Here is a 57,671-nt window from a genome sequence, read left to right as displayed (position 1 = left end):
GCCTCTTTAATACTTGGTGAAAACCCAAATATTCAAAGCTTATATGCTAGTTACAATCAACTTACTACGTTAGACGTATCAAACTGTCCTAACTTAGAAAGTATGGATGTTACAGGTAACAAGATTAAAACTATTATTGTTAGTGAAGAGCAATTAGCTAACATTCCTCAAGGATGGTATAAAGACGAAAAAACCACTTATGCGACAAGTAATGGTGTTGTTGCTGACAACAAGGTTACAGAAGAGATTGTTGTAGAACAGGCAGAAAAAAAGATTGTAGAAACTGAAACTACAGAAAATGAGCCTAAAGAGGTTAAAAAACCTGTACAAAAGTATGCTGAAAGCTTTAAGCAACTAGTTATTTCTGAATATGAAAAAAGTGTTTTAAACGAAAAATACTTAAAGCAGATAAGAGAAGATCTTATGTATAAGTATGATATTAAAGATGAAGAAATAACTAAATGGATACAGCAATATAGTAAGCTTCATAAAGCAGAATAACGCCTTAGTTTATAAAATAAAAAAGCCATCAAAATTTGATGGCTTTTTTATTTCTATCAGTAAATATTTTTAAGATGCTGCTCTTAATTTCTTTAATGCTGACTTTGTTAATTTCGACTCTGCATATTCTTTTGTTACCTTAAATTCTTTTTCATCAGAACTTGGCATATCAAACATTGCATCTGTTAAGATAGCTTCACATAACGAACGTAATCCACGTGCTCCTAACTTGTATTCTACTGCCTTATTAACAATAAACTGTAATGCCTCTTCGGTCATTGTAAACTCAACATCATCCATTGAAAACAACTTAGTATACTGTTTTATAATTGAGTTTTTAGGCTCTGTTAAAATAGCTCTAAGTGTTTTTTCATCTAACGGATTCATATAACTTAATACTGGTAAACGACCAATAATTTCTGGTATCAAACCAAAAGATTTTAAATCTAAAGGTGTAATGTATTGTAATAAGTTATCGTGATCTATTTTATCTTCTTCTACCGAAGCACTATAACCAACCGCTTGCATATTTAAACGCTTGCTAATAAATCTATCTATTCCAGAAAAAGCTCCTCCGGCAATAAATAAAATATCTTTGGTATTTACTTCAATAAACTTTTGTTCAGGATGTTTTCTTCCTCCTTTAGGGGCTACATTTACAACTGCTCCTTCTAATAGTTTCAGTAAAGCTTGTTGCACTCCCTCACCAGAAACATCACGTGTAATTGATGGGTTATCTCCTTTACGAGCTATCTTATCTATTTCATCAATAAATACAATACCTCTTTCAGCTTTTTCAACATCGTAATCAGCAGCTTGTAACAAACGACTTAAGATACTTTCAACATCTTCCCCTACATAACCTGCTTGTGTTAACACGGTAGCATCTACAATAGAAAATGGTACGTTTAGCATTCTTGCAATTGTACGAGCTACTAAGGTTTTTCCTGTTCCTGTTTCTCCTACTAAAACGATGTTTGATTTTTCAATCTCTACCTCATCTTCATCATCTCTAGTTTGTAACAATCTTTTATAGTGATTGTACACTGCTACAGACATGGCTCTTTTAGTTTGATCTTGCCCTATGATATATTCATCTAAAAAAGCTTTAATTTCTCTTGGCTTTTTTAAGGTAAGATCTTTTGATAAATCACTTGTTTTAGCTTCAGCTATTTCCTCTTCTACTATTCCATGAGCTTGCTCTATACATTTATCACATATATGTGCATCTAAACCTGCGATTAATAAATCGGTTTCTGGTTTTTTACGCCCACAAAAGGAACATTGTAAATTTTCTTCTTTCGACATCTTATCAGCTTATTGCCAACAGCTCACTGCTATTAGCTGTTTTATTATTTTCTAGTTAAAATTTCATCTACCATACCGTAAGCTTTTGCTTCTTCGGCTTTCATCCAATAATCTCTATCAGAATCTTGATTTACTTTTTCTACTGTTTGACCTGAGTGCTTTGATATTATTTGGTACAACTCATCTTTTAATTTTAAAATTTCACGAGCTGTAATTTCAATATCAGAGGCTTGTCCTTGTGCTCCACCTAATGGTTGGTGAATCATAATACGAGAGTGTGGTAACGCTGAACGCTTCCCTTTTTCTCCTGCACACATTAACACGGCTCCCATAGAAGCGGCCATACCTGTACAAATTGTAGCTACGTCTGGCTTAATAAATTGCATGGTATCGTAAATACCTAAACCAGCGTATACTCCACCTCCTGGTGAGTTGATGTAAATTGATATATCTTTATTAGCATCTACACTTTCTAAGAATAATAATTGTGCTTGAATTACATTAGCTACTTGATCGTTAATCCCTGTACCTAAGAAGATAATTCTATCCATCATTAAACGAGAAAAAACATCCATTTGAGTAATATTCATTTGACGTTCTTCCATAATGTATGGAGTTAAGCTACTAGTAATTTTTCCTAAATAGCTGCTATTTATTCCGTGGTGCTTTGTTGCGTATTTTTCGAACTCTTTTCCGTAATCCATTTTTAAAATGTTTTTGGGTTATAAAGATGTAAATATAAGAACTATTTCGTTAGTATTTTGTTACAGTTAATGGCTAAAAAAACCTGAATGTACATTCAGGTTTTTATTTATAACATCAGTAATTAACTGTTACTTGTATACTTCTTTAATGAAATCTTCGTAAGAAACTTCTTTTGTGTCAAAGCTCATGTTTTCTTTATAAAAAGCTAATAATTTTTGAGAAATTAATTGCTCTTGTAAACGACGTGCTTCATCTTGGTTTTGTAAGATTCTTCCTGCGATATCATCTAATTCTTTTTCTTCTGGATTCATGTTTCCAAACTGAGCCATTTGAGCTCTAATAAATCCTTTTGCATAGTCTACTAACTCTGCATAGTCTAATTTAATATCGTTATCCTTCATAATCTTTCCTTCGATTAATTGGTAACGTAATCCTTTTTCAGACTTGTTGTATTCTTCAACAGCTTGTTCAGCAGTTAACTCTTTTTCTCCAGCAGTTTGTAACCACTTTTGTAAGAACTCAACTGGTAAATCAAACTTAGTATTATCAACTAAGTTCTCAGTAATTGCATTTAACAATTGTTGATCTGCTTGTTGTTGGAATTGCTTTTCTGCGTCTTCTTTAATTTTGTCTTTTAATTCAGTTACAGTTTTTACACTTCCGTCAGCAAATAACTTATCAAATAACTCTTGGTCTAATTCTGCTGGCTCTATTTCAGTAATTTCTTCAATAGTAAATGTTACAGGAACGTCTAAATCGTGAACCTCATCGTGAGATACTCCTAAAGCTCCTTGTAACTTGTGCTCGTCTTCAAATAAGTTTTTAGTTTTTAATTCTAAAACGTCTCCAACTTTAGCACCTACAAACTTTTTTAAGTTTGTTTTTCCTTTAATATCTTTTACAGAAATTGTAGATTTTTTGTTGATTTCTTTCTCTTCGTTTACGAAAGTACCAGTAACGTTAGTCTCTTCTGTAGCTTCGTCTTTAGCAGACATTTTACCGTAACGAGATTGAATGTTTTCAACTTCTTTTTCGATTAACTCGTCAGTAGCAACAATGTTATATTGAGTTACTTTGTTTTTTGGCTTTAAGTTTACATCGAACTCAGGAGCTAATCCTAATTCGAACTCAAAAGAGAATTTATCAGCATCCCAATTGAAATCTTCTTGAACTCTTGGTAATGGGTTACCTAAGATATCTAACTTCTCTTCAACTAAGAATTTATTTAACGACTCTTGTAAAAGCTTGTTTACCTCATCAATCATTACTGATTTTCCGTATTGCTTCTTTACCATTCCCATTGGTACATGACCTTTTCTAAATCCAGGAATGTTCGCTGATTTACGGTAATCGTTTAATACTTTTGTTACTTTATCTTGATAATCTTCTGCAACAATATCAACTTTTACAACTGCATTTAATGCATCTACGTTTTCTTTTGTTATATTCATCTTAAAAATCTGTTTCTTAAAAAATCGGGTGCAAAATTACTACTTTATTTATTGATAACCAAGACTTTTAGCTATAAGAATATTATCTTTTTTAGCTCCCTTATTTTCTAGTTTTTAATGTTTTAGGTTACTTATTCGTCTCCTTCTTTTAATAGCGAAAACATTAATGATCTGAAAATTGACAGCAATACACTGAACAAGAGCGCTGTAAAAAATCCGCTAACTGCAAATCCTGACACTAGTTTATCTGCCAATAATATAATTACTGCATTAATTACAAATAAGAATAACCCTAATGTTACGATGGTTGCTGGCAATGTAAAAAACACTAGTAACGGACGCACAAATAAGTTTAACAAAGCAATTACTACCGCTACAATTACTGCGGTTGTATAACTTGCTACAGTTACTCCTGGTAAAATATTTGCCAAAACAATTACTGCCAATGCAGTTAATAATACTTTTAAAAATGTTTTCATTTTTCTTTTTTATTTAATTGGTTATGAATTATAAATTTACTCTTTTTCACTGAAACTATTAATTCGTAACACCTCATATACTTCACCACAACCATACCAAAAACAGAAACCTGCTGTTTTGGCAGGTTTAAAAACTTTTGTTTGACTCTTTTTATTAAGTAACTACTTTTGTTAACTACTAAAGTTTACACAAAAAACACCCTTAAGATGAAACAGAATAAATATGATGATAATGATTTTTTTGAGAGTTATGGCAAAATGCCTCGTTCAATTGACGGCCTAAACTCCGCTGGAGAATGGAGTGTTTTACAAAAAATGCTACCTGATTTTCTAAATAAAAATGTACTTGATCTTGGTTGTGGGTATGGGTGGCATTGTATTTATGCCAAACAGCAAGGTGCCAAAAATGTAACTGGAGTTGATTTATCGAAAAAAATGATAGATAGAGCTATAGAAAATTCAAAAAAACTGGCAATTAATTATATACAAACAGCCATAGAAGACATTAACTTTAAATCAGAAGAATTCGATATTGTAATTAGTTCACTTGCATTCCACTATTTAAAAGATTTAAAACCTGTTTTTAACAAAATAAATAAAACTCTAAAAAAAGGAGGTAGTCTTATATTTTCTATGGAACACCCTTCATTTACATGTAAGCCAGAACAAAATTGGTTTTTAGATGAAAATGAAAATCGATTGCATTGGCCTTTAGACAACTATCAAGACGAAGGAGAAAGAAAAACTAATTTTCTAGGACATGAAGTAATTAAATATCACCGAACCTTAGAAACTATAATTAATACAGTAATTAAATCGGGTTTTGATATTCAAGAAATTTCTGAACCGAAACCTTCTGAGCTAGTTTTGGAAAAATACCCAGAAATGAAAGATGAAATGAGAAGACCTATTTTCATCATAATTTCTGCTGTAAAAAATAATTAAGCTACTTATTAACCCATATAAAATGCTCAAAAAACACTTAGCCTCATATAACATTCTTACTAAAGAAGAAATAGACAACTTTGTAAATTTAGTTAGGTATAAAAAACTTAAGAAGGGAGATTTTTTTATTCAAGAAGGAAACACTTGTAAAGAAGTTGCTTTTATAGCTTCAGGTATTTTTAGATCCTTTTATCATTCGTCTGACGAAAAAGAAGCTACCTATTGTTTGTTATCAGAAAATTCGTTTGTTACTGCATATTCATCGTTCATCTCTCAAACAAAAACTAACGAGAACATTCAAGCGTTAACCGATGCTGAACTATACAGCATCTCCAAAGAGCAATTTGTTGCTCTAGAAAATTCAAGTACTAATTGGTTACGTCTTTTTAAAACATTTGCTGAGCAAGAATATATAAACCTTGAAAACAGAATTTTTGTGTTACAAAATGAAAGCGCTGAAAACCGTTATAAAAAACTACTAGAAACACACCCTAGCTATTTACAAACCATACCACTGCAATATCTTGCTTCTTATTTAGGAATTACACAACGACATTTGAGCCGAATTAGAAAATCGGTTTTTTATTAGACAATTGTCCTTTTTAGACTTCTAAAACCACCCGTACTTTGCTTCATAATCTTAACTATATTATGAAGAACATTTTATTAATAAACGGACATCCTGATAAAGAAAGTTTTAACCATGCACTAGCCGCTTCTTACAAAAAAGGTGTTTTGGAAACCAACGCTACAATTGAAGAAATTACTATTGCTGATTTAAACTTTAACCCAACTCTCAAATATGGTTACCGAAAAAGAACTGAACTTGAACCAGATTTATTAGCATCTTTGACTAAAATTAAAAAAGCTGATCATATTGTTTGGGTTTTTCCTATTTGGTGGGCAGGCTACCCTGCAATAATGAAAGGATTTATTGACAGAGCTTTTTTACCAGGAATTACTTTTCAGCCTGTTGAAGGAAAACCTTTTCCTGAAAAGCTTTTAAAAGGTAAAACCTCTCGACTCATTATAACTTCGGACACACCTAGTTGGTATGATTATCTTTTTATGAAAAGACCTGCTATTAGACAGTTTAAAAAAGGAACATTGGAGTTTTGTGGTATTAAACCTGTTAAAACCACTTTCCTATCAGTAATAAAAGATTCAACCATAGAACAAAGAAATTTGTGGTTAAATAAAGTATACACACTAGGCAAAAACCTACAGTAACAAACTTAACTCTACAAGCTAAAGAATGTTTTTAGCTTGTAGAGAATTAAAAGCTTCTTCTTTTTAAATAACTTTGCTAAAACTTCAATTAAAAACCTAAAATGGATACTAGCAAAATTGTAACCTCAATAAAAGTTACCGACTTTAATCAAAATGAAGTTGATTTACTTGAAAAGTATGCTAACAAAATTCTATTATTGTTATTTTACAACAATGCTTGTTTAGGTTGTACAGGAAGAGCTATCCCATTAGCTTATAAATTTAAACAAACCTACAAGGATATTGAAGTTATTGGTATTCATAGTAATTTTAGGAGTAACAATGTTACCAAAGATGATATTCTAAGTATTTTTACTATAAACGAACTCCCTTTTCCTATTTATATCGACAACAATCATAAAATGTATGATTTTTTTAACTCAGAAGGAACACCACAATGGATATTGTTAACTCCTGATGGTGAAGTATATCGTTCTATCTTTGGTTCGCAAGACAACGCGCAAAATAGATTGTATTATGCTTTGGAAAGTTTAACTGAAAATGAAGATTAACTTTTAAAGTAACCGTTAAGTTTTTATTTCCTTAAGACTTCTGAAACCTGAGTTGCTATCGCCTCTTTTACTTCTTTATCTTCTAATAACAAGTGTATTAGATTATCTTTTACCTTGCTTTTTATATCTAGCAAGTTATATTTAGATGCAGGTTCATTAGCTTTATCTATATTATTAAGAAACATTTCCTCTTTACCCGTAAGCAACCAAGTTGGATTTATTTCTGGAAAAGAATGTAGAATTTTGTTTAACACATTACTTTTAAATGACGATTTTCTTCTTATTGCTGTTCCAATAGAATTATTAGACACATCAATAATCTCCTCAAAAGACCTAATATTTAACCTTTTATAGTTAATTATTTCTTCTACTCTCTTATAAGTTTCATCTACAAAATCGCTCATTGAAAAATAACTTTTTTCTAAATTTTATTTAATTTTGTTTTCGTATTTAGATTTTTGTTTGTATTTTTACTTCGTAATAAGTACAGGATACGTACAAATATAAATTAAAAAGTGCTATCAACTTCTAAAAAACAATTTGAGTTTTTATGATAACTGCTATACAACGAAAAGAATTAGAAAAAATAAAACCACCTAAATACCGTGAAAAGGTAAAAAACTACTTAAGCAAGAATGGTCATAATTTTTCTTTAGAAACTATACAAAAAGTATATTCTGGTAAAAGAAAAAATTTAACTATTGAAAAAGCTATTGTAGTTGTTTTCCACAGCTATATGAAAGACCAACAAGCTATAGATAGCAATATAAATAGCTTGATTAATGAAATAAACAGTGATTTCCCTTAATACATTTTTTGTTTTTCGCCGGGGGGCGAGTATTTTAAGCGAGGGACTAGGGATTAACAAATTCCTCCTCGCTTTTTATTTTAGAAAAGTTATAGCTTCTTTATAAAAATCCTTTGGATTTTCAGCATGTAGCCAGTGCCCAGCATTGGCTACAGTTTTTATTACTGCTTTTGGAAAGTGTGCTTGAATTAACGGCTCATCTTCTTTTGAAATATATCCTGAATTTGCTCCACGTAAAAACAACGTATCTCCTTCAAAAACCGTAAAAGAAGGCAACGCTACACCTACCTCACTATTATTTTCTGTTAACGATTTTAAGTTAAAACGAAATGCTAATTCGTCTTTTGTTTTTCTGTAAACATTTTTGGCTAAAAATTGACGAATTCCTTTTTCTGGAATTAACTCTTCTAGCTTTTCGTCTACCAACTTACGCGAGGTTTGTACTGAAAAATCTACAGAGTTTAGAGCTGCTAAAATCTCGTGATGATGTGGCGGATACATTCTTGGCGAAATATCTGCCACAATTAGTTTATTTACTAACTCAGGATATTCGGTTGCAAACAGCATTACTGTTTTTCCTCCCATAGAATGTCCTAACAAATCTACTTTTTCTAGATTATGATGTTGAATATAATTGTACAAATCACCAACTAACAATTCATAGTCAAAAGCATCTGCATGGAAGCTCCTTCCATGATTTCGTTGATCTATTAAATGCACTTCAAAACCGTCTTCTGCAAATTTATTAGCATGTGATTTCCAATTATCACCCATACCAAAATATCCATGCAAAATAAGCAACGGCTGTCCTTCTCCAATTATTTTTGAGTGTAATACTTCCATAGTTATTGCAAACGATGTAAATACATATTCACTACATTTTCTAGACCTAAATACAAACTTTCTGAAATTAATGCATGTCCAATAGACACTTCAGCCAAATGAGGAATATTTTGTTTAAAAAATTGAATATTATCTAAACTTAAATCATGACCTGCATTAACTCCTAGCCCTACTTCATTTGCCAATATAGCTGCTTCTGCGTACACTTTTACAGCTTCTTTATTTCCTTTTTCGTACTGCGTTGCAAATTCTTCAGTATACAACTCAACTCTATCTGCTCCTGTTTTTGCAGCAGCTTCAATTAATTTTAAATCGGTATCAATAAAAATTGATGTTCTAATTCCTGCTTCTTTAAACTCAGCAATCACATCTTTTAAATACGATTGATGTGTTATAGTATCCCAACCAGCATTAGACGTAAGTTGATCTACACTATCAGGAACCAATGTTACTTGCGTTGGCTTAATTTCTAACACCATTTGCTTAAACTTATCAATTGGATTTCCCTCAATATTATATTCAGTTGTTACAATTGATTTTAAATCATAAGCGTCTTGATAACGAATATGACGTTCATCTGGTCTTGGGTGAATTGTGATTCCTTCTGCCCCAAAATCTTGTATATCGGCTGCTACTTTTAGTAAATTAGGTACGTTTCCACCTCTAGAATTACGAAGTGTAGCTATTTTATTAATATTAACACTTAACTTTGTCATGCTATAAAATTAGGCTACAAAGGTAACGCATTCCAACATTTTAAACTATATTCGTAGTAATGAAAATCAACGATTTTATATTAAAAGAAATTAAAGCACTCTCACTAAATAGCACTGTAAAAAGTGCTCAAAGTCTGTGTAATGATTTGCCTATAACCCATATTCCTGTTGTTGAAAACAACAGACTGATAGGTTGTTTGCCTGAAAGTGACATTCAGACTATAGAAAATAAAAATCGTACACTTAGAGAGTATTCATACTTATTAGATCATTTTTACACAAATGAAAATGCTACTTTACTCGATTTAATTGCTTTGTTTGCTGATAATGATTCGAATTTAATTCCTGTTCTTGATAAGAACCTGCATTATGTAGGCTATTATGAATTAAGTGATATTTTAGATGCTTTTGCAAACAGCCCTTTTTTACACAACGAAAGTGACACTTTGATTATTGATAAGAATAAAACAGATTATTCTATGAGTCAAGTAGCACAAATAGTTGAAGCTAGTAATGGCAAGCTATTAGGCGCATACATTTCTTCTGAAAATATAAATAGTGTTGAAGTTACTCTTAAAATTGTTTCAGAAGAGATAAATGAAATCATTCAAACATTTCGCAGGTACGGTTACAATGTTATCACTCAACATGAAGATGATTTTTATTTAGAAGAACTAAAAGATAGAGCTGCCTATCTAAGAAAGTACTTAGATATGTAATTTTTTCAATAACCAAACAAAACTCCAGAAGTGAAAAAAGTCGCTATTTACGGTCAAGCTTATACCACACTTGCAGAGAAAGAAGTAAAAATTCTTTTAACCATTTTAGAAAAACATAACATTGTTGTTTTTTTTGAACAACAGTTCTATAATTTATTTGTTGAAAATAATTCGCTCAACAAAAAGTACCCCACCTACGCACACTTTAATGACTTATCAAATACTTTTGACGTGATGTTTACCATTGGCGGAGATGGTACTATTTTAAGAGCTGTTACCTACATTAGAGATTTAGATATTCCTATTATGGGTATTAACACTGGACGTTTAGGTTTTTTGGCTACGATTCAAAAAGACCAGATTGAAGAAGCAATTAACTTAATGCTAAAAAAAGAGTACACACTTCAAGAACGTTCTTTATTACAAATAGAAACATCTCCTGCTACAGAAGATTTTACCGAACTTAACTTTGCACTTAATGAAGTTACTATTGCTAGAAGAAATACGACTTCTATGATTGGTATTAAAACCTCATTAAACACAGAGTATTTAACAAATTATTGGGCTGATGGATTAATTATAGCAACTCCAACGGGTTCTACTGGTTATTCACTTAGCTGTGATGGACCTGTTATTTTACCAAATTCAAAAAGTTTTGTTATTACTCCTATTGCACCGCATAATTTAAATGCGCGCCCAATGGTAATTCCTGATGATACTGATATTCTTCTGGAAGTTAGTGCTAGAGAAAAAGATTTTTTAATCTCCTTAGATTCTCGAATTACGACAGTTCCATTGGATACTAAAATAAAAATACAAAAAGCTCCATTTACCATAAAAAGTGTTTTACCAAAAAATCAATCTTATTTGAATACCTTGCGTGGGAAACTTTTATGGGGAGAAGATGTACGAAATGAATCGTTATAACGATAGTAATTACAATAAAAACGTAAAAAAAAAGTTAATCAAAAAGACGGATTATTAACTTTTTAAAGCAAATTCAATTCCCTATATTTGCACGCTATTTTACAATGAGAGGACTTATTTTATTAATATTATTGGCTTGTGTAGTAACACCATTACAATCACAAACACACGAAATTGGTTTTTTTGCCGGTGGTTCTAACTATGTTGGTGACATTGGTAGCACCAACTATATACAACCTAATGAGTTTTCAGGCGGACTTGTATACAAATACAATTTAAACCCTAGAATTGCCTTAAGAGGAACATATACTTATATTCCTGTTTCTGGTAACGATAATGATGCCGATAATGCTTTTCGTCAAAATAGAGGTATTAGCTTCTCAAATACTATTCACGAATTTGCTGCTGGAGTAGAATTTAATTTCTTTGATTATAATATCAACGATTACAGAACTACATTCACTCCTTACATCTTAGCAGAAGTTGCTGCTTTTAATTATAAAAGCCCAGAACCAACTTCTTCTAGTAATACAATTCTTTTAAAAAATAAATTTTCTTACACTGTACCTGTAGGTATAGGACTTAAAGGAAGGTTAGCAGATAATTTTGCTATCGCATTTGAAACAGGTGTACGATTTACATTTGTAGACGATATAGATTTTACAACAGATAGAATAAACTCATTAGACTTTGGAGGTAATGGAAACGACTGGTATGTATTCTCAGGAGTTTCTATTGTATATACCTTTGGAAGACCGCCTTGTTTTGGTGGAATAGCAGAATAATTATGGAAGAAAAACTACAGCGCATTAACTTACAAAAAGTACCAAACCACATTGCTATAATTATGGATGGTAATGGTAGATGGGCGAAAGGTAAAGGGATGCAACGTGTTTTTGGACATAGAAATGCTTTAACTGCCATTAGAGAAACTGCTGACACAGCTTCTGAACTGGGTATAGAGTTTTTAACTCTATATGCTTTTTCTACCGAAAACTGGAACCGTCCAAAGTTAGAAGTAGATGCTTTAATGAGCCTACTGGTAACTACCCTTAAAAAAGAACTCCCCGAATTTCAACGTAAAAATGTTAGAGTTAACGCTATTGGTAACTTAGCTAATTTACCTAGCAATGCTCAAAAAGTATTAAACAAAGTTATTGATGCAACTAAAAACAATACAAAAATTACTTTAACCTTTGCTTTAAGCTATGGTTCAAGAGAAGAAATTGTTAATGCAATCAAAAACATTTCAAAAAAAGTTGTTAATAACGAAATAGAAATTGAAAAAATTAACGAGAAAATTATAAATAATCATTTATATACGTTTAATTTGCCCGACGTTGATTTAATGATACGTACAAGTGGGGAACAAAGAATAAGCAATTATTTACTTTGGCAAATGGCTTATGCTGAGCTGTATTTTACAGATGTATTATGGCCTGACTACAGAAAAGAACATCTTTATGATGCAATAATTGATTATCAAAACAGAGAAAGAAGATTTGGAAAAACCAGTGAACAGATTGAAACCAATGAATAAATATTCGTATTTACTAGTATTTTTTATCACCCTTTTTGCGGTGAGTACTCAAGCGCAAGACACAACTCCTAAAGACAGTATAACTTCAAATGTTATTTCCTATGAAAAAGGAAAAGAGTATATTTTAGGAGGTATAACCGTAACTGGCTTACAAAAATTTAGTGAACAAACAGTAAGAATATATACTAGTTTAGTAGAAGGTCAACCAATTAAGTTACCTGGTGACAAACTTACGAGTGCTATTAAAAAGTTATATGAAAGTAAACAGTTTAGTGAGGTAGATGTATACTTATCTAAACGTGATGGTGAAACTGTGTACCTTCAATTTGACGTAACTGAATTACCTCAGTTAACTACTGTTACTATTTCAGGAGTAAAAAAATCGCAAATTAAAGAGATTAAAAAAGAAACTGAATTAAAAAAAGGAGCTATGGTTACAGACAACCTTATTGTAACCACTCGTAACTTTATTAAAAAGAAATATACTGATAAAGGTTTCTTAAAAACAAAAGTTTCACTAGACACAAAAAGAGACACTTCTGATGTTAATACTGTTAGCATGGCTATTTTTATTGACAGAGGTGACCGTATAAAAATTAAAGAAATTAATTTTACTGGTAATGAAGCTATGTCAGACGCTTCTTTACGAGGTGCTATGAAAAACACCAAACGTAAAATTTTTGGTCGTTTTTGGAAAGCTTCTAAATATATTTTAGATGATTACAAAGAAGATTTAAAAAGTATTCTTGAAAAGTACAGCGAAAATGGATATCGTGATGCTAGAATTTTATCTGATAAAGTAGTTTGGAATGATGACAACACCATAAACCTTGAAATTGAGGTTGAAGAAGGCCGTCAATACCGTTTTGACGAAATAATTTTTATTGGTAATAAAGAATATACAGACGAACAATTAAGTAACATTTTACGAATTGATAAAGGAGATATTTATAACGGAAAAGTTTTAAAAGAACGTATTTCTGGAGACGGTACACCTACTTCTCAAGACATTCAAACATTATATCATAATAACGGTTTCTTATTTTCTCAAGTAAATGCTGTAGAAACTAAAGTAGAAAATGACTCTATTACAGTTGAAGTCCGTATTAGAGAAGATGAGCCTGCAACTATAAAGAAAGTTACAGTGACAGGAAATGATAAAACAAACGACCATGTAATCTACAGAGAACTACGTGTTAAGCCTGGTGACTTATTTAGTCGCCAAAACATTATTAGATCTATTCGTGAAATAGGACAATTAGGTTTCTTTGATACAAATGTAACTCCAGATGTTAAGCCAGATTACCAAAATAAAACAGCAGATATAGATTTTTCTGTAGTTGAAAAAGGAGGTAGTCAAATTGAATTACAAGGTGGTTATGGTGGTGGTTCCTTTATTGGTACCTTAGGGTTGTCTTTTAACAACTTCTCTGTTAGAAACATTTTCAACAAAGAAGCTTACAAACCTCTTCCTATGGGAGACGGACAAAAGCTATCTTTACGTTTACAAGCTAGTAGAACATACAATACCTATAGTTTCTCTTTTACAGAACCATGGTTAGGAGGTAAAACACCACAATCATTATCTTTTTCTGTATACTTATCAAACCAATATCGTTTTGATTACACAACTTATGATGTAAACAAAGATGAAAGTCTAAGTATTATTGGTGCATCTGTAGGTTTAGGAAAGCGTTTAAAGTGGCCTGATGATTATTTTACACTTTCTCAAAACATTAGTTACCAAAGAATTGAGTTGCAAGATTACGGATATAGAGTAGGTTCTTCAAATAATATACTTAGCCAAGGAGATTTAAACAACTTAGCGTACACTTTTGCATTGAGTCGTAACTCTGCTGGACCTAGTTTAATTTTCCCTACTTACGGTTCTGAATTTACAATAAAAGCTAAAGCTACTTTCCCTTACTCATTAGTAAACGGAAAAGACTATACTGAACCAACAAATCCAACACCTGATGAGCGTCAAGCTTATTTAGCTGATAAATATAAGTGGTTAGAATACTATAAGATTTCTGCAAAAGGTAAATGGTATACTTCTTTAGCTAATAAGTTAGTATTAATGTCTAATTTTGAGATAGGTTATTTAGGTTCTTATAATGATGAACTAGGTTTAACCCCGGTTGAAAGATATTTTGTTGGTGGTGATGGTATTGCTCAAGGACAATTGGATGGACGTGAAACAATAGGTTTAAGAGGTTATGAGAACAATCGTATATCTTCTCTAGATGGAGGAGCTATTTATAATAAATTTCAGTTAGAATTACGTTACTCTATTACAGATAAACCTTCTGCTTCAATTTATACAGTAGGATTTTTAGAAGCGGGTAATTCTTATGACAATTTTAGCGAGTTTAATCCGTTTAAACTAAAACGTTCAGCTGGAGTAGGTGTTCGTATATTTATGCCTGCATTTGGATTATTAGGTATCGATTTTGCACATGGTTTCGATCCGTTACCTGGATTAAATGAAAAATCAGGTTGGCAAACGCATTTTATAATTGGAAGACAGTTCTAAAATCATGCATTTATAATGCGTCTAGGTTTTGGCACGGTTTTTTCTAAACACATTATACAAGATGAAAAAAAATATTTTATCAATCGTTCTTTTACTTGTTACAAGTATAACCGTTGCCCAAAAAAATCAACGTATCGCTTATATTGATATGGAGTATATTCTTCAAAGTATCCCCGCATATTTAGAAGCCCAAAACTCCTTAGATGCTAAAGTTGAAAAATGGAAAGCTCGATTAGACAAAGAAGCTCGTGCTATTGAAGTTTTAAAAACTGATTTAACTAACGAAAAAGCCATTTTAACCAAAGATTTAATTGAAGAGCGAGAAGAAGATATTTCTATCAAACAAGAATCTTTGAGAAGATTAGAATCTTTATATTTTGGACCAAATGGTGATATGTATAATTTAAGAAAACAATTAGTTAAGCCTGTACAAGACCAAGTATATAACGCTGTACAAACAATTGCTTCTAGAAAAAAGTACGACTTTGTTTTTGATAAATCTGGAGATTTAGTTATGCTATATTCCAACAAAAAACACGATATTAGCGACCTTGTTGTACAAATGATCAATATAGATCAAAGAAGGCAAGCTAAGAAGGATAAAATTGAGGCAAAAAAGTCTTTACTTAAGAATGACAATTTAAGTGATGAACAAAAAGAAAAAATAGCAAAAAGAGAAGAATTAAAAAAGAAAAAAGAAGCTGATAGACTTGCTAAGATTAAACAAATAGAAGAAAAAAGAAAGCAACGTTTAAAAGAGAGAGCTGATAAAAGAAAGCTTTTACAAGAGAAAAGAAAAGCCCTATTAAAAGTTCAAGAAGAAGCTAGAAAGAAGAAAGAAGAAGAAACAAAAGAGAACAAATAAATCAAGAATAAAATAACATTAATTAAATTAAACAAAGATGAAACATTTAAAAACGTTATTATTAGTTGCAATTTTTACGATTGGATTAGGTGGTGTGGCGAATGCACAAAAAACTGCACATATTAACACTGATAAATTATTAGCTGAGATGCCTGCTACAAAAGCTATGAAAGCAGAGTTAGAAAAGCTAAACAAAACATACCGTGACGACATTGAAACAATGTATAAGAAACTAGAGGCTAAAATGAAAAAATATGAAGCTGAAGGTAAAAGTCAAACACAAGAAGTGAACCAAAAAAGAGCTGTTGAAGTTCAACAAGAAAGATTAAGAATTAGTCAAGCTGAACAAGCTGCTGGTAAAGAAATGCAAAAGAAATACCAAGAGAAGACTATTCCTATTTTAAAGAAAGCTGAAGATGCTATTAAAGCTGTTGCTGCTGAAAAAGGAATTATCTATGTTTTAGATGCTGCTCCAGGTAAAGGTTTAATCGTTTACGATAAAGGGGAGGATATTTACGATGCTGTAAAAGCTAAATTAGGATTCTAAAAAAGAATACATATATTTATATAAAAATCCTGCTGTTTAAACAGCAGGATTTTTATTTTTGTTATAAGTATGAAAACTATTGCACAACAACCTATTGGTATTTTTGATTCTGGTATTGGTGGGACATCCATATGGAAAGAAATCCACCAACTTTTACCTCAAGAAAACACTATTTACTTATCAGATAGTAAAAATGCCCCGTATGGTCAAAAATCAACACAAGAAATAGTTAATTTATCTATTAAAAATACTGAATTTTTAATAGACAATGGAGCAAAAATTATTGTTGTTGCTTGCAATACAGCTACTACCAATGCTATTGAATACTTAAGGGGTAATTACAAGATTCCTTTTATAGGTATAGAGCCTGCTATTAAACCTGCTTCATTAAATACACAAACAGGTACTGTTGGCATACTTGCCACAAAAGGTACTTTAAATAGTGCCTTATTTGAAAAAACTACTTCTAGTCTAAATGATGAAATAAACATTATAGAACAAGTTGGTGAAGGGTTAGTTGAACTAATAGAAAATGGTAAAATATACTCTGATGAGATGACCTTTTTATTAAAAAAGTACATAACACCTATGTTAGAAAAAAAGTGTGATTATATTGTTTTAGGTTGTACGCATTACCCATATTTACTACCCCAAATACAAAAAATTACTGGAAATAAAGTTAAAATTATAGACTCAGGTGAAGCTGTTGCTAAACAGGTAAAAAATGTTTTATCACAAAATGGCTTACTAAACCTGAATAACGAGCTTCCTAACAACACTTTTTATATTAATAAAGATAAAACTGTTTTAGAAACAATGCTTACAGAGTATAAAGAAAGTAAAATTAACTTTCTTGACTTTTAATATGTAAAACTTCCATTAATATTAGGACAAGCCGCAGCTCTTCTCTTGATACAGAATAAGTTTATTCCCAAAGATAATTGGTGAAATCCGCCATTTGAAAAAACAATATCACCTGTTTGTTGTGTATATGTATAAGCAAACATCCAATTTTTGTAATTAACTCCTACTATAGGAGTTATATATTGAGAGTCTCCAAAAACATTACCTCCGAAACTTCTTCTATAAGATAATGCGGCCCATAATTGAGCTGCACTTAAAGTTTTATATACTTTAAAGTTTATATCTGCTATCTTTTCTTCTGTTTGTTCTTTATATTGAAACATTAATGATGGTTCGAATTGTAGCTTTTCTTTATCTCCAAAGAAATAGCCTCCTCCTAGAATATAATTTCTAAGATTATACGATTCAAAATCAGGATTTAAGTTATTTTTTGCTGATAGAAAAAGATTTTTTACTGTAAAGTAAGATGATAGTCCCTTTTTATGATATGCCATACCAAAGTCAGCATTAAAATAAAAATCACTTTCTATAACCTGACTTACAGCTGGATCATTTACAAAGGTTCTTTGGTCTCTCTCATTTTGAACTACAGAAAAAGATAACCCAAAAGATAATTGATTAAAAAGGTTTTCATTCCCCATATCAATGTGATATGCATAAGTACCTTGAATTCCTTTTTGTGAATGATACCCATTTTTATCGTTAAAGAGAATTACTCCTAATCCAGTATTTGAGTACTCACCTAATTTTGTGTGAAAACTCGCTGTTTGCAAAGCAGGAGCATCATCTACCCCTAACCATTGTTGTCGTGCTGTTAATCGTATTTTCCCACAATCACCAATACCTGCAGCAGCGGGATGCAATAAATACACATTATCTGATAAATAATCAGCATAAATTGGTAATGTTTCTTGTGCAGATGATTCAGTAATGATTGACAATACTAAAAACAATAAATAAGTAATTCTTTTCCCCATTAAAATTAAGTAGATAAATAGCCCCCAAATATAATCAACAGTTGTTTAAAATTGATAATATTTTGTTTTCTTACTATAATACAACAAGCTAACTACTTAAAACCCGAAACTTTTCTATATTTTGATGGGCTAACTTCTTTAATTTCTTTAAACTTTCTGTTAAAATTAGATAAATTATTAAATCCACATTGATAGGCAATTTCACTTATTGATAATGAGTTTTCTGAATTTAAAAACTTACATGCATTCTCTATACGTAATTCATTCAAAAAAGTGAAATACGTTTTATTTGTTCGTTGTTTAAAATATCTACAAAAAGCATTGGGTGTCATGTTAGCCTTTTCAGCAATCTTGTATAAATCTATATTTTTATCAAAGTTATTTATTGTGTAGTCCATTACATTTTGCATTCTCTTACCTTCATTATCCGTATACCTCTTTGGGTAAATAAAACTAGCCAATTCAGCGGTTTCTGATTCAACCAGTGTTTTTAAAATTTCAAGTAACCCTATAAAACGGGTAAGATTGTTTGATTTATGCAATCCTAAAAAAAGCTTCGTTACTTTTTCTTTATTTTCAAGAAGCCTAAATCCAGATATTGATTTGTCAAAAAAAGGAATTAACTCTTTAAAGTCATCCAATAAAAAAAAGTCTTTTCCAAAAGAACTCTTAGTAAAGAATAATGAAATCATAAAAGACTCTTTAATAACTGAAGCATCACTTTTGAAAACATGTGGTAAGTTACTTCCTATAACTAAAACATCACCTGATGAATATTTGTTAATTGTATCACCAACAATTAACGTTCCTTCACCTTTAACAATAACACATAACTGAATTTCTTCATGTTGATGGAACTTATCATAAAAATGTTTCTCTTTATCTTCTTGATAAATTAGTCCAATGTTTTGAGTTTTTGGTATTTTAAAGGGTAAAACTTTCATTGATAAATCGCTATTCTAATTCAAAAATATGCAAATACTATTAATATAACACTACAAATGCATCTTATAGGATAATATAATATCAATATATGATAATTTGAAGTTAAAACTCTCTTTATCTTACACATAACTTTGCAGTGAAAAAAAACAATATTACAATGAGTATAAATTGGAAAGGTGTAATGCCAGCGGTTACCACAAAGTTTACAAACGAGGATACTTTGGACTTAAAAATGTTTGAAGTAAACATTAAAGCACAATTAGAAGCAGGTGTCCATGGAATTGTTTTAGGAGGTACTTTAGGGGAAGCCAGTACATTATCTGATGACGAAAAAAGAACACTAACTAGAACAACCGTTAACCTAGTTAACAATCAAGTTCCTGTTTTGATGAATATTGCTGAACAAACTACCAAAGGAGCTATTGAAGCTGCTCAAAAAGCTGAAGAAGATGGCGCTAAAGGTTTAATGATGCTTCCACCTATGCGCTATAAAGCGGGAGATAGAGAAACTGTTGAATATTTTAAAGCAGTAGCTAACAATACATCGTTACCAATTATGGTGTACAACAATCCTGTAGATTATAAGATTGAAGTTACATTAGATATGTTCGATGAACTTTTGAAATGCGATAATATAGAAGCTGTCAAAGAATCAACCAGAGATATCTCAAACGTTACAAGAATTAAAAACCGATTTGGTAATCGATTAAAAATAATGACAGGTGTTGATACCTTAGCATTGGAAAGCTTATTAATGGGCGCTGATGGTTGGATTGCTGGTTTAGTTTGTGCTTTTCCAAAAGAAACTGTAGCCATCTATGAATTACAAAAAGCAGGTCGCATACAAGAAGCATTAGAGATTTACCGTTGGTTTTTACCATTGTTAGAATTAGATATAAATCCTAAATTAGTACAAAATATTAAGTTAGCAGAAGTAGCTACAGGAATTGGAACTGAAAATGTACGAGCTCCACGATTGCCTTTAATAGGTGAGGAACGTAAACATGTTTTAAATGTAATAGAAACTGGATTAAAAAACAGACCAACTTTACCTAACTATAAAGCTTTAGCTACTTACTAATCAACACTTTGTCTATTAAAATATGATTACAGGAAAAAACTACATAGGAAATCAATTATCAGCTTTAGGAAGTACAATGTATAAAACATTCAATCCCGAATTGAATCAGGAAAATAAACATGTCTTTTCAGAAGCAACTCAAGAAGAAATTAACGAAGCTGTCAATTTAGCCTCAAAAGCATTTAAAGAGTATAGAACTATTTCAGGTAAAAGAAAAGCTGAGTTTTTAAATGCTATTGCTGATGAAATTTTAGCCTTAGATGATGAGTTGATACAAACTTATTGTTCAGAATCTGGATTACCAGAAGGGCGTGCAAAAGGAGAGCGAGGACGAACTGTATTTCAATTACGTTCATTTGCTGATTTAGTTAAAGATGGTTCATGGGTAGAAGCTACTATTGATACTGCTATACCTAATAGAGAACCAAACCCTAAATCAGATTTACGTAAAATGAACATTCCTTTGGGTCCTGTAGTAGTTTTTGGGGCTAGTAATTTCCCTCTTGCTTATTCTACAGCAGGTGGAGATACTGCAGCTGCTTTGGCTGCTGGTTGTCCTGTAATAGTAAAATCACATCCAATGCATGCTGGTACTGGTGAACTTATAGCTTCAGCTATTATTAAGGCCGCAGAAAAAACTGAAATGCCTAATGGTGTTTTTTCTAACTTAAATTCAAGTGGCATTGAAGTGGGGCAGCAATTAGTTTCTCATCCAATTATAAAAGCTGTTGGTTTTACTGGAAGTATTAGAGGTGGTAGAGCTTTGTTAGACTTAGCAGCAAAACGTGAAGAACCAATTCCTGTATTTGCAGAAATGGGTAGTATTAACCCAGTAATTATGCTTCCAAAAGCATTACAAAATAGAGCAGAAAGTTTAGCAAGTACTTATGCGAATTCTATTACTCTCGGGACAGGTCAATTTTGTACAAATCCTGGCTTAATCTTAGGAATAAAAAGTGATGGTTTGGATAGTTTTATTAACTCATTAGCTTATAAAATTGTAGAGATTAACTCTAGTTGTATGCTGCATCCAAATATTATTGGAGCATATGAGAATAACAAAACCAAAGCTCTTACTCAAGAAGGCTTAACTATAGTAGCTAAATATGAAAAAAAAACTCAACCTAACTATGCTTCGCAAGTAGTTACAACTGTTGAAGGAAAAACATTTTTAAATAATCCAACCTTACATCAGGAGGTATTTGGACCATACTCTATAGTTGTGCAATGTGAGAATGAAGAACAATTAGAAGAAATTATTTCAAATTTAGAAGGACAACTTACTGGAACTGTAATTTCAGATGATAATGAAGTAGTAAACTACCCTACTGTAATTGCTGCCTTACAAAACAGGGTTGGAAGAATTATTTTTAACGGTGTCCCTACAGGAGTAGAAGTTTGTCCATCAATGGTACATGGAGGCCCTTATCCAGCATCTACAGATAGTAGGTTTACAGCTGTAGGAGTTAATTCTATTAAACGTTGGGTACGTCCTTTTAGTTATCAAGATTGGCCTAACCATATATTACCTCAAGAACTAAAAAATGAAAACCCTTTACATATTTTACGTTCTGTTAACGGTACACTAACAAAAGGAGAAATAATATAACAAAATTTAATAATTTCTTTAGAAAATATCTGACTCCAAAGCCTTACTTTTGGAGCATCTAAAGAAATTGAAATAAAGCCAGCTTCGTCTTTCCAAATAGAAAAATTTGAAGGGTTTTTTCTACTACAGAATACAAGCTGGCGATTCAATTTTAAGATGAAAAAAACTTTTTTTTGCGTTGACGCACATACTTGTGGAAACCCTGTTAGAGTGGTTGCTGGTGGAGGTCCTAATTTAATAGGAAACAACATGAGCGAAAAACGTCAACACTTCCTAAAAGAATACGATTGGATTCGAAAAGGTTTAATGTTTGAACCTCGTGGTCATGATATGATGAGTGGTTCAATTTTGTTTCCTCCTCATAACCCAGAAAATGATTTTGCTATTTTATTTATTGAAACTTCTGGATGTTTACCTATGTGTGGACATGGAACTATTGGTACAATAACTATTGCTATTGAGGAAGGATTAATTACTCCTAAAATTCCTGGAAAAATTAAAATGGAAGCTCCCGCTGGTTTGGTTGAAATTGAATACCAACAAACTGGTAAAAAGGTAGATTGGGTTCGTTTAACGAATGTAAAAAGCTATTTAGCTGCTGAAGGACTCTCCATAAATTGTCCTGAATTAGGAGAAATAACTTTTGACGTTGCTTATGGCGGAAATTATTACGCAATTGTAGACCCTCAAAAAAACTTTTCAGGAGTTCATGATTTTACTGCTTCTAAAATTATTCACTACTCTCAAACTGTTAGAGATCGTATTAATAAAAAGTATTCTAATATGTTTATCCATCCTGAAAATGATACAATTAGAGATGTAACACATATGTTATGGACAGGAAATCCAATTGATCCAACCTCATCAGGAAGAAATGCGGTTTTTTATGGTGATAAGGCAATTGACAGAAGTCCGTGTGGTACAGGAACCTCAGCACGTTTAGCTCAGTTATATGCTAAAGGAAAGCTACAACTTGATGAAGAGTTTATTCATGAAAGTTTTATTGGAAGCAAATTTATTGGTAGGGTAGAAAAAGAAACTACTTTAGATGGTAGGTTAGCAATTGTTCCGAATATTCAAGGATGGGCAAAAGTATATGGGTACAATACTATTATTATTGATGACGAAGACGATCCTTATGCTCATGGTTTTCAAGTCATTTAATATTTTATAAGCAACGAAATGTCATCTCGAGCGTAGTCGAGAGATCTTTTATGAGTAAAGAAATTATAATTATCGGTGGTGGAATTATAGGTTTAAATTCCGCATATTATCTTCAAAAAGAAGGACACAAAGTAACTGTAATTGAAAAATCGGATTTTTCATCAGGAGCTTCATTTGCTAATGCAGGTATTATTACTCCTAGTCATATAGTTTCTTTGGCAGCTCCAGGAATGATTTCCAAAGGGCTAAAATGGATGCTTAGTTCTACTAGTCCATTATCTATTAAACCTCGTTTAGATTATGATTTCTTACAATGGGCTTGGTTTTTTAAAAAATCTGCAACACATACTAAAGTTGCTGCTTCTATTCCTGTTATTAAAGACATTAATTTATTCAGTAGAGAATTATACGAAGAAATAAAGTCTTCAAAAGATTTTGACTTTCATTATCAGCATAAAGGATTGATGATGTATTATAAAACAGATAAAATGGGAGAAGAAGAATGGAATGTTGGAAAGCTTGGAATAAAAGAAGGATTAAAAGTTGAACATTTAACTAAAGAAGAAACTCAAAAACTCGAACCTAATATTCAATTGAATATTAAAGGAGCTGTATATTACCATTCTGATGCTCACATGACTCCAAGTGAATATATGAAGCAATTAAAAATGTATCTAGAACAAAATAATGTTACATTTTTGTCTAATGAAGAAGTTCTAGATTTTCATGTTTCTAACAATAAGGTAAAATCGATTAGTACAAAAAACAACACTATTGTTGCTGAAGAATTTATTTTAACCACTGGGTCTTGGACACAGAAGCTAGCTAAAAAATTAGGTATCAATATTCCTGTGCAAGCTGGTAAAGGTTATCGGATTAATGTAAAAAACGATACTGGTATTACAATTCCTGCCATTTTAACGGAAGCTAAAGTTGCTGTAACTCCAATGAATGGATTTACACGTTTTGGAGGTATGATGGAAATTGCTGGCATCAATAACAAAATAAACAAGAAGAGAGTAAATGCTATCGTTAACGCTAGTAAAAGTTATTACAACAATTTAAACATCAGTCAAAAAGAAATAGATAATGTTGAGAGTGGCTTACGTCCTTGCTCCCCTGATGGTTTACCTTACATTGGTAAGATTTCAAATCTTAAAAATGTAACTATAGCTGCAGGACATGCAATGATGGGCTGGAGCCTAGCACCTGCTACTGGTAAATTAGTTTCTGAAATTATCGATGATAAAAAAACAAGCCTAGATATTACTCCTTTTAATGTTGAACGTTTTAACTAAATTAAAAACTCAAGAAACTAAAATAATAGCTCTTGAGTTTTTTTAAAACAAACAATAAAAAAACAGACTTTTAAATGTCTTTTACGTATACTTTATCTATAAACTTAGAAATCAAAAGTCTAGCAACGCCCATATAACTAAGCTTAAACTTAACCTTATCACCTACTTTATACTTTATTTTTCCTGATTCATCTTTATTCAATCCTACATCAATTACTAACATATCGGAAGTTATCCCAACAAAAGAAATGTCTTTATCTTCAACTTCAATATCATCTTTATCTACATCTAACAAACCAAAATCTAAGATAGCCTTGTAAGATGTTTCTTGTATATCACTTTCATCATATTCTGAGGTGTGACCAATACTAGCTTCACTAATAATACCATCAGGCACTATTTTCTTTTTTTCTAACTCTATTACGTTGGCATAAAACTCAAATGTTTCCGTGTGTAAATCTTGAAATCGTTTATTTTCTAACGGGCTTACACCGAAAAAGGCAGCTTCTCCAATTCTAAAATGATTAATGTCTTTCGGAACAACTTTATTTTCTACCAATGGTAATGTAATTGATGTTCCTCCTGAAACGTATTTTAGCTCTTTATTAAATTTTGCCGATATAAGTTCCTTATATAACGATAATTGTAATAGCTTATCATATGTAGGTTCTACTCCATACATACACCCTAAATTCGATCCTATACCTATTACTTCAATATTAGACAACTCAAAAACCTGCTCATAAAAATCAAGTATATCTACTCTCTTCACTCCTTCTCTCAACTCTCCGAGTTCAATCATAATAATAATTTTATGAATCTTGCCCTTCTTTTTTGCAGCCTTATTTAAGTTCTTAATAGTAGATAGTGAACTATTTAAAGAAATATCTGCATACTCTACCACATCATCTGCATAAATATTGGCTGGAGGTTTTATATATATCGTTCGTAAATCTGGGTTTACTTCTCTTAGATTACGTAAACTGGTTAATCTAGAATCTCCAATTGAGTTTATTTTTTCGGTTACATCTGGAGTTAAAATTGCTTTTAAAAATGTTTTATCCCCTGAGAAAACTTTTGTTACCAAACTCCATTCTATATGGTTTTTCTCAAAAAAGTTACTTAGTTTTTTTATGTTGTCCTTTATTCTTTCAGAATATATAATTAATTCTGCCATAATTATTTTGTTATTATTCTTGGTAAATTCTCAGGAAGCCGTGTTAATAATTCATAATTAATGATTTGTATTGAATCGTTGAATGATGAAACTGTTATTTCAACATCTCCTTGACTTCCAATTAATACAACCTCATCTCCTTTTTCAATAGTATCGGCATGTGTTATATCCACCGCCATCATATTCATATTAATAGTTCCTATTATTTTATGTCGTTGTCCTCTTATTAAAACTTTTCCTTTATTACTTAAAGAACGACTGTATCCTGAGGAGTACCCCACAGGTATAATTGCTATCTTAGTTTCTTGATTTGTAAAATACGATGTACCGTAACCTATAAATTGACCTGCCTTTATAGTTTTAACATCCATTACTTCTGTTTTCCAAGATATAATTCTTTTTAGCGGGTTCTCTACAATTTTCTCTTTGGTTAAATAATGGACCAATATTTCTTTTGTTGGAAAAAAACCAAACTGTAAAATACCAACTCTTACCAAGTCTAACCTTGTAGTTGGATATCTTATTGTAGCTGCTGAACTTGCTAAATGATATGTTGGATTAAATAAATCAAGTTCTTTTATTCTCTTTCTTACATTTTTAAATTTTTTCTTTTGATCAGTTATCCTTTTGTAATTTGATATACTTTCTGCTCCAGCTAAATGAGAACAAACTCCTTTTACATCAATAAACTCATTTTCCTTTTCTATATACTTAAGAACTCTTGTTGCCTCTTTTGGAATAAATCCTGTTCTATTCATTCCTGTTTCTATTTCTAAATGAATTTTAGCTCTTCTTTTTACTTTTTTTGCCGCTTCTATTGCTTTCTGAAGTCTATTTTCTTCAAAAACAAAAAACTCTATACCATTTTCCACTGCCCATGGCAATTGACTGTTTTCAATCATACCCATTATCATAATGGTTACATCTTCAAAAGGTAGTGTTTTTTTTATATCAAAAGCCTCATTTGCATCAGAAACACTAAAATGTCTTACGCCATACTTATATGCTAACATGCAGTAAGTTTTAATACCATGACCGTAAGCATTACCTTTTACTACCGATGAAAAAACAGTTGTCTCTCCTATTATTCCACGTATAAAATTGATATTATTTTTTATAGCTGATTCAGATAATTCTAAATACGATGTATGAGTCATTATTGTTGAATTTCTTTTAAAATATTATAAAATAATTGTGCTCCTGTTACTGTTATTTCATCAGGAAAATCATAATCTGGATTATGCAACGCTGGTGTATCTTTTCCAGCCCCTAGTCCAAATATAGCTCCTTTAAAATGTTGCGTAAACAATCCAAAGTCTTCTCCCCATTTAAACGGAGTATTTATTTCATTAATTGATAACTCTTGTTTTGTTGCTGCCTTTTTTATGTACTCAACAGCTTCTTTATCATTTTTATTTGCATAAAATTCTTCAAACCAAGAAGTATTAATATTTAAAGTTTCTTTTTTTTCAAGCTTTTGAAGTAGTTGTTCTATTTTTTGTTGTTTCTCTTTCATTAAACTTGTACTCCAACTTCGTAATGTAAGATGTACTTCTCCATACCCTGCTGATACTCCATAGGCTTTTTCTCCCATAATTATGTGCACGGGAGTAGCTAAAAAGAAATCAGAATCTTCTGGTGTATTTTTAGTTTCTTGTCTTACAAAATGAAGAATTTCAGCAATAGCATTAGCTGGGTTGTATCCTTTTTCTGGCTCTGCTGCATGTGCTGTTTTTCCTTCTAAAGTAATTACAACACTTTTTACATTGCTCGTAAACTCATTCTCTTTTACAACTATTTCTTGTTTAGTAAAACCTGGTAAATTATGTAATGCAAAGACATAGTCTATTTTGAGTTGTTTAGAAGAAGAATCTTCTAAAACTGATTGTGCTCCCCTTCCATTTTCTTCAGAAGGTTGAAAAAGCAATACTACTTTTCCTTTAGACAGTGGATTTTCTGTAAGAAGTTTTGCTACTCCAAGTAATATTGCTGTATGTCCATCGTGTCCACATTTATGTGAGACTCCTTCATTTAAAGATTTATGTTCAAAACTATTTACTTCTTGAATAGGCAACGCATCTATGTCTGCCCTAAGCATAACTGTTTTTCCCTCTTTATTTCCATTAAAAATTGCTAACAATCCTGTTTTAGCTACAGGTAATACATCACAAGAGGTATGCTTTTTTAAAAAAGCTTGTATTCTTTTCTTAGTTTCATATTCTTCTTCAGAAACTTCAGGAAACTTATGCAATTCTTTTCTAATCTTCTCTAAAGTATCCTTTAGGCTTTCCATGTTTTTTGGTTGTTAATTAACTGAATTATTGAAAATACGATGGCAGATAGTGTAATTCCAAAGAAATTTGCATCTAAGCCAAAAGGTAATTTTACTTCTATAATAATTAATAACAAAGTGGTCAACCCTCCTGAAATCATAGCGTAAAAGGCTGCTATAGGCGAAGGTTTTTTTAACAATAATGTTCCTAAAACAGGAACTAATAAACCTGATACCATAAAAGCATAGGAATACAACATCAACTCTAATACATTTTGCATTTTTGTTGCTAATACAATGGCTAAACCTCCTATTAAAAAAGTTATAAGTTGTGAGTTTTTTATACTAATACTTTTCTTAAAATACCCAAAAATGTCTGTTGTTAGGTTTCCTGATGCTGCCATTAAACAACTATCTGCTGTAGACATAATTGCTGAAAAATAAGCTGACATCATTAAGCCCATTAAACCTACTGGTAAAATACTTCTTAATAACAACGGAAGCCCTAACTCTGCATCTAGTTCTACTCCTGGTGCATAACCTATACTAGCAAACATTCCTTGTTCGTAAGCTACTCTTGAAAATAATCCTAAAGCAACTCCCATAAATGCCATTATTGGATATTCAAACAGCCCTGCAACTCTCCATGCCTTTTTAGCTGTTTTTTCATCTTTACAGGCATAAATTCGTTGATACAAAGTCATTCCAACAAACCAAATAGGTACAATGGTAATTATCCAGTTAAACATATCTATAAACGAAACGTTTGTTAGTGATAAAAAACTGGCTGGTAAAATTCCTTTTATTCCGCTCCATCCTCCTACTTCTATATAACCAATAGGTATTCCAATGCCTATCAATCCTACCATTAGGATTATCCACTGAATGGTATCTGTATAAATTACAGCCTTAATTCCTCCTATAACTGTATACACAACAGCTATAACTCCCATAATTAAAACTGCTTTTGTTATAGATATTGATGGAAATGTGGCCGATGCTAATTTTGCTCCTGCTAAAATTTGTGAACTTGTGAAGCCGATATAACCTATTAGCGAGATAATTCCTGCCATTAGTGCCACTTTCGCATTGTAGTGAAATGCTAATGATTCTGGAAATGTTAAAAAGTGATGTTTCTTAGCGATAGGGTATACTTTAGGGATCAAAAAAACGGCGCTTATCCAAGCACCTAATAACCCTGTAAAAAGCATCCAGCTACCGGAGAGTCCCATTAAAAAACCAAGACCTCCTAAGCCAATAGAAAAACCTCCTCCAACATCAGTTGCAACAACAGAGAGTCCTATATGACCTGCTGACATATTTCTTCCTCCTACATAGTAATCGTCTTTTGATTTGTTTTTATTCATGAAGTAAACTCCTACTCCAAGCATAAAAACCAGATATAACACAAATATTAATAGATCAATAAAATGTATATCCATATCTTACTTTTCCTGCTCTAATAAAAACTGCTCTTTGTACTGAGCCTTTTTTAATTGCTCCCTTCTACTTACAGATGGTTTTGTATATTCTTTTCTTTCTCTTATTTCTTGTAATACTTTTGTATTCCTATATTTTCTTCTGTAGCGTTTAATTGCTCTGTCGATGTTCTCACCTTCTTTTACCTGTATTATTAACATATTATATATTTTTAAATTATTATCTCTGTTTTAATTCAATTAAATAAAGTCGAAACTATCCTAAATAAGTTTGTAACACTTTGGTTCTCGATCTTTGTTTAAGTCTTCTAAGTCCTTTTTCTTTAATTTGGCGTACACGCTCTCTTGTTAAGTCAAAAGTTTCTCCTATTTCAGTTAAACTCATAGGTCGGTAATTTTCCAAACCGTAAAATAACTTTATGATATCTGACTCTCTTGGAGATAGTGTTTCTAAACTTCTACTGATTTCTAATTGCAAAGATTCTTGCATTAAATCTTTATCTGGCTTAGGTGCTTCTGAAGCTCTTATAACGTCATATAAATTTGATGTTTCTCCTTCTTTTAAAGGGGCGTCCATAGAAATATGCCTTCCTGAGTTTTTCATTGACTGTTTTACGTCTGAAACTGTCATATCTAAAACTTTAGCTATTTCTTCTGGTGTTGGCATACGTTCATTACTTTGTTCAAGCTTAGAAACGGCCTTATTTATTTTACTTATACTCCCTATTTTATTCAATGGCAAACGAACTACACGAGACTGTTCTGCCAAAGCTTGTAAAATAGATTGACGTATCCACCAAACTGCATACGATATAAATTTAAACCCGCGTGTTTCATCAAAACGTCTTGCTGCCTTCACTAATCCTATATTTCCTTCATTAATTAAGTCAGAAAGTCGTAAACCTTGGTTTTGGTATTGTTTTGCTACCGAAACAACAAAACGTAAATTCGCATTTACCAAAGTCTCTAATGCTCGTTGGTCTCCTGCCTTGATTTTTTGAGCTAATTCAACCTCTTCATCTGCAGTAATCAAATCAATCTTACCAATTTCTTGTAAGTACTTCTCAATAGATTTCGATTCTCTATTGGTAACTTGTTTTATTATTTTTAACTGTCTCATATTATCTCTTTAGTCTCATTTCTAAATACGGGGTAGTAAATCCTAGTTTCTCGTATAAAAACTTAGCTGGATTGTCTTTTTCTACATGTAAAGCAATATCTCCTTTACAGTTTTCAATAGCATGTGTCATTATTTTTCTTCCAATTCCTTTTCCTCTATATTCATTGTGTGTAGCTATGTATACTAAAATATTCTCTGGTATGTACTCATCCATTCCTGTTTTATTGATTACCACCGCACCTACAATTTCACCTTTATCTTCTATCGTAAAAACATACCCACCTAATCCTGTTCTCTCTTTTGCTGCATAATCTATTGCTTTACGAATTGCTGATTTTTCATCTCCATATTTTTCAAGGTGTTTGTATAAAAAGTTAGTTACTCTTTCTATTTCTAAAGGGGTTATACGATTAAATGCATCGTAAGTTTTTATTGTCATAATTTTATTTTTATAAAAAAGAATAGGTATGTAATAATTATAAGTTTCTTTAGTTCATTTTTATTGAAACTTAAATAGCAGTAAATACAAAACCTATTTTTTGGTGTTTGTCTTTTAATGCAGAATACTTTTTTTCGAAAAGTGTACGATTATCTATAAATCGATATTCGTAAGGTCAAAAAAAACATTTTATAAATCTATTTTTTACTGGCAAATAGTTCTACAAAGTGTTTTTAAATATATTAGAGAGTCTTCTCTCAAAAGGAGAAGCTATTATAAACTTAATTTAGAACCCTGGTGGGATAAATTTGTCCGATTGGTTGCGGAACACAAGGTAGTTGAATGTAAAAACTCGTTGATTTTTTTTCTCGTGTGTAGTATCTACCATATCGTACAAAGATACGAATTTTATGGATAATTTCAAAACAGCTACTGTAAAAGAACCTCTTACATTATTTTGTACGATTCTACCAAAACTTAACTTAACAAAAAAGCACCTTAGATTTTTCTAAAGTGCTTTTTGTTTATAATATAATTTTTAATTACTTTTTAAAATTGGTAATTCCATTTTCAAGCCAATTGTAGTACTCATCTACATCTGGTGTGTAGGCTATCGGATCAATTATATTTGATTCATCGTGATTCATTAATACATAAAATGGTTGTGAGTTTGCTTTATATTTAATGGTTTGCATTTCACTCCATTTTTGACCAATGTATTTTAATTTCTTTCCTGGGTTTAACTTAGATTCAACAACCTCATCTTCTTCTAATGGTCTTTTGTCATCTACATACAAGGAAATTAACACTACTTTGTTCTTTAATACGTCTAAAACTTTTGGTTTTACCCAAACGTTTTGTTCCATTTTCCTACAATTCACACAAGCATGTCCTGTAAAATCTAGCATTACTGGCTTTCCTACTTTTTTAGCATAGGCTAATCCTTTATCATAATCATGAAACGACGTGATATCATGCGGAGGCATTAAGTGTGCTCCTTCAGGTAAACTCTCATGTCCGTTCTCTTTACCTGCTGAACTTACAACTGCTTGTTTAGTAAAACCAACTCCGTAAGGTGATTCACTGTAATGTTGTGGCGGTGGAAAAGCACTAATTAAGTTTAACGGCGCTCCCCATAGTCCTGGAACCATATATATAGTAAATGACAATACTACTAGCCCTAAGCTTAATCTTCCAACCGAAATATGATTGATTGGGCTATCATGTGGTAATTGTATTTTTCCGAATAAATAAAAAGCCAAGGCTCCAAAAATAGCAATCCAAATTGCAATAAACACTTCTCTTTCTAATAAATGTAATTGCAATACTAAATCTGCATTTGATAAAAATTTAAATGCTAAAGCTAATTCTAAGAAACCTAAAACTACTTTTACAGTATTTAACCATCCTCCGGATTTTGGTAATGAATTTAACCATCCTGGAAAAGCTGCAAACAATGCAAATGGTAGTGCAATAGCTGAAGAGAACCCTAACATTCCTATAATTGGAGCTACACCTCCTTTTGAGGCAGCTTCTACTAACAAAGTTCCTACAATTGGCCCAGTACAAGAGAAAGAGACAATTGCTAAGGCTAATGCCATAAAAAAGATTCCGATTAATCCTCCTCTATCGGCTTGCGAATCTACTTTAGTCGCCCAAGAACTTGGTAAGGTGATTTCAAAAGCACCTAAGAAAGACACAGCAAAGATCACCAAGATTAAAAAGAAAATTATGTTAAACCAAATGTTAGTTGACAGTGCATTTAAAGCACTTGCTCCAAAAATAAAGGTAACTCCAGAACCTAACAATACATAGATTACGACAATGCATAATCCATAAATAATAGCATTTCTTATCCCTGCCGATTTACTTTTACTTTGTTTAGTAAAAAAGCTTACTGTCATCGGTATCATTGGAAATACACATGGAGTTAATAATGCGGCAAAGCCTGATAAAAAAGCAATAAAGAAAATAGCCCATAAACCTTTCTTTTCTTCTTTTTTAATTTCTTTTGAAGCTACTTTATCTGTTGTTTTTGTTTCTTTTGTTGTACCTGTAGAAGCTTTAGTAGCCGTTGTTAAATCAAATTTCAAGTCTACTTCTTTTGGAGGTAAACACATCTCATCAGTACAAGCGATAAACTCCACAAAAGCATTTATTTCTTTTACACTAGTATCTACTACCTCTATTTCTTGTTTAAAAACGGCTTTGTGTGCAAAGGATTTAATATTCATTCCTTCTTCACCAAAAAGTGTTGTAAACTTAATTTCTCCTTCAGGCTCTGTAGTATTTCCTACAATTTTAATTTTTCCTCCGTCATCATCATACGTAAAAGTTGTTGGAATAGGTCCTCCACTAGGAACTTGTTGTGCGTACAAGTGCCAACTTCCTTGAATTGTTGCTGTACTAACTAGGTTATAATTTGTTTCAGAAACTTTCTCTACACTTGTTTTCCACTCTATTGGATTATGAATTTGGCTCATGGCCGAAAACCCAATGGTAAAACAAAGCAAAAATGCTAGTATTCTTTTCATCATATCAGGGGAAAAAGGATTAATTTACATTAAAAGTCAATTCTACTTCTTTTGGCGGCAGGCAATTCATTCCTGTACATACCATATATTCTACTGCTCCTTTAACAATAAACTTCTCTGTCGTTTTTAAGCGTATTCTCTGAGTAAAAGTAGCTTTAGTGTCGAAATACTTTATTTTCATTTCAAAAACTGGATCATTTACTACATGTCCTGCTTCTTCTTTGGTATTTCCTTTTTTCAAGTATTTGGTATCTCCTTCAAAAGTAAATAGAGTCGGAATTGGTCCTCCTTTTGGAATTTCTTGCGAATACAAATGCCAATCTTTTTGAATTGTTGCGGTAGCTACTAGCTCTGCTTCTTTATCGGATATCTTTTTTACAGAAGTAGTCCACTTTACTGGATCGTGTACTTGAGCAAATGCAGAAGTGCAAACAACCAGCAACAGAGTTAAAAGTAATTTTCTCATTGTTTTTATTTAGTTGCGTTATCTTAAACCTGTAAATGTAATGCCTTTATTTGCTAAAACACAAAAGATTAAAAAAAGTTTAACATTAACAACTAAATACAAAAACGAAAAAAGGCTTTCGATTTCTCGAAAGCCTTTGCTTAGTAGCGGGAACTGGACTCGAACCAGTGACCTTCGGGTTATGAGCCCGACGAGCTACCTACTGCTCTATCCCGCGATTTGCGATTGCAAAGATACGTATTTTTCTTTGTTCTATCCAAATAAAAAGCTAATAATCCTTACTTTGATTCTAAAGAACTGATATACACTTCAACAAACTAAATAGAAAAAACAACAATACCCTAAAAAACACTCCCTAATGAAATATTATAAAGGATATATAACTAGATTATGTTAAAATAACAGAAGAAAAATTAATACTTATGTTAATACAATTCAGTAACATGTATTTTAACAAGAAGTAAGGTGGTTTTAGATTTTCTGAGACTATAAATAAAAAAAGGCTTTCGAGAAATCGAAAGCCTTTACTTAGTAGCGGGAACTGGACTCGAACCAGTGACCTTCGGGTTATGAGCCCGACGAGCTACCTACTGCTCTATCCCGCGATTTGCGGTTGCAAATATACATTCTTTTTCTTGTTCTACCCAAATAAAAAAGCTTTTATTTTTACATGAATATATCCACCTAAATAACAAGCAGCTAAAAAATAAACACTTCTTGCATAAAACAACCTATCTTTGCACTATGACACATAAAGCAGGATTTGTAAATATTATTGGAAACCCAAACGTTGGTAAATCTACCTTAATGAATGCCTTAGTAGGTGAAAAGCTATCTATTATTACTTCAAAAGCGCAAACTACTAGACATCGTATTTTAGGTATTGTAAATGGAGATGATTATCAAATTATTTTTTCTGATACTCCAGGAATTATAAAACCTGCTTATCAGCTACAAGAATCTATGATGGATTTTGTAAAATCTGCTTTTGAAGATGCCGATGTACTTATTTACATGGTAGAGGTTGGTGAAACCGCCTTAAAAAATGAAGCTTTTTTCAATAAAATCATCCACAGTAAAATTCCTGTTATTTTACTACTAAACAAAGTTGACAAATCGACTCAAGAAGAAGTTGAAGCTAAAATTGAATATTGGAAAAAGAAAGTTCCAAACTCATTTGTATATGTAATTTCTGCTCTTGAAAACTTTAATGTAGATACCGTTTTTTATAAAATTATTGAGCTTTTACCAGACTCCCCTCCTTTTTACCCAAAAGATCAGTTAACCGATAAACCTGAACGCTTTTTTGTGAATGAAAAAATTCGTGAAAAAATTCTTCAACACTATAAAAAAGAGATTCCTTATTCGGTGGAAGTTGAAACCGAAAGTTTTGTTGAAGAAGATAATATTATAAAGATCCGTTCTGTTATTATGGTAGAGCGTGAAACACAAAAAGGAATTATCATCGGACATAAAGGAAGTGCTATCAAACGTGTTGGAACAGAAGCCCGCAAAGACCTTCAACATTTTTTTGATAAAAAGGTTTTCTTAGATTTACATGTAAAAATTAATAAAAACTGGCGTTCTAATGAACGTCAATTAAAACGATTTGGATATAAAGATTAACTCTTTTTAATTGTTCGTAACAATTGTTTAGTATATTCTTTCAATTCATCCATTTGTTTTTTTCCTGTTGATTTCCCTAAGCTACCAACTAAGTACAGTGCTACCCAAACAATGGGTAAAACAACCAACATTACTATAGGCAACATGGTGATTTTTTTTAACGACCAATTACTATATGCTATAATCGCAAAAATTACAAAAGCTGTCCCTACCAAAAAGTGCAAAAACATAAAAAAAGTCCAAACTTGAGGTTTAGGACCAAACAGTCCTTTTATGTTTGATGAAGTTTCTGAAATCTCTTCTATTTCAATATGTAACTGTGGAGACCATAAATGTGATTCTTTTTCTGGCACATCAATTACTACATGATTATCTACAACCTTCATTTTATACTTAGAAACATCGTTTAAATGCTTCTTTATTTCTTCTAATAAAACCTGAGAACTTATCTCATATTCTAATTGAAAACGAGGTTTTAAAAAAATCTGATTATATAATTTATCATCCATTAAATAAAAGATTAGGTGCCAACAATATAGCAAAAACTATATACTATCTAAAAATCATTACAAATCATATACTAAATTGTATCTTTGCACAAATTTTTTGCAAAATGAGTATTATTGCGATTGTAGGAAGACCAAATGTAGGTAAATCCACTTTATTTAACCGACTAGTAAAACGTCGTGAAGCTATTGTTGATTCTGTTAGCGGAGTTACAAGAGATCGTCATTACGGAAAATCTGAATGGAATGGAAAAGAGTTTTCTGTAATTGATACTGGTGGTTACATTGTTGGTTCTGATGATATTTTTGAAGGAGAAATACGTAAACAAGTTCAGTTAGCTATTGATGAAGCTGATATTATTGTTTTTGTAGTTGATGTTGAACAAGGTATTACACCTATGGATGCTGAAGTTGCTAAAATTTTACGTCAAGTTGAGAAACCTCTATTTATGGCTGTAAATAAAGTTGACAATGCAATGCGTGATGCTGATGCTGTTGAATTTTACAACCTTGGGCTAGGAGACTACTATACTATTTCTTCTATTAATGGAAGTGGAACCGGAGAATTATTAGACGCTATTGCGGAAGAAATTCCTGAACCTGAAGAAGACGAAGAAAAACAAGACGAATTACCTCGTTTTGCTGTAGTTGGACGTCCAAACGCAGGAAAATCATCATTTATTAATGCTTTAATTGGTGAAGACAGAAATATTGTAACCAATATTGCAGGAACTACAAGAGATTCTATCGATACAAAGTATAATCGTTTTGGATTCGAATTTAATTTAGTCGACACAGCTGGAATTAGAAAAAAATCTAAAGTAAAAGAAGATTTAGAGTTTTACTCAGTAATGCGTGCTGTGCGTGCAGTTGAGCATTGTGATGTTGCTGTATTAGTTATTGATGCTACTCGTGGTTTTGAAGGACAAGACGAAAAAATATTTTGGTTGGCCGAAAAAAACCGAAAAGGAATTGTCATTTTAGTAAATAAATGGGATTTGGTTGAAAAAGAAACCAATACTATGCGTGATTTTGAGGCTAAAGTTCGTCAAGCTATTGCTCCTTTTACAGATGTTCCTATCGTATTTATTTCAGCATTAACAAAACAACGTATTTTTAAGGCTATTGAAACTGCTGTTGAAGTTTTTGAAAACAGAAAACGTCGTATTCAAACAAGTAAGTTAAATGAAACGATGTTGGAGATTATGGAACATAATCCGCCTCCAGCAACAAAAGGTAAATTTATAAAAATAAAGTACTGTATGCAGTTGCCAACACATACACCTCAGTTTGCTTTCTTTGCTAATTTACCTCAATATATTAGAGACCCTTACAAACGTTATATTGAAAATCAATTACGCGAACATTATAACTTTAATGGAGTGCCTATTAGTATTTATTTCAGACAGAAATAATTTTTAACAATATTTAACTATCAGAAAGTAGTTTTTTCTTTTTATTTGTAGCTCTTTGAAAATCATATTGCTATAAACAATGAAAAAACTACTTTTTATTTTCACCCTATTACTTACAAGTTCTATTTTTTCTCAATCCTACCCGTTTAAAATTACTGGTACAATTAACTCTGAAAAAGACAAAACCGCTATAGAGGCTGCTACAGTTCATGTAGAGAAAGCTAGAGATAGCTCTATCGTTACCTATACCATTTCAAACGACAAAGGAAAGTTTTCTTTAGAAGGAAAATCTTTTAGCAAAGATGTAAAACTGTTTATTTCTTATGTTGGTATGGACAGTTATTCAAAATCAATAGAACTAGACAAAACCTCTAACCTTAATTTAGGCACAATTTTTTTAAAGGAAGAAAGTAACTTACTTAGCGAGGTAGTTATACAATCAAGAGCACCAATTACAGTAAAAAAAGATACTTTAGAGTTTAATGTAAAATCTTTTAAAACTAAAAAAGATGCTAATGTTGAAGATCTTTTAAAGAAGCTTCCAGGTGTTGAAGTAGATGAAGATGGAAAAATTACTGTAAACGGAAAAGAAGTCAATAAAATTTTGGTTAACGGAAAGCCTTTCTTTGGAAACGACCCAAGCATTACTACTAAAAACTTAACAAAAGACATTATTGAAAAAGTTCAAATAACCGATACTAAATCTAAATCAGAAGCTTTTACCGGTGAAAAAGGAGACCCAAATAACAAAACCATTAACCTTACCATTAAAAAAGAAAACAATAAAGGTTGGTTTGGTAGAGTGTCTGGTGGTGCTGGAACCGATAAACGTTTTGAAGGAGCAGCGATGGTTAACCGTTTTGATAACAATCAACGATTTAGCGTATTAGCCAGCACAAACAATATCAACTCGCCAGGATTTAGCTTTGGAGAAATTCAAAAAATGTTTGGAGGCAGTAATATTTGGTTTGGCGGAGACGGTGGCTTTAGCGTTAACGGAAGGCGTTTTGGTGGTGGTAGCGGTATTATAAAGTCAAAAACCGCTGGTGCAACCTATGCTGACGAATTTGGTAAAGGTTTAGATGTAAATGCCAACTACTTTTACTCTGGAAGTAATTCAAACAATGAATCAAAAAGCAATAGAGAATATACGCTTCCAGACAAGAAGTATTTTTCTAACTCCACAACTACTTCTGATGATGAAAATCACAATCATAGTTTTGACACTGATTTTGATATTGAAATAGATTCTACATTCTTAATCAACATTAAGCCTAGTTTTGTATTTAATAAAAGAGAAGGAAGTAGTCGTAGACAAGAAGAATCTTTAGATGAAGATAATACACTTACCAATAGCTATGTGAGCTCTGCTTACTCTAAATCAGAAGCTAACAATTTTCAAAACAGATTAGATATTACTAAAAAATTAGGAGCAAAAGGTTCGTTTATTAAAGCCTCAATAACTAATCGTATTGACAAAGCAGATACAGAAGAAATTAACAAGTCTACTATTGAAACTTTTGGTAGCGATCCTGATGTCGAAAATAGAGACCAAAAAAGTACTATTGAAAACAACTTAATAGGACTTACCACAAGCTTAACCTATCGTTTTCCTCTGATTGCTAAAAAATTCTTTTTAGATACTAAGTATAGTTATCAACGTGATGAACGAGAAAATAAGGAAAACACCTTTGATTTCAACTCTACAACACAACAGTACAGTGATTTTAATACTGGTTTGAGTTCTGACTTTACATACAATGATATTACTAAAACACCATCATTAGAGTTGGTATACAGAACTAAAAAATGGCGTTTAAATTTTGGTACTGGACTGGTTAACAGAATTTTAGAAAACAATGATAAATTACGTCCTGAATTAAGTTTACAAAAAGAATTTAATAATTTAGATTTAGATGCTAGTTTCAGGTATCGATTTGACTCTAAAGCTTCTATTTATTTTGATTATCGTTTAAACAATAATGCTCCTAATATTAACCAAATACAACCTTTTACTGACGTCACCAACCCTTCTAATATTATTGAAGGGAACCCGAACCTAAAGCCTACTCAAAACCATAGAGCCTATATTAATTTTAATAAATTTAACTGGCAAGCCCGAACTGGTTTTTGGTTTTATGTAAGCGGTACTCTTTATAAAAACCAAGTAATAACTAATACTTCTTTTGATGATGATTTAGTAAGAAATACTACCTACGAAAACACAGATGGAGGTTATGATTTTTGGGGAGGTGGTAGCTATAGTAAAAAAATAAAACTCGATTCTATTACTAGTATTAATCTTAGAGCTGGTACAAACATAAGTACTAATAAAAACTTCAATATTTTGAATGATATTAAAGAAGGAGCTAAAACAACATCTTTGCGACCACACCTAAGAGCTACATTAGACTGGAATAAAAAAGTTATGATAGAGTCTCGTTATGATATTTCTTTTTCAAACACAAAATATGACATCAACACGAACCAAAATCGGAACTTTGTTAGACACTCTGTCAACATAAGAACAAAAACTACTGTTCCCAAAAGGTTAGAATGGAGAAATGATATTCGTTACACATACAACCCTAACGTAATTGGATTTAATAAATCTGCTTGGTTTTGGAATGCTACGCTTGCCTATTCGGTCTTAAAAGATCAAGGTACTATTAGCTTAAAAGCTTATGATTTATTGAGTCAAAACACCAATGCTCAACGAAGAGCTACTTCAAATTATATAGAGGATTCTGAGAGCACCGTATTACAACAGTATTTTATGCTAGGCTTTAGTTGGAAGTTTAATAGTTTAGGTAAAAAAGGGAAAATAAAAAATTACGATTTTCATTTTTAAACCTGCTCTCAAAAAAGTTATATAAGACTCTTATCAAAAAATGGTAAGAGTTTTTATTTTTTCGCCTATGTCTAGGCATTAGATTTAACATATTATTTAACTTTTTACCTCACTTATATCGCTCGCTTTTTTTGTTAATTTATCGCAAAAATTACTTATCTCAATTAAAAAATTAGCTATACAATGCCCAAATACAATTTATACAAATTAATAGCTGTTGTCCTATTCTTTATATCTTGCTCAACATCAGAAGATAACCAACTACCTCCTTCTACTCAATTAACTATTAAAATTAGTTCAACGAATCCGTTGAACAGTAAAATAGAGTGGACTAATATTGATAATTCACTAAACAACAATATCTATTACAACCTGTATTTAGATGATAAGCTAATCGCTGAAAATATTAACGAGAACTCTTTCGAGTTTGAAGAACTTAAAGGTTTAACTGAATACCAAGGTAAAGTAATTGCCAAAGACATAAATAACAAAACAATTGCTTCTTCTGAATACAAAATTTTTACTGATAAAAAACAATTTGAAGGTAATATAGAACTAAAAAGTAAAGAAGATATTGACAACTTTACCTCAAAAGGATATAATATTATAAATGGAAATTTAATTATTAATGGAGAAACTTCTAGCATAACAAATCTTATTAGTTTTACCGACCTTAATCAAATTAATGGAGATTTATTTATTGTAAATACAATACTTAAAAACTTGAATGGCCTGGAAAACATAATGTTAACTTCTGTCGACACAAGATTGGTCATAATAAACAATGATGAACTAACAAATATTAATGCTTTATCAAATATTACTAACTTAGGCTCTCTTCGTATTCTAGGTAATAGTTTATTACAAAAATTAAACGGACTTCAAAACCTAACAACTATTCAACAAGAGTTATCGATTGGTTTAAACCCTTTAATTACTAACTTAAACACCCTACAAAACCTAAGCTCTGTACACAAAATAAACATCACAGGTAATAGTGCCCTAGAAAACTTAAATGGATTAGAACAAATAGCGGACGTAAACACTATTGTAATTAAAAATAATGCTTCCTTAAAAACTATAGAAGGCTTACAAAACCTAACATCTTGTGAACTATATATTACTATCGAGAATAACAATCAACTTTATGATTTAAAAGGTCTTTCTAAATTAGCAAGTACTGGTGCTATTAAAATTATAAACAATACTTCATTAAATAACATTTCTGATTTATTAAACTTAAAATCTGTAAGCTATTTAATAGAAATAAAGGGCAATACTAATTTAACTTCTCTTAATGGTATTCAAAATATAGTTTATGATAATAGCTTAACAGGAAAAAAACTTTTTATTCAAAATAATCCTGAGATTACAACCTTAGAAGCTATATCTAATTATACTTTTGAACGTGGAGTTATTAATATTTCTAACAATAGTAAACTTGATAATTTCTGTGGATTGAAAAAATTACTTACAGAAATAACTCATAAAGAGTTTGATGAAAATAATTTTATTTATAACAATGCTTACAATCCTAGCTCAGAAGATATTTTAAACGAAAAATGCTCTTCCGCTCGTTTTTAGGTTTAACTAAACACGCAAACAACCGTAACAATTAGTAACACACTCAATCGTTTTCATTTTAAGCCAAATTTTTATGGGAACGATTGTTAAAAATTAAAAAACAGTGATTATAAAAACTACCGCTTTTTGAAAGGGAATGGTAATAAAAACGACTACTTGCTTACAATTTTGTAAATTTGTATAGATTCATTTTTTTTCATTCTATGAACATAAGACGAACAAAAGACATTCAAAATATTGAGCTTCCTTTTAAACTTAAAATAAGTTTTGAGAAGATAGTTGCTTTGTTTCAAAAATATGCTGCTAAAGAACAAGAAAAGCATCCATATCATGAATCATCTAAAAAGATAGTTCGAGAAGCAAACAAAGCTCCTGAATTAATTAATGGTTTTTCTGATGAATCTACATTAGAAAAGTATCAAGACACTATTGAGATGTTACTTGAACCATTATTCCCAGAATTATTATTAGAGAATGAAATTAAAGCGGTTAGTATTCCGTTTACTTTTACATCTTTTAAATTTACTAGTCGATTTGAAAAGATTTTACAAAATGCTGGAGATGACTACGAATTAAAAGTTCGTAATTTTGAAAGTGATTTAATGTATAAATACGCTTGTAGTATTATATTAACTGAGGTATACAACTACTCTATCAACGTAAAACGTCCTTTCTATTTTGATATTCCTGATAAAACAACCAACACTATAAAGAATTATCGTGCTGCTTTTAATGCTGACTTCATGGAGATTTCACCAACCGAAAACGCTCCAAAAATAACAGAAGAAGACATTAAGTTTTTACTCGATAATTTTGATGACATTGATGTTTGGAAAGAAAAATTCCCTCCTGACTCATATATTTTTAAAGGGTTTGGGATAATGAATTTATTTGATGTTACAACCGATGAAATTATTTCAGAAATAAGAACCAGTCTTATAAAAAAGGATGATGACTTAGTTACTACATTACAAGAAATTTTTCGCAGATTCTTTGAAATAAATGACTTATCATTAGGATTTTCTATTTTCGAAACAGATTCAAACAACTTTAACTCATCTCACATAAACAAAGAAGAAAGCCTTGTTTTAAACTATGAAAAAGATGTTTCTTGTGATTGTATTTTTTGTAATTATGTTTTAGAAAAGCTTTTTATAAATAACGAAACTCTTGCTATTTCTGATGTAGAAAAGTATGGTAAACAAACTGAGAACAAAAATTTTTACCAACGTTTAAAAGACAAAAACATAGGTAGTATTATTTTAGTTCCAATACAAGCATCCACTAAAAACAGTCTCGCTATTATTGAGTTTGCTTCACCAAGACCTTTTGAATTAAACTCAATCAACCAAAATAAATTACAAGATTTAATTCCGTTATTTAAAATTGCTGTTGATCGTTTTTCTGAAGAACATCAAAATATATTAGAAGCCACAATTCAAGAAAACTACACTTCTATTCACCCAACAGTAAAATGGCGTTTTTATGAGGCTGCTGAAAGATTTCATATAGAATCATATGAAACTAAAGAAAAGGTTAAAATTGAAGATATTGTTTTTCCTGACGTACACCCTTTGTATGGTCAATCAGATATTAAAGGGTCATCTATTGCCCGAAATAAAGCTATTAAAGAAGATTTAACCACTCAACTTTCTTTAGCTATTTCCGTATTATTGGAAGCCTGTAAAGTTGAAAGCCTTCCTATTTATAAAGAATTACGATTTAGAGTTGAAGAATATTTGTCAGAAGTAAAAAAAGGATTAAAAGCTGGCGATGAAATAGCTATTTTAGACTTTTTAAAACGTGAAATCTATCCTGTTTTTAATCATATAAAAACGGTTAATAAAGACTTAAGTTCCTTAGTCGAATCATATATTAGTCGTTTAGATCCTAACTTACAAGTAGTATACGAAAAACGTAAAGCTTATGAAGATAGTGTTACTTTGCTAAATGATAAATTGGCTTCTTTTATTGATACTAGACAAAAAGAAGCACAACAAATGTTTCCTCATTATTTTGAACGTTATAAAACAGATGGTGTTGAGTATAACATGTACATAGGACAGTCATTAACAAAAGAGAAAAAATATGACGACTTATACTTATACAACCTTAGGTTATGGCAGTTACAAGTAATGTGTGAAATGGAGAATGTAGCCTTAAAAGCAGCTGAAAAGATGGAGCATAAACTTAGAGTAGCTTCGTTAATTTTAGTACATAGTAATCCATTAGCAATAAAATTTAGAATGGATGAAAAACAGTTTGATGTTGATGGTGCATACAATATTCGTTACGAAATAATTAAAAAACGTATTGATAAAGCTCATATTAAGGGAACCGAAGAACGACTAACAGTTCCTGGTAAAATAGCAATTGTATACTCTCAAGAAAAAGATGCTGAGGAGTATTATAAATACATCAAATACTTACAATCTAAAAACCTATTGGGTAATGTAGAGAAGTTAGATATTGAAGATTTACAAGGCGTTTCAGGATTAAAAGCATTACGTGCAGAGGTTATCTACAACAAAAACTTTGATACTGAAAAAACAATGACTATTGACGAGCTTATCCAAGAATTTAAATAGTTTTTATAATAACACAGAAACTACTTCTGCTACTTTTGATGCTTGTTCTTGCATATAAAATGCAATTGCAAAAGCTACCACACTTACTAAAATACCAATCATAAAAACGGTATACGTAATTCTTAGTAACTTATATTTTCTATTTAAAACTAACCCTAAGAAATATAAATCTTTGGTAAGAGAACCATACAAATAATCGCGGTCTTTCATCATTTCACTCATTGCCCAATCAAAATCAGGCAACTGCATTTGATGAAAATTTCCGAAGAATAATAAATTTACTTTTTTATTTGCCACATCTTCTTTGGTAAACTTCCCTTCGGTAACATTGGGTCTCGTTGCCAAAACTGATAACACTATTGATATTACTGTGAAAAACACAAAAATTATGGTAGGTGTTATTAAGTAATGGTTTGACGGGTTATCTAACTTTGGAATTAACGTTGACAATGTCATCGAAATTATAATCGCGTTTACAGACAGTAAAATATTTGCTTTCGTATCTGCAATGTCACTTAGCGTTATATGATTACGAAGCGCTACACGAAACATAGTTTCAATTCCTCTCTCCGGTAATTCAATCTTATTTTTTTTGTATGCTAATTCTTCTTTTTTCTGTTTTAGTTTAGCTGCTTCTTGTACTTCTTTTTGTTTTCTCTTCAAAAGCTGAGCTATATTTTTACTCTTCTGTTTTTCCCATAATTTAGAAGCCTTACTAGTATAAAAACGATGCTTTGTTAAAAAATCAAGATTAGAATCATCCCATTCAACAGTTTTTATCTTTCTCTCACTTACTAATTCTCTCTCCTTTCGTAATAACTCGTTAAAATCGGTATAATTTTTACTTCCAACATGAGAACAATCAGCATCTCTCAACACTTTCTCCAATTTAGTCACAGGCTTAGCTCCCATTTTTGTTGAAGCTATTAATTTAGACACTTCATCAATAACACTTTCTTTAACCTCTTTATTTTTTAAGAAATCAGAAGCTATTTTTGTACTCTCCTCTTCATGGTTTTCAGGATTAACTGTATATCCAACATCATGAAACCAGGCTGCTAAAGTTAAAACTTGTTGCTGTTCTTCTGAAAAGTCCTCCCCTTCTATTAACTCAAGTGATTTTTCAACCACTCTTTGTGTGTGAGCTATATTATGATATACAAAGTTTTTATCTAATTTCTCACTTAGTAAATCAATTACAAACTGCTCTGTTTCTTGTATCAAACTATTCATGAAAAAGGTTTTTGCTAAAATAATAAATTATTAACCAGTATTAATTTTTAATAAAGTGATAAAAAAGTGTATTTTTAAAAGAGTTTTTTTACACAAAATGACACACGAACTTAAAGAAATTATAAGACAAGCCACCATAAATCAACAACAAGGCTTACAGAATGTTTTAGCAACGGTTGTAGATTTAGACGGCTCTTCTTATAGAAAACCAGGAGTTAGAATGTTACTTTCTTCTGACGGAAAAATAATTGGAGCTATTAGTGGAGGCTGTGTTGAAAAAGAGGTACAACGTAGAGCACAATCGGTTTTTGAAAATAACAAACCTAAGATAATAACCTATGATGGTCGTTATCGTTTAGGTTGTGAAGGAATATTATATGTTCTTTTAGAACCTTTTAATCTTTCAACTGATTTTATTGAAGCTTTCTCAGAAAATAATATTCAAAGAGAGTCGTATAACATTACATCTTTCTTTCTAAAAGAAGATGAAGCATACGGAAATTTCGGCTCTATAATTCAATTTAACAACCAACAAAGATTTTCTTTCAACAAAGATTTTTATTCTGAAAAAACAGACCATTTAACTACTTTTAAACAAACTTTACAACCACTATTTCGCCTGCTTATTATTGGTGGAGAACATGATGCTGTAAAACTATGTATGCAAGCAACTCAATTAGGATGGGAAGTTGATGTAGTTACCTCTATAAAAGATCCAAAAGAGTTAGCCGACTTTCCTGGTGCTAAATCGGTGGTTTCACAAACTCCAGAAGTAATTCAGCTTTCACATGTAAATAACAATACTGCAGTTGTTATTATGAATCATAATTTTACATACGATTTACGTTGGTTGATTAAATTACAAGAGCAAGACCCTGTTTACATTGGTATTTTAGGCGCTGCTAAACGACGAGAAAAACTATTTAACGAACTATTTGAATTTTCACCCGATATTACTGATGATTTTTTAGAAAAAATTCATACACCAGCTGGTTTAAACATTGGAGCTGAAACTCCTGAAGAAATTGCGTTATCAATCTTAGCAGAAATATTATCTGTAATTCGTAACAAAGAAGTATTTTCTCTAAAAAAGATTACTGGACGAATCCATAACTAGTGCGATGCAAAAAACAGCAATTCTCATATTAGCTGCTGGAAGCGCTTCCCGAATGGGAAAAATGAAACAATTGCTTCCTTATAAAAACACAACGTTACTAGAATGGATAATTGAACAAGCTCTAAAATCAATAGTTAAAAATGTATTTTGTGTATTAGGAGCTAATAAGGATACTATTGAAAAACAACTTACTTCAAATACCATTAAAATCATTTACAATCCCAATTATGAAAGCGGATTAAGTACTAGCATCGTAACAGGAATTGATTTCTTACAAAAACATAACTTTGACAATGCCTTAATAATGCTAGCAGATCAACCTCTTGTTACTTCTGAGTACTTGAACTCGTTGATTAAAGCTTCAAAAAAGAACCCTTCTAAAATAATTGCCTCTAACTACCAAGGTAGTGTTGGAGTTCCTGCTATGTTTCCGAAAAAATATTTTAATGACTTGTTAAATCTAGAAGGTGATAAAGGAGCTAAGAATTTCCTATTACAACATAACAGTAATGTTCTTAAAATTAATTCCCATCAAAACTTACTAGACATTGATACTCCTGAAGACTATCAGCATTTACTAAAGCAATAATTTTAGCTCAAAAAGCCTTATTTTTACATAACCAAAAAACAAAACATGAACTTAACCAAGTTTTGCATGTATCTAACTATAGCTGTTATAGTTAGTGGTTGTGCATCTTATAAAGCTAAGTACGCAGATAAAACTTCTCCAAAAACAATTCAAACAAATAAAGAATTGGTACACTCCTTTTATTTAATTGGAGATGCTGGTAATGCCGAAATGGGACAGACCACCCCTACTCTAAAATATTTCCAAGAAAAGTTAGCTAAAGCTACTAAAAATGCTACTACCCTATTTTTAGGAGACAATATATATCCGTACGGAATACCTAGTAAGAAACACAAAGATAGAGCCCTAGCTGAACATCGCTTACAAACACAGATTGATGCTTTGCAAGACTTTAAAGGAAAAACAATTTTTATTCCTGGAAATCACGACTGGTATAATGGTGTTGATGGCTTAAAGCGGCAAGAAAAAATGGTAGAGAAAGCGTTAGGTAAAAATTCGTTTTTACCTGAAGGAGGTTGCGGACTAGATAAAGTAAAGATTAATGAAGACCTAACTTTAATTCTTATTGATAGCCGTTGGTTTATTATGGACTGGGATAAAGAGCCTAAAATGAACGATAATTGCGATATTAAAACTCGTGAACGTTTTATTCAAGAGCTATCTAGTTTGTTCAAAAAAAACAGGTATAAAAATGTTGTAGTTGCAGTGCATCATCCTTTATATAGCAATGGTCCTCATGGTGGAAGCTTTTCAGTAAAAGACCACATGAAACCAGCACCAATTTTAGGTACATTGAAAAATGCATTACGCTCTCATGCAGGAATTCAAACTGATATTTTTAATAAAAACTACAGCGATTTTATTAATCAAATACAAGCAGTATCTGATGATTTCACAGACAATATTGTATTTGTTTCTGGTCATGACCACAACTTACAATACATTGAACAAGACGGATTTAAACAAGTAATTAGCGGTTCGGGCTCAAAACAATCGGCAGCTTTAGTTGGTTATGGTGCACAATTTACTTACGGTAATCACGGGTATGCTAGATTGAATTATTACAAAGACGGTTCAGCTGTTATTGAATACTACGCTGCCAATACCAAAGACGGACATAAACTCTTGTTTAGTAAAGAAATTGTAAAACCAAAACAAACAAAAAACTATTCAAACTTTCCTGAATACGAAGAGCATAAGAAATTTGTAGAAACCTCAATTTACCCTCCTGAAGCTACTGATGTTAGTGGTTTTCATAAATTTATGTGGGGAGATTTAAACAGAGATAAATATGGAAAAACGGTAAAAGTTCCTGTATTGGAATTAGAAAATGTTTATGGAGGCTTAACTCCTATTCGACGAGGAGGTGGTAATCAAACAAATTCGTTACGATTAGAAAACCCTGAAGGTAAACAGTACGTATTACGTTCAATGATAAAAGACGGAAGTCGTATTATGGGAGGTATTTTAAAAGGAACGTTTTTAGTTGATGTGGTTCAAGATATTTTTACAATGTCTCACCCATATGCTGCTTTTGTACTTCCTGATATGGCAGACGCTGTAAATATTTACCATACCAATCCAAAGCTATATTACATGCCTAAACAACCTGCTTTAGGAAAACATAACGACATCTTTGGAGGGCAGTTATACCTATTAGAAGAACGACCTGCTGGAGACCGTAGTGAATTAGACAACTTTGGAAATTCAGATGATATAATTAGCACATTTGATGTCTTAGAGAAAATCAGGAAAAACGGTAAACATTCAATCGACCAAGAATGGGTAATTCGTTCGCGTTTATTTGATATGGTAATTGGTGATTGGGATAGGCACGAAGACCAATGGCGTTGGGCTTCTTTTAAAACTGAAGATGGTAAAAAATATTACCGTCCAATTCCTAGAGATAGAGATCAACCGTTTTCTAAGTTTGATGGAGTTATGATTCCTCTATTTCAGCAATTTGCGCCCTTAGTAAAGAACATGCAAACTTTTGATAACGATATCAAAAACATGAAGTGGTACAATAACTATGCTCGCTTCTTTGATGCTGCCTTTTTAAATCAATTAACACTTGATGATTGGAATAAACAAGCTGAATATATTCAACAACATTTAACCGATGAAGTAATTGAAAAATCAATTCAACAATTACCAAAGGCTATTTACAATATTGATGGAAAAGAAACCATTGCTAAAATTAAGGCTAGAAGAGATAAATTAAAAGAAATTGCCAAACGTTACTACACAAAACTAAATAAAGTTGTACATGTAGTTGGTACAGATAAAGATGATAAATTTATCATCAAACGTTTAAATGATGAGGAAACTAGTGTTGTTGTTTTTAGAAAAGAAAATGAAATCTACAACCGTGTTTTCAAAACAAAAGAAACTAAAGAAATACAGATTTATGGTTTAAATGGAGACGATGAGTTTTTAATTTCTGGTGATGTACATGATGGAATTTTATTACGAATTATAGGTGGTCAAAATCACGATGTGTATACCGATAAATCATCCGTTGCTGGCTGGGGGAAGAAAACTAAAATCTACGATTTTAAATCAAAGAAAAACACCATAAATCCGAGTTCTGAAACTGCGGATTTACGTTCGGATAGTTATTTAAAAAACACCTACGACGCACACGACATCAATAACAATACAACTATTGTTTTCCCTAGCTTAGGAAGCAACCCAGACGATGGTTTCTTTTTTGGTGCTTCGGTAACATATACACAACAAGGATTCAAAAAACGTCCTTTTGCAAACCAACATACTTTAGCAGCAAACTACTACTCTGCAACTGGTGGTTACGATTTAGAGTACAATGGTGAATTCACTGAACTAATTGGTAGCTGGAGCTTACATGTACGTGCTAAAGCCACAAGTGATAATTATTCTTTTAACTTCTTTGGATGGGGTAACGAAAGTGTTTACGATCAAACTTTTGATTTAGATCACTATCGTGTTAAAAAAGAAGAAATTAGTTTTTCTCCTTCGTTATTAAAACGATTACGAGGTGGAAGCATTTTTAAAATTTCAGGAATTATTGAGTCGATAGAAGTTGAAGACACTCCTAATCGATTTATCAATAATTTTGATAATCAGCCTACCGCTATTTTTGATACTAATTATTTTTGGGGTGGTGAGTTTAACTTTAATCACAACCGAGTAGACAATAGCAGTTTCCCTACCAAAGGTATGAACTTCGATTTAGCTGTTGGAGCTAAAGCCAATTTAGAAGATTTCGACAGACGTTTTGGTTACATTAAGAGTTCTTTAGCTATGTATCAAAATCTAGTATTCAACCGTTCATTAGTTTTTGCTTCTGAAATAGGAACTCAAATTAATGTAGGAAATCGTTTTGAAGTTTACCAAGCAGCTACTTTAGGTGGTGAACGTAGTTTACGTGGATTTAATAGAGAACGTTTTTCTGGTACACAAAGTTTTTATCACAGTAACGATTTACGTTTGCGTTTTGGACGCATTCGTACAGGAATTATTCCTATGAAAATTGGTGTTACTGGCGGATTTGATTATGGTCGTGTATGGTCTCCGTATTCTCCTAATTCAAAGAAATGGCATACCAGTTATGGTGGTTCTTTATGGTTAAGCGGAATCGACTTGTTCACAGCTAATATTTCATACTTTAAAGGAAACTCACAAGAAGACAGAGTAGCTTTAAGTATTGGTTTTTCTTTTTAATTCTTAAAAAAATATGACACAACAAATTGTATTAATTACAGGCGCTTTATTTGGTATGTTCGCTGTAATATTTGGTGCTTTTGGAGCACATGCTTTAAAGAAAGTTTTAAATAAAGAGCAATTAAAATCATTTGAAACAGGTGTAAAATATCAAATGTACCACGCATTAGTTTTATTATTTGTTGGAAGTTATTTTGACGCTCCTAGTTCGGCAATATATTACGCTTTTGTAGTTGGAATTATACTTTTCTCCTTTAGTATTTATGGCTTAGTATTATCAGATGCAAAAGGTAAAAAAATGAAGTTTTTAGGTCCTATTACTCCTTTAGGAGGTTTGCTACTAATTGTTGGGTGGGCACTTTTAATATATAACATAAGCCAAACCATACACGGTTAATATGTATGGTTTAGCTAACATGGATAAACAAAAATCATATTGTTAGTCAACACCCTGGGCGTCGCTGATTATCCTATCAATAAATTCAGTTTTTATATATAATTGTCTTGCTAAATTGTAAAGTACATCAACTTCAGCAGCATCTATACTTCCATCAGCATAAGAAATAATAGATAAATCTCTTAGAATATTTAGTTTTTGCATTACAGAAATTACAATATCTAGCTCTTTGGCTAACGCTATAATTTCATCAATAATGTCTTGCTCTGTTAATCCTTTAATGGTTAACATACATTGAGCAAAAACCGATGGTGACACAACACTACTCAAAGCTTGTATTTCAGAGTCATCCACAACACCATCTGCCTTTGAAATCATATAACCTCCTAAAAACATAAAGCGCTGAATTTTTTCTGAATGCTCAGTTTCATTTCCTAAATCTTCTGGCTCCATCAACGACATAATTCGCTGTATTTCTAACTCCATTGCCTCCTCTGTTATTTCTCCATTAATTGCTGGATTAAATATCTCATATGTCTTACTCTTATTAAACAACTCTAAAGCTTTAATACGAAGTGGACTAAATGGGTGACTACTATACCAATCTGAAGGATCGTGAGTATCGTCATTTAAAACTTCTTCTAAATCTGAAAACTGATTAATGTATTCGTTCAATTTAAAATCTAAAGAATTAGAAGTTACTCCCGATGATAGTTTAAAGAATGTTCTTGCAGCTGCTTCAAAACTCTTACAACATAATAAACCTGCTCTATCGGCACTAATTTCTGCGTTACGATTCCATGCATATAACTTCATGGCATGAATTGGTGCTAAATCGTTTGCTCCTTCGTCTAAAATATGTTTTACTGGATAGTTAAAGTGCTCAAATAATACATGCCCAATTTCATGACCAATAACAAAAGCTAATTCGTCTTTTGTAAAACGCTCTAAAATTCCTGAAGTTAAAATAATGTATAATTTATCTTCATCTGGCGGATAACATGAAGCGTTGAATTTATCTTCTTGATACACGAAAAACTCTATATCTGCTTTTAGTTTCAATACCTCTTTACAATGGTTCCCAATTTCATGAAGTACAGGAGCTAACATTTTTGTTAATCGTAAACTTGATTTTAGCAAGTGTCTTCTCGACTTGAAAACTGGGTTGTTTTCTTTTATTCTTTCTAAGGTTTTTTGAATCAACTCATCTTCTTGAAACTTTAAAACATAATCTCGATCACCGTCATAAACCAAAGCATTTAAATCAATTTCTGCTCTAGAATTATCGTATACCTCTTGAATGTTTTCAGTAACATTTTTAAGGTTTAACTCGTTAATTTCTTCAATACGTTTTGTGTATTGTTCTGCTAATTCTTTTGCTATATTTTGAAAATGAACACTTGCTTGATGGATTAAATCGTTGTCACCATTTTGTTGAGCAAGATTCAAATCCTCCATCATTTTATTTTGTGCCTGATTTAACGCTTCTTGATGTTCTTTTTCTAATTCTGATAATGTGGTAGATTGGTACATACTTTTTTCTTTTTTAAGCTCCTACTGGAACTGTTGAGTTAGACAATTTTAATAACCTTCCTTTTAGGTCAAAAATTCCTAAAATTTGATCCTCTCCTTTTTTAGCAACGATATTGTTTCCTGATACCTCAACCTCATATCCTTTTTGAACTAAATAGCAAAACAATGCGTGCTTGTGTTCAAAATCCATACGAGTTGTTGTTTTTGAGAAGTGTGAACAGATTAAAGCAGGAATATTTATCTCTTTTTCATCCACTACATCAGTGTATAGCAATACATATACAGTTAGCCCCTTAAAAGGTAATGGAGCATAGCAACTTGCTTGGTTTACCCCTGTTGCTACAAATGAGAAATAATGACCAGGATCGTGTTCTGTTTCTATTTTTGATGATAGTAAATCTTCTATTCCATGACGTTCACCAAGAGCTTTCATTTGTAATGAAGCTTCTAAAAATTGTTCTGGAATACCACTTTGTTTATTTGCCCAAGCCCACAACCATGATTGTTCATTATGAGAGTAGGTTCCTAATACTTGCATTTTAAAGGTAAGGTCTCCATAAGTTACCGTTCCCTGAAGCATATCACAGTTCCATGGTAAATCTTCAACAACATCAGCTAAGTTATCTTGCTTTTCAAAAGCTAAAGCTACATATTGATTGTGCAACTGAGGTAAACTTAATTTTATAGTGTTATCTACCTTTCCACCTACAATGTTATTAGGGTTTTCTGTACTTTCAACACTAGCTTCGCTTCCTGCAAATTCTTCTAAATGCGTTTCTAAAAGATGTACAATTCTTTCCGTTTTTTCTTCCACTTTGTCAGCATTCATAATTGGGCTGTGATTAATGGTTAATACCCCATCTACAAAAGTGATTGCTCTTTCTAAATTATGCTCATTGTTTTCATTAACAATCTTTACTTCTTTTAATCCATTTTTTAGTAACTCCCCTCCAATTTCATCAATATTAACTGCTTTAATAGCTTCAATTAACGGTTGAAAATATATTTTTGGAAACGTATCATTGTAAAGGTGAGAAAACTTATCTTCTACCAATGTATCCCACGCTATGTTTAATGATACGTTAAACCCTGCTTTATTATTTATTTCCGCTTCTAATGCTGGAAATGATTCGTTTTTAAATGTTTGAACTGCTCTTTTTTCTTTAAGACCCATTTTTTAATAATTTTATTATTCTACAATACTTTTTCTATCTTTTCAATAAAAAGATTCTCTAATTCTTTTGGCAATACTTTAGTAATTTCAATACCAATTTTTAATACACTTCCTTCTCTAGTTACCTGTAATGTTCCTGTATTAGTAATAGCAACTGTTTTTATTTCTTTCCATGCTGCTAACCCCATTATATCCTCTACTATTAACTGTTTTGCTTTTAATAAGCTTGCAATAACATCTTTACAATTTAATCGAGCGTTTACTTCTTGTAATGCTGATTTTTCAAATGATAAATTAATCGTTGCCTCTAACAAAGGTTCTTGCTCAAGAGTCCATCTTTTTAATTGTAAAACACTTATGGGATCTTCTCCTAATGGACGACTAATATTTCCTTTAGATAATGAAACTGCTATTTTTTTAGGATGCTTAATTCGTAAAACAGATACCTCTTGAAGATCGAAAAACAATACTTCTTGTTCTTCGGTTTTTATACACACAAATGTTTGATATTCTTCTTTGGTAATGTCTACTATAAAGCCTTCTACATAAAGTCCGTTTTTTAGTGATAAAGCAATTTTTAATTGCTTTTTTTCTCTAAACAAACCCTGAATTATAGCTGCTGGCGATTGCGCTTTAAATTGATTGATATAATCTGTTTCCATAGCAATTTTATTTTTTTGGTATGAATTACTAGACTATAAATTGTTTTCTAACAAATCAACAAGTGCATCTGTTCTATCTTGAACTTTATCTGCATTTAAAATTGGACTATGATTTACTTGTAAAACCCCTTCTTCAAAGGTGTAAGCATGCGTTGGATTGTGATGATCGTCTTTATTGGTAATAACCACTTTTTTTAACGATTCTGTCAATGCTTCTTTCCCCATATCATCTGTAGTTATGGCAGAAAAGGCATCAATAAGTGGTTGGAAGTAAATTTTAGGATAACTGTCATCATATAAGTGTAAAAACTTATCTTCAAACATGGTTTCCCACTCTACATCAATTGTTACATCAAAACCTGCTGCGTCGTTTATTTGTTGTTTTAAAGCAGGATATTTTTCTTCTTGAAAAGTTTTTGTGAATCTTTTTTCTTTAAGTCCCATATGATTGTTTTTTAAGGTTACTTTCAATTATTTACCTCAAAACTACATGGAACTTTAGCGCTATTTTAATGAGTTTTATATGTGTTACTTCTTATTTTGTATTCGTATTAAAATTCTCTAAAAACTGTTTTAAATACGTTTTCTTTCTTGATGATAAAGGAACATTTTCACCACTTGATAACTTAACTGTATTAGCACTTACTGAAGCTAAATATTTTATATTGATTAAGTGAGATTGATGCACTCTAGCAAAGGCATGTGTACTTAAAATATTTTCGTAATACTTTAAGTTTCTAGCACTCATTATTTTTTTATCTGTAGTATAAAAAAGCGTATAACTTCCGTCTGACTGACAACGTACAATATCATCTACATGTAAAAAATGTTGCTCTTCGGTAGTTTTAATAAGCAATGTTTTTTGAGCCTCTTTTTTATCAAACTCGTTTATTTTGCTTAGTGCTTGCGTGTACTTTTTCTCTTTTTCAAAGTCCGCTCTAAAACGTTCTATACAAGCATTTAATTCGTCAGAATCTATAGGCTTTAATAAGTAATCCACTGTATCAAACTTAATAGCTTTTATTGCAAATTCATCGTACGCTGTGGTAAATATCATTTTAAAGTCTATGGTTTCTAAGGCTTCTAATATTTGAAAAGCATTTCCTCCAATCAACTCAATATCTATAAACACCAAGTCTAAATTATTGTTGCTTAAAAAATCTATAGCTTCATCTACATTATCAATTTTAGCTACAATTTCTATATCTTTTTGCGTGTATTGTAACAGTTTTGTTAATGTGTTTAGTGCATTAAACTCATCTTCTATTATAGCAGCTTTTATCATTTTATAACTTTAATTTAAATACAACTTTTGTTCCTGATGGGTGTCCATCCTTATCGTGTAAATCTTCTATGGTAAAAGATTTTTCTTCTCCTTTATTTCTTATCTGTAGTCTTTCAATAAAAATATCGGTAGCGTGTAAATCTTTTGCTATTTTTTCTTGACTCTTTTTTTGCTTCCTTCCTACTCCATTATCTTCAATTTCAAAAAACAGTTCTTCACCTGTTTTTCGAATATTTAAGTTCAATATTCCTCCTGATTTCTTTTCTTTTAAACCATATTCAATAGCATTTTCAACAAAAGGCTGTAACAACATAGGCGGTACTTTTACTTGTTTTGTATCACAGTTCTCAGAAATATTTATATGATAACTAAAACTATTATTGAAACGTAGCTGTTGTGTGTCTATGTAATTAGAAATCATAGCTAGCTCTTCTTCTAAGCTAATTTCTTCTTTTCGAACATAATCAAAATTTTGTCGAATAAGTTTTGAAAACTTAGCTATATAATTTGATGATTTTACTGGGTTTCCTTCTAAAGTTATATTCTGAATCGCCGCTAAGGTGTTGAATATAAAATGCGGATTCATTTGAGCTCTTAGCAAACGTTGTTCTAATTTTGAAGCTTTATTAGCCGCTCTTAGCTTATTATTATATCCAAAAAACAATGCTATAATTAAAATAAGTACCAACGATACAATTACACTAATTCCTAACCACCAATTTTGTTTGTTTATTTCTTTTTGATGGGTTAATGCTATTTCTTTTTCTTTAATTTTATAGTTCACATTAGCAAAATGAAGAAGTTTTTGGTTTTGCTTTTTACTCTTAACCACTTCTATACTATCTCGTATTATTTGATGGTTTAATGCTTTTTGGTACTGCTTTTTAAGAATTGCTATTGATATTAGCTTATCTCTTATTTCTAGTTCTTCTGAAAGGTTGTTTTTACTTTTGTAAATTGACATGGCCTTGTTGTAATTTACCGCTGCCGAATCTAACTTATTAGTTACTAAAAAAAGGGTTCCTAAACCTTTGTATGGAGCTCCGTTAATTGTTTTAATTTTTTGGTTAAGTTTTACTGCACCTCGTAAAAACTTCTCTGCTTCTTCAAAACGTTTTGCTTCCAAATACGTGTATCCAATATTATTAAGAACACTTACGATAGTTTTTGGGTCTTTCGCTGACTCACCCAAAGCTAATGCTTCTGAAAACTGTTCTAAGGCTTTGTTATATTGCTTCAACATTAAATAAACACCAGCAATATTACTTTTAATTGCTATAATTGAGTTAGGGTCATTTGGGTCGGTAAATAATTCTTCAGACCTTTTTATGTAAAACAATGCCTGTTCGT

General features: G+C 31.5%; 54 protein-coding genes and 2 tRNA genes (2 of these 56 only partly in view). 28 read left to right on the top strand and 28 right to left on the bottom strand.

The window, feature by feature from the left end; genetic code table 11:
• A protein-coding gene (locus ACTPNM_RS04445; protein ID WP_440120778.1) for a leucine-rich repeat domain-containing protein crosses the window boundary here: on the top strand, window positions 1–501 show its 3' portion. Its footprint begins 426 nt before the window's first position; 501 of the gene's 927 nt are visible here — the last part of the coding sequence; its start codon lies beyond the left edge, outside the window; the stop codon is at window positions 499–501.
• Between the two features lie 69 nt (window positions 502–570).
• On the opposite strand, the gene clpX is transcribed toward ACTPNM_RS04445, so the two are convergent.
• The 4 genes from clpX to ACTPNM_RS04425 form a co-directional block, all read right to left on the bottom strand.
• A complete protein-coding gene (clpX, locus tag ACTPNM_RS04440) occupies window positions 571–1,809 on the bottom strand; it encodes an ATP-dependent Clp protease ATP-binding subunit ClpX (protein WP_274639106.1) in 1,239 nt (412 codons plus the stop codon).
• A 44-nt stretch (window positions 1,810–1,853) separates the two neighbouring features.
• Window positions 1,854–2,513, bottom strand: a complete 660-nt coding sequence (gene clpP, locus ACTPNM_RS04435) for an ATP-dependent Clp endopeptidase proteolytic subunit ClpP (protein WP_440120777.1) — start codon at window positions 2,511–2,513, stop codon at window positions 1,854–1,856.
• 129 nt (window positions 2,514–2,642) lie between these two features.
• Complete coding sequence (gene tig, locus ACTPNM_RS04430; protein ID WP_440120776.1) at window positions 2,643–3,965, bottom strand: trigger factor; 1,323 nt, start codon at window positions 3,963–3,965, stop codon at window positions 2,643–2,645.
• Window positions 3,966–4,096: 131 nt separating this feature from the next.
• Complete coding sequence (locus ACTPNM_RS04425; protein WP_047788622.1) at window positions 4,097–4,444, bottom strand: phage holin family protein; 348 nt, start codon at window positions 4,442–4,444, stop codon at window positions 4,097–4,099.
• A 207-nt stretch (window positions 4,445–4,651) separates the two neighbouring features.
• On the opposite strand from ACTPNM_RS04425, the gene ACTPNM_RS04420 reads away from it, so the two are divergent.
• From ACTPNM_RS04420 to ACTPNM_RS04405, 4 genes are all read left to right on the top strand, one after another.
• Entirely contained in the window at window positions 4,652–5,389 is a 738-nt protein-coding gene (locus tag ACTPNM_RS04420) for a class I SAM-dependent methyltransferase (RefSeq protein ID WP_440120775.1), read from the top strand.
• Between the two features lie 22 nt (window positions 5,390–5,411).
• On the top strand, window positions 5,412–5,978 hold the full coding sequence (locus ACTPNM_RS04415) for a Crp/Fnr family transcriptional regulator (RefSeq protein WP_440120774.1): 567 nt from the start codon (window positions 5,412–5,414) through the stop codon (window positions 5,976–5,978).
• A gap of 62 nt (window positions 5,979–6,040) precedes the next feature.
• The gene (locus tag ACTPNM_RS04410; RefSeq protein WP_440120773.1) at window positions 6,041–6,619 is read left to right on the top strand and encodes an NAD(P)H-dependent oxidoreductase; all 579 of its coding nucleotides are present in this window, start codon (window positions 6,041–6,043) and stop codon (window positions 6,617–6,619) included.
• A 101-nt stretch (window positions 6,620–6,720) separates the two neighbouring features.
• Entirely contained in the window at window positions 6,721–7,170 is a 450-nt protein-coding gene (locus ACTPNM_RS04405; RefSeq protein ID WP_440120772.1) for a TlpA family protein disulfide reductase, read from the top strand.
• Window positions 7,171–7,193: 23 nt separating this feature from the next.
• On the opposite strand, the gene ACTPNM_RS04400 is transcribed toward ACTPNM_RS04405, so the two are convergent.
• Window positions 7,194–7,574 carry a hypothetical protein gene (locus tag ACTPNM_RS04400; protein WP_274639098.1) on the bottom strand — a complete coding sequence of 127 codons (381 nt, stop codon included), beginning with the start codon at window positions 7,572–7,574 and terminating at the stop codon, window positions 7,194–7,196.
• A gap of 146 nt (window positions 7,575–7,720) precedes the next feature.
• Between ACTPNM_RS04400 and ACTPNM_RS04395 the strand changes: the two genes are divergently transcribed.
• Window positions 7,721–7,978 (top strand): hypothetical protein, encoded by a 258-nt coding sequence (locus ACTPNM_RS04395; RefSeq protein WP_274639097.1) that lies wholly within the window; start codon window positions 7,721–7,723, stop codon window positions 7,976–7,978.
• A gap of 75 nt (window positions 7,979–8,053) precedes the next feature.
• Here the strand turns inward: ACTPNM_RS04395 and ACTPNM_RS04390 are convergent, their stop codons facing one another.
• A complete protein-coding gene (locus tag ACTPNM_RS04390) occupies window positions 8,054–8,821 on the bottom strand; it encodes an alpha/beta fold hydrolase (RefSeq protein WP_440120771.1) in 768 nt (255 codons plus the stop codon).
• 2 nt (window positions 8,822–8,823) lie between these two features.
• Complete coding sequence (locus ACTPNM_RS04385) at window positions 8,824–9,537, bottom strand: pyridoxine 5'-phosphate synthase (protein WP_440120770.1); 714 nt, start codon at window positions 9,535–9,537, stop codon at window positions 8,824–8,826.
• Between the two features lie 59 nt (window positions 9,538–9,596).
• On the opposite strand from ACTPNM_RS04385, the gene ACTPNM_RS04380 reads away from it, so the two are divergent.
• The 9 genes from ACTPNM_RS04380 to murI all read left to right on the top strand — a co-directional run bounded on the left by ACTPNM_RS04380 (window position 9,597) and on the right by murI (window position 17,535).
• A complete protein-coding gene (locus ACTPNM_RS04380; RefSeq protein ID WP_440120769.1) occupies window positions 9,597–10,256 on the top strand; it encodes a CBS domain-containing protein in 660 nt (219 codons plus the stop codon).
• 30 nt (window positions 10,257–10,286) lie between these two features.
• Window positions 10,287–11,183, top strand: a complete 897-nt coding sequence (locus tag ACTPNM_RS04375) for an NAD kinase (protein ID WP_440120768.1) — start codon at window positions 10,287–10,289, stop codon at window positions 11,181–11,183.
• Between the two features lie 104 nt (window positions 11,184–11,287).
• A complete protein-coding gene (locus tag ACTPNM_RS04370; protein WP_274639092.1) occupies window positions 11,288–11,968 on the top strand; it encodes a DUF6089 family protein in 681 nt (226 codons plus the stop codon).
• 2 nt (window positions 11,969–11,970) lie between these two features.
• Window positions 11,971–12,723 carry an isoprenyl transferase gene (locus tag ACTPNM_RS04365; RefSeq protein WP_274639091.1) on the top strand — a complete coding sequence of 251 codons (753 nt, stop codon included), beginning with the start codon at window positions 11,971–11,973 and terminating at the stop codon, window positions 12,721–12,723.
• Window positions 12,716–15,259, top strand: coding sequence for an outer membrane protein assembly factor BamA (bamA, locus tag ACTPNM_RS04360; protein WP_440120767.1), 2,544 nt, complete (start codon window positions 12,716–12,718; stop codon window positions 15,257–15,259). The genes ACTPNM_RS04365 and bamA overlap by 8 nt, the downstream gene beginning before the upstream one ends.
• A 15-nt stretch (window positions 15,260–15,274) precedes the next feature.
• Window positions 15,275–15,406, top strand: a complete 132-nt coding sequence (locus ACTPNM_RS04355; RefSeq protein WP_420802976.1) for a DUF3173 family protein — start codon at window positions 15,275–15,277, stop codon at window positions 15,404–15,406.
• The gene (locus ACTPNM_RS04350; protein ID WP_440122820.1) at window positions 15,366–16,124 is read left to right on the top strand and encodes an OmpH family outer membrane protein; all 759 of its coding nucleotides are present in this window, start codon (window positions 15,366–15,368) and stop codon (window positions 16,122–16,124) included. The genes ACTPNM_RS04355 and ACTPNM_RS04350 overlap by 41 nt, the downstream gene beginning before the upstream one ends.
• Window positions 16,125–16,161: 37 nt before the next feature.
• A complete protein-coding gene (locus tag ACTPNM_RS04345; RefSeq protein WP_274639088.1) occupies window positions 16,162–16,671 on the top strand; it encodes an OmpH family outer membrane protein in 510 nt (169 codons plus the stop codon).
• A gap of 69 nt (window positions 16,672–16,740) precedes the next feature.
• Window positions 16,741–17,535, top strand: coding sequence for a glutamate racemase (gene murI / locus ACTPNM_RS04340; protein ID WP_440120766.1), 795 nt, complete (start codon window positions 16,741–16,743; stop codon window positions 17,533–17,535).
• Here murI and ACTPNM_RS04335 read toward each other — a convergent pair.
• Window positions 17,532–18,512, bottom strand: coding sequence for a PorP/SprF family type IX secretion system membrane protein (locus tag ACTPNM_RS04335; RefSeq protein ID WP_440120765.1), 981 nt, complete (start codon window positions 18,510–18,512; stop codon window positions 17,532–17,534). The two genes, murI and ACTPNM_RS04335, sit on opposite strands and share 4 nt — an antisense overlap.
• Window positions 18,513–18,604: 92 nt before the next feature.
• Window positions 18,605–19,456 carry an AraC family transcriptional regulator gene (locus ACTPNM_RS04330; protein WP_440120764.1) on the bottom strand — a complete coding sequence of 284 codons (852 nt, stop codon included), beginning with the start codon at window positions 19,454–19,456 and terminating at the stop codon, window positions 18,605–18,607.
• 158 nt (window positions 19,457–19,614) lie between these two features.
• Between ACTPNM_RS04330 and ACTPNM_RS04325 the strand changes: the two genes are divergently transcribed.
• From ACTPNM_RS04325 to ACTPNM_RS04310, 4 genes are all read left to right on the top strand, one after another.
• Window positions 19,615–20,538 carry a dihydrodipicolinate synthase family protein gene (locus ACTPNM_RS04325; RefSeq protein ID WP_440120763.1) on the top strand — a complete coding sequence of 308 codons (924 nt, stop codon included), beginning with the start codon at window positions 19,615–19,617 and terminating at the stop codon, window positions 20,536–20,538.
• A 22-nt stretch (window positions 20,539–20,560) separates the two neighbouring features.
• The gene (locus ACTPNM_RS04320; RefSeq protein ID WP_440120762.1) at window positions 20,561–22,147 is read left to right on the top strand and encodes an aldehyde dehydrogenase (NADP(+)); all 1,587 of its coding nucleotides are present in this window, start codon (window positions 20,561–20,563) and stop codon (window positions 22,145–22,147) included.
• 156 nt (window positions 22,148–22,303) lie between these two features.
• The gene (locus tag ACTPNM_RS04315; protein WP_440120761.1) at window positions 22,304–23,311 is read left to right on the top strand and encodes a 4-hydroxyproline epimerase; all 1,008 of its coding nucleotides are present in this window, start codon (window positions 22,304–22,306) and stop codon (window positions 23,309–23,311) included.
• 50 nt (window positions 23,312–23,361) lie between these two features.
• Entirely contained in the window at window positions 23,362–24,609 is a 1,248-nt protein-coding gene (locus ACTPNM_RS04310) for an NAD(P)/FAD-dependent oxidoreductase (protein WP_440120760.1), read from the top strand.
• Window positions 24,610–24,679: 70 nt separating this feature from the next.
• Here the strand turns inward: ACTPNM_RS04310 and ACTPNM_RS04305 are convergent, their stop codons facing one another.
• The 11 genes from ACTPNM_RS04305 to ACTPNM_RS04255 all read right to left on the bottom strand — a co-directional run bounded on the left by ACTPNM_RS04305 (window position 24,680) and on the right by ACTPNM_RS04255 (window position 34,661).
• Window positions 24,680–25,786 carry an alanine racemase gene (locus ACTPNM_RS04305; protein ID WP_274639080.1) on the bottom strand — a complete coding sequence of 369 codons (1,107 nt, stop codon included), beginning with the start codon at window positions 25,784–25,786 and terminating at the stop codon, window positions 24,680–24,682.
• A 2-nt stretch (window positions 25,787–25,788) separates the two neighbouring features.
• On the bottom strand, window positions 25,789–26,943 hold the full coding sequence (alr, locus tag ACTPNM_RS04300) for an alanine racemase (protein WP_440120759.1): 1,155 nt from the start codon (window positions 26,941–26,943) through the stop codon (window positions 25,789–25,791).
• The gene (locus ACTPNM_RS04295) at window positions 26,943–28,079 is read right to left on the bottom strand and encodes an amidohydrolase (RefSeq protein WP_440120758.1); all 1,137 of its coding nucleotides are present in this window, start codon (window positions 28,077–28,079) and stop codon (window positions 26,943–26,945) included. Before ACTPNM_RS04295 ends, alr begins: the two co-directional genes overlap by 1 nt.
• Window positions 28,067–29,425, bottom strand: coding sequence for a sodium:solute symporter family protein (locus tag ACTPNM_RS04290; protein WP_440120757.1), 1,359 nt, complete (start codon window positions 29,423–29,425; stop codon window positions 28,067–28,069). The genes ACTPNM_RS04295 and ACTPNM_RS04290 overlap by 13 nt, the downstream gene beginning before the upstream one ends.
• A 78-nt stretch (window positions 29,426–29,503) precedes the next feature.
• A complete protein-coding gene (rpsU, locus tag ACTPNM_RS04285) occupies window positions 29,504–29,698 on the bottom strand; it encodes a 30S ribosomal protein S21 (protein WP_099215800.1) in 195 nt (64 codons plus the stop codon).
• Between the two features lie 55 nt (window positions 29,699–29,753).
• Window positions 29,754–30,617 carry a sigma-70 family RNA polymerase sigma factor gene (locus ACTPNM_RS04280; protein ID WP_274639076.1) on the bottom strand — a complete coding sequence of 288 codons (864 nt, stop codon included), beginning with the start codon at window positions 30,615–30,617 and terminating at the stop codon, window positions 29,754–29,756.
• A 1-nt stretch (window position 30,618) separates the two neighbouring features.
• Window positions 30,619–31,056, bottom strand: a complete 438-nt coding sequence (locus ACTPNM_RS04275) for a GNAT family N-acetyltransferase (RefSeq protein WP_164723427.1) — start codon at window positions 31,054–31,056, stop codon at window positions 30,619–30,621.
• A 542-nt stretch (window positions 31,057–31,598) separates the two neighbouring features.
• The gene (locus tag ACTPNM_RS04270) at window positions 31,599–33,590 is read right to left on the bottom strand and encodes a protein-disulfide reductase DsbD family protein (protein ID WP_440122819.1); all 1,992 of its coding nucleotides are present in this window, start codon (window positions 33,588–33,590) and stop codon (window positions 31,599–31,601) included.
• Window positions 33,591–33,609: 19 nt separating this feature from the next.
• The gene (locus tag ACTPNM_RS04265) at window positions 33,610–34,056 is read right to left on the bottom strand and encodes a protein-disulfide reductase DsbD domain-containing protein (RefSeq protein ID WP_274639075.1); all 447 of its coding nucleotides are present in this window, start codon (window positions 34,054–34,056) and stop codon (window positions 33,610–33,612) included.
• Between the two features lie 144 nt (window positions 34,057–34,200).
• Window positions 34,201–34,273, bottom strand: a tRNA-Met gene (locus ACTPNM_RS04260).
• 315 nt (window positions 34,274–34,588) lie between these two features.
• Window positions 34,589–34,661 (bottom strand) — tRNA-Met (locus tag ACTPNM_RS04255).
• 112 nt (window positions 34,662–34,773) lie between these two features.
• Here ACTPNM_RS04255 and era point away from each other — a divergent pair.
• Window positions 34,774–35,682 carry a GTPase Era gene (era, locus tag ACTPNM_RS04250; RefSeq protein ID WP_274640744.1) on the top strand — a complete coding sequence of 303 codons (909 nt, stop codon included), beginning with the start codon at window positions 34,774–34,776 and terminating at the stop codon, window positions 35,680–35,682.
• Here the strand turns inward: era and ACTPNM_RS04245 are convergent.
• Complete coding sequence (locus ACTPNM_RS04245) at window positions 35,679–36,191, bottom strand: GTP-binding protein (RefSeq protein WP_440120756.1); 513 nt, start codon at window positions 36,189–36,191, stop codon at window positions 35,679–35,681. The genes era and ACTPNM_RS04245 overlap by 4 nt on opposite strands.
• Before the next feature lie 104 nt (window positions 36,192–36,295).
• On the opposite strand from ACTPNM_RS04245, the gene der reads away from it, so the two are divergent.
• The 4 genes from der (at window position 36,296) to ACTPNM_RS04225 (ending at window position 44,626) form a co-directional block, all read left to right on the top strand.
• On the top strand, window positions 36,296–37,603 hold the full coding sequence (gene der / locus ACTPNM_RS04240; RefSeq protein ID WP_073181950.1) for a ribosome biogenesis GTPase Der: 1,308 nt from the start codon (window positions 36,296–36,298) through the stop codon (window positions 37,601–37,603).
• A gap of 79 nt (window positions 37,604–37,682) precedes the next feature.
• A complete protein-coding gene (locus ACTPNM_RS04235; protein ID WP_440120755.1) occupies window positions 37,683–40,454 on the top strand; it encodes an outer membrane beta-barrel protein in 2,772 nt (923 codons plus the stop codon).
• A gap of 183 nt (window positions 40,455–40,637) precedes the next feature.
• The gene (locus ACTPNM_RS04230; RefSeq protein ID WP_440120754.1) at window positions 40,638–42,038 is read left to right on the top strand and encodes a hypothetical protein; all 1,401 of its coding nucleotides are present in this window, start codon (window positions 40,638–40,640) and stop codon (window positions 42,036–42,038) included.
• A 203-nt stretch (window positions 42,039–42,241) separates the two neighbouring features.
• A complete protein-coding gene (locus ACTPNM_RS04225; protein WP_440120753.1) occupies window positions 42,242–44,626 on the top strand; it encodes a GAF domain-containing protein in 2,385 nt (794 codons plus the stop codon).
• A gap of 3 nt (window positions 44,627–44,629) precedes the next feature.
• Here the strand turns inward: ACTPNM_RS04225 and ACTPNM_RS04220 are convergent, their stop codons facing one another.
• On the bottom strand, window positions 44,630–45,859 hold the full coding sequence (locus ACTPNM_RS04220) for a Pycsar system effector family protein (RefSeq protein WP_440120752.1): 1,230 nt from the start codon (window positions 45,857–45,859) through the stop codon (window positions 44,630–44,632).
• Window positions 45,860–45,956: 97 nt separating this feature from the next.
• On the opposite strand from ACTPNM_RS04220, the gene ACTPNM_RS04215 reads away from it, so the two are divergent.
• The 4 genes from ACTPNM_RS04215 (at window position 45,957) to ACTPNM_RS04200 (ending at window position 51,667) form a co-directional block, all read left to right on the top strand.
• Window positions 45,957–46,976, top strand: coding sequence for an XdhC family protein (locus tag ACTPNM_RS04215; RefSeq protein ID WP_440120751.1), 1,020 nt, complete (start codon window positions 45,957–45,959; stop codon window positions 46,974–46,976).
• 4 nt (window positions 46,977–46,980) lie between these two features.
• The gene (locus tag ACTPNM_RS04210) at window positions 46,981–47,565 is read left to right on the top strand and encodes a nucleotidyltransferase family protein (RefSeq protein WP_440120750.1); all 585 of its coding nucleotides are present in this window, start codon (window positions 46,981–46,983) and stop codon (window positions 47,563–47,565) included.
• 66 nt (window positions 47,566–47,631) lie between these two features.
• Window positions 47,632–51,270: a ShlB/FhaC/HecB family hemolysin secretion/activation protein gene (locus ACTPNM_RS04205; RefSeq protein WP_440120749.1), complete on the top strand. Its 3,639-nt coding sequence runs from the start codon at window positions 47,632–47,634 to the stop codon at window positions 51,268–51,270.
• A gap of 13 nt (window positions 51,271–51,283) precedes the next feature.
• Complete coding sequence (locus ACTPNM_RS04200) at window positions 51,284–51,667, top strand: DUF423 domain-containing protein (protein ID WP_440120748.1); 384 nt, start codon at window positions 51,284–51,286, stop codon at window positions 51,665–51,667.
• A gap of 42 nt (window positions 51,668–51,709) precedes the next feature.
• Here ACTPNM_RS04200 and ACTPNM_RS04195 read toward each other — a convergent pair whose 3' ends face one another.
• From ACTPNM_RS04195 to ACTPNM_RS04170, 6 genes are all read right to left on the bottom strand, one after another.
• Window positions 51,710–53,200 (bottom strand): M48 family metalloprotease, encoded by a 1,491-nt coding sequence (locus ACTPNM_RS04195; RefSeq protein ID WP_440120747.1) that lies wholly within the window; start codon window positions 53,198–53,200, stop codon window positions 51,710–51,712.
• A gap of 13 nt (window positions 53,201–53,213) precedes the next feature.
• On the bottom strand, window positions 53,214–54,374 hold the full coding sequence (locus ACTPNM_RS04190; RefSeq protein WP_440120746.1) for a DUF6882 domain-containing protein: 1,161 nt from the start codon (window positions 54,372–54,374) through the stop codon (window positions 53,214–53,216).
• A gap of 20 nt (window positions 54,375–54,394) precedes the next feature.
• Window positions 54,395–55,036 carry a hypothetical protein gene (locus ACTPNM_RS04185; RefSeq protein ID WP_440120745.1) on the bottom strand — a complete coding sequence of 214 codons (642 nt, stop codon included), beginning with the start codon at window positions 55,034–55,036 and terminating at the stop codon, window positions 54,395–54,397.
• Between the two features lie 33 nt (window positions 55,037–55,069).
• A complete protein-coding gene (locus ACTPNM_RS04180) occupies window positions 55,070–55,480 on the bottom strand; it encodes a hypothetical protein (RefSeq protein WP_120186254.1) in 411 nt (136 codons plus the stop codon).
• Between the two features lie 91 nt (window positions 55,481–55,571).
• Window positions 55,572–56,321 carry a LytR/AlgR family response regulator transcription factor gene (locus ACTPNM_RS04175; protein ID WP_440120744.1) on the bottom strand — a complete coding sequence of 250 codons (750 nt, stop codon included), beginning with the start codon at window positions 56,319–56,321 and terminating at the stop codon, window positions 55,572–55,574.
• 1 nt (window position 56,322) lies between these two features.
• Window positions 56,323–57,671 carry the 3' portion of a tetratricopeptide repeat-containing sensor histidine kinase gene (locus ACTPNM_RS04170; RefSeq protein ID WP_440120743.1) on the bottom strand. 487 nt of this gene lie beyond the right edge of the window, so 1,349 of the gene's 1,836 nt are visible here — the last part of the coding sequence; the start codon falls outside the window, past its right edge — the gene reads right to left on this strand; the stop codon is at window positions 56,323–56,325.

Source organism: Tenacibaculum sp. Ill, assembly GCF_051938915.1.
In the GTDB taxonomy this organism is placed as follows: Bacteria; Bacteroidota; Bacteroidia; order Flavobacteriales; family Flavobacteriaceae; genus Polaribacter; species Polaribacter larymnensis.
This window is presented reverse-complemented; position numbering and strand designations above follow the sequence as displayed.

Coding starts and splice junctions, on each gene's coding strand:
- ACTPNM_RS04190 (WP_440120746.1), bottom strand. CDS start 54,374: ATGGGTCTTAAAGAAAAAAGAGCAGTTCAAACATTTAAAAACGAATCA.
- ACTPNM_RS04290 (WP_440120757.1), bottom strand. CDS start 29,425: ATGAATAAAAACAAATCAAAAGACGATTACTATGTAGGAGGAAGAAAT.
- ACTPNM_RS04425 (WP_047788622.1), bottom strand. CDS start 4,444: ATGAAAACATTTTTAAAAGTATTATTAACTGCATTGGCAGTAATTGTT.
- ACTPNM_RS04335 (WP_440120765.1), bottom strand. CDS start 18,512: ATGGGGAAAAGAATTACTTATTTATTGTTTTTAGTATTGTCAATCATT.
- ACTPNM_RS04385 (WP_440120770.1), bottom strand. CDS start 9,537: ATGACAAAGTTAAGTGTTAATATTAATAAAATAGCTACACTTCGTAAT.
- ACTPNM_RS04320 (WP_440120762.1), top strand. CDS start 20,561: ATGATTACAGGAAAAAACTACATAGGAAATCAATTATCAGCTTTAGGA.
- ACTPNM_RS04390 (WP_440120771.1), bottom strand. CDS start 8,821: ATGGAAGTATTACACTCAAAAATAATTGGAGAAGGACAGCCGTTGCTT.
- ACTPNM_RS04330 (WP_440120764.1), bottom strand. CDS start 19,456: ATGAAAGTTTTACCCTTTAAAATACCAAAAACTCAAAACATTGGACTA.
- ACTPNM_RS04245 (WP_440120756.1), bottom strand. CDS start 36,191: ATGGATGATAAATTATATAATCAGATTTTTTTAAAACCTCGTTTTCAA.
- ACTPNM_RS04220 (WP_440120752.1), bottom strand. CDS start 45,859: ATGAATAGTTTGATACAAGAAACAGAGCAGTTTGTAATTGATTTACTA.
- ACTPNM_RS04395 (WP_274639097.1), top strand. CDS start 7,721: ATGATAACTGCTATACAACGAAAAGAATTAGAAAAAATAAAACCACCT.
- ACTPNM_RS04310 (WP_440120760.1), top strand. CDS start 23,362: ATGAGTAAAGAAATTATAATTATCGGTGGTGGAATTATAGGTTTAAAT.
- ACTPNM_RS04200 (WP_440120748.1), top strand. CDS start 51,284: ATGACACAACAAATTGTATTAATTACAGGCGCTTTATTTGGTATGTTC.
- ACTPNM_RS04370 (WP_274639092.1), top strand. CDS start 11,288: ATGAGAGGACTTATTTTATTAATATTATTGGCTTGTGTAGTAACACCA.
- ACTPNM_RS04405 (WP_440120772.1), top strand. CDS start 6,721: ATGGATACTAGCAAAATTGTAACCTCAATAAAAGTTACCGACTTTAAT.
- ACTPNM_RS04205 (WP_440120749.1), top strand. CDS start 47,632: ATGTATCTAACTATAGCTGTTATAGTTAGTGGTTGTGCATCTTATAAA.
- tig (WP_440120776.1), bottom strand. CDS start 3,965: ATGAATATAACAAAAGAAAACGTAGATGCATTAAATGCAGTTGTAAAA.
- bamA (WP_440120767.1), top strand. CDS start 12,716: ATGAATAAATATTCGTATTTACTAGTATTTTTTATCACCCTTTTTGCG.
- ACTPNM_RS04415 (WP_440120774.1), top strand. CDS start 5,412: ATGCTCAAAAAACACTTAGCCTCATATAACATTCTTACTAAAGAAGAA.
- ACTPNM_RS04315 (WP_440120761.1), top strand. CDS start 22,304: ATGAAAAAAACTTTTTTTTGCGTTGACGCACATACTTGTGGAAACCCT.
- ACTPNM_RS04185 (WP_440120745.1), bottom strand. CDS start 55,036: ATGGAAACAGATTATATCAATCAATTTAAAGCGCAATCGCCAGCAGCT.
- ACTPNM_RS04175 (WP_440120744.1), bottom strand. CDS start 56,321: ATGATAAAAGCTGCTATAATAGAAGATGAGTTTAATGCACTAAACACA.
- ACTPNM_RS04265 (WP_274639075.1), bottom strand. CDS start 34,056: ATGAGAAAATTACTTTTAACTCTGTTGCTGGTTGTTTGCACTTCTGCA.
- ACTPNM_RS04325 (WP_440120763.1), top strand. CDS start 19,615: ATGAGTATAAATTGGAAAGGTGTAATGCCAGCGGTTACCACAAAGTTT.
- ACTPNM_RS04400 (WP_274639098.1), bottom strand. CDS start 7,574: ATGAGCGATTTTGTAGATGAAACTTATAAGAGAGTAGAAGAAATAATT.
- murI (WP_440120766.1), top strand. CDS start 16,741: ATGAAAACTATTGCACAACAACCTATTGGTATTTTTGATTCTGGTATT.
- ACTPNM_RS04345 (WP_274639088.1), top strand. CDS start 16,162: ATGAAACATTTAAAAACGTTATTATTAGTTGCAATTTTTACGATTGGA.
- clpP (WP_440120777.1), bottom strand. CDS start 2,513: ATGGATTACGGAAAAGAGTTCGAAAAATACGCAACAAAGCACCACGGA.
- ACTPNM_RS04275 (WP_164723427.1), bottom strand. CDS start 31,056: ATGACAATAAAAACTTACGATGCATTTAATCGTATAACCCCTTTAGAA.
- ACTPNM_RS04235 (WP_440120755.1), top strand. CDS start 37,683: ATGAAAAAACTACTTTTTATTTTCACCCTATTACTTACAAGTTCTATT.
- ACTPNM_RS04305 (WP_274639080.1), bottom strand. CDS start 25,786: ATGGCAGAATTAATTATATATTCTGAAAGAATAAAGGACAACATAAAA.
- ACTPNM_RS04210 (WP_440120750.1), top strand. CDS start 46,981: ATGCAAAAAACAGCAATTCTCATATTAGCTGCTGGAAGCGCTTCCCGA.
- rpsU (WP_099215800.1), bottom strand. CDS start 29,698: ATGTTAATAATACAGGTAAAAGAAGGTGAGAACATCGACAGAGCAATT.
- ACTPNM_RS04410 (WP_440120773.1), top strand. CDS start 6,041: ATGAAGAACATTTTATTAATAAACGGACATCCTGATAAAGAAAGTTTT.
- ACTPNM_RS04230 (WP_440120754.1), top strand. CDS start 40,638: ATGCCCAAATACAATTTATACAAATTAATAGCTGTTGTCCTATTCTTT.
- ACTPNM_RS04280 (WP_274639076.1), bottom strand. CDS start 30,617: ATGAGACAGTTAAAAATAATAAAACAAGTTACCAATAGAGAATCGAAA.
- ACTPNM_RS04365 (WP_274639091.1), top strand. CDS start 11,971: ATGGAAGAAAAACTACAGCGCATTAACTTACAAAAAGTACCAAACCAC.
- ACTPNM_RS04295 (WP_440120758.1), bottom strand. CDS start 28,079: ATGGAAAGCCTAAAGGATACTTTAGAGAAGATTAGAAAAGAATTGCAT.
- ACTPNM_RS04420 (WP_440120775.1), top strand. CDS start 4,652: ATGAAACAGAATAAATATGATGATAATGATTTTTTTGAGAGTTATGGC.
- ACTPNM_RS04355 (WP_420802976.1), top strand. CDS start 15,275: ATGCGTCTAGGTTTTGGCACGGTTTTTTCTAAACACATTATACAAGAT.
- ACTPNM_RS04215 (WP_440120751.1), top strand. CDS start 45,957: ATGACACACGAACTTAAAGAAATTATAAGACAAGCCACCATAAATCAA.
- ACTPNM_RS04270 (WP_440122819.1), bottom strand. CDS start 33,590: ATGAAAAGAATACTAGCATTTTTGCTTTGTTTTACCATTGGGTTTTCG.
- ACTPNM_RS04180 (WP_120186254.1), bottom strand. CDS start 55,480: ATGGGACTTAAAGAAAAAAGATTCACAAAAACTTTTCAAGAAGAAAAA.
- ACTPNM_RS04195 (WP_440120747.1), bottom strand. CDS start 53,200: ATGTACCAATCTACCACATTATCAGAATTAGAAAAAGAACATCAAGAA.
- ACTPNM_RS04380 (WP_440120769.1), top strand. CDS start 9,597: ATGAAAATCAACGATTTTATATTAAAAGAAATTAAAGCACTCTCACTA.
- alr (WP_440120759.1), bottom strand. CDS start 26,943: ATGACTCATACATCGTATTTAGAATTATCTGAATCAGCTATAAAAAAT.
- der (WP_073181950.1), top strand. CDS start 36,296: ATGAGTATTATTGCGATTGTAGGAAGACCAAATGTAGGTAAATCCACT.
- clpX (WP_274639106.1), bottom strand. CDS start 1,809: ATGTCGAAAGAAGAAAATTTACAATGTTCCTTTTGTGGGCGTAAAAAA.
- ACTPNM_RS04225 (WP_440120753.1), top strand. CDS start 42,242: ATGAACATAAGACGAACAAAAGACATTCAAAATATTGAGCTTCCTTTT.